Here is a 57,671-nt window from a genome sequence, read left to right as displayed (position 1 = left end):
AAACTGAACATCTTGATCGCCGACGACGAGTCCATCATCAGACTTGGACTCAAACGGATCTTGGAAGAGGCGGGACACACCGTTTACGCCGCAGAGGACGGACGCGTCGCCGTGAGGCTCGCCGCAGGGTGCACACCCGATCTGGCGATCCTGGACATAAAGATGCCGGAGATGGACGGACTCGAAGCGGCGCGCGCACTCCTCGACCTGGCGCAGGTACCGATCATCTTTCTGACTGCCTTTGGCGAACGAGAACTGATCGAACGCGCGGCACGGTTGCCCGTCATGGGCTACCTGGTCAAGCCGATCAAGGAGGCGGAACTCTTGGCCATGATTGAAGTGGTGGCTCAACGTTTCGAGGAGCATGCCCGCACGGCGCAAGCCGCCTCCGAAATGAAAAACGAGCTGGCCTCGCGCCGCACGATCGATCGCGCCAAGGGATTGCTGATGCAGCGCGAAGGCATCAGCGAATTCGAGGCTTACAATCGTCTGCAACAGCGCGCCCGCGCCGAACGGCGGACGTTGCTGGAAGCCGCGGAAGAAACAGTCCGCGAAGCCGGAGAGCGCGAGACTTAGAAACCCAGAACGTAGGGCAAAGAGATCGGGTATGTCACGATATCACATACGCACACAGCCGGCGCCGGCCCCCTTCCAGTATCCGGCCAAGTTCCAAATGGACGAGACCGACGCCTACGTGAAATACGGTCATCGTGTCTTCCAGGGCACGTCACAACGCGGCGACCGCTATTGGACTGCCGAGATTCTTTCGCAGACCTGGTACGAGGCCGAGACCGGACGCGTTCCCATCAGCGGCGCGGGATACGGTGGGCCGTTCAGTGGGGAAGGCTTTGAAGGAATGTGGCTGGACATGTCCGAGATCGTGCGTCCTACGCGCGACGGTATCCACGGTCGGGAATACATCTCGACCGCCGTGAGTCTTGGGGGCGCACCGGAGATGCTGGAGTTCGACGACTCGAATCGTTTACTCACTCCCCTACCCAGGACCATGAGCCTACCGCTGCCCGTGGTTTTCGGACCTTTGCCCATACCACTACCAGGTCGGGGCGCATTGCGAGCCCTGTCTCTCGCCGCCGAACGTCTTGGCACTTTATGTATCCTGACCCCCGACACACTCGACGTCGCCTCCAATCACAATTTGGCACTGCGTCTCTCGGCGGCCGATTTTGATTCGCTCCCGACCTTGCCCCGGGAACCGGTTTACGTGGAGTTCGAAGATGAGCCGTGGGCATTCGAACGCTGGCGGGTAGCCTGTGAACGATGGAGAGGCGCGATGATCGGACTACGCCACGCCCTGGGGCCGGATAGCCCGGCGGAAATCGAGCGGCTGGTGCGCAGGGGAGTGCGTCTCTTTCACCTCTATGCCGACGACGAAGGCCGCGATCTTGCGGGACGTCCCCTTCCCGATTCATTGCGCGCGGTTCATTCTCACCTTGTGCAGCGACGCTGGCGCGATAGCCTATCGTTCTTGGTCAGCGGCGGCATCGCTGCCGCAGAGCACGTGCCCAAGGTCATCGCATGCGGCGCGGACGCCGTCGTACTTGATTGGATACCCATCGTGGCGTGGGGGTGCGGCCTGTGGGCCGACAAACAGACCTGCCCGGTGGAGAAACGCGAGACTGACGCCGAGTGGGGCGCACAGCGTTTGATCAACTTGATGGCCGCCTGGCGCGACCAACTGCTTGAAGCGCTGGGTGCGATGGGAATGCGCGAAGTGCGGCGACTGCGCGGCGAGGTCGGTCGGGTGATATTCGAGGAAATTGAGGCGAAGGCCTTTCGCCGCCTATTCCCCACTACCGCACCTTTCCAGTCCAGTCGGCGTTTGCCGGAGGAAGAGAGTGGCGAGGGTGACATGCGCTGGACACACGCTCTGCTCGCCTCCACCCACCAACAGGCACGGGACGGCTCGCCCGACGGCAAGCAGGAGTTCCGCGTCGGTGGTTCGGGTGGCGGGTTCGACCGACTCACCTTTGCCTTTGAACTGACGGACAAGTGGCAACGGTCACGCAGAGACGACTGGCTCGCCGACCCAGCCGGCTTCGATATGAGTTTACCTCTCAACGGGCGCCGCGACGGCCGCCCCGAGCTTCACATTCCACTTCCATGGTACGGCGCGGGGATGTCTTTCGGAAGTGTGGGTCTGCCGGTGATGCTCAGCAGGGCCCGCGCGGCTCAATCTCTGGGCACGTTTACGTCGACCGGCGAAGGCGGCTACCCCGATGCTCTCATCCCGTACGCCGATTTTGTCATTACCCAGATCGCAACGGGGCTTTTCGGAGTGCGCGAGGAGACCATCCAACGCGCACGGCTGGTGGAAATCAAGTATGCCCAGGGAGCCAAGCCTGGCTTGGGGGGACACTTGCTCGGCAACAAGAACACCGAGTGCGTGGCGCAAGAGCGCGAGGCCGTTTGTGGCACATCACTCTTCAGCCCCTTTCCTTTCCACAGCGTGTACTCGGTGGAGGACCACAAGAAGCACGTGGACTGGCTCAAACAAATTAACCCGCGTGCACTGATCAGCGTGAAGGTCAGCACACCAACGGACGTGGACATGGTCGCTGTCGGCTCATATTTCGCGGGCGCGCACATCGTCCACCTGGACGGCGCTTACGGCGGCACGGGCGCCGCGCCGGAAATAGCCAAAAAGAACATCGCAATGCCGATTGAGTACGCCGTCCCCAAGGTGCATTGTTTCTTGGAAAGCGAGGGCATCCGCGACGAGCTCACGATAATGGCGTCGGGCGGCATTCGCACCGCATACGACGTGGCAAAAGCAATTGCACTCGGTGCCGACGGATGCGTTATCGGCACAGCCGAGTTGGTCGCGATGGGCTGCACACGACTGGGCAGTTGCGAACAAGGGTTCGGCTGTCCCTTCGGCATCACGACAACGGACCCGGAGCGCAGCAAACTAGTGGACGTCGAGAACGCCTGGCGGCTCATCGTGAATCTTTACACGAGCTGGCTTTGGCAATTGGCAGGTATCCTGCGCGAGCTCGGAATGAAAGGCATCCACGAACTGCGGGGACGGACAGACGTCCTGGTGTATCTGGAGTGATCTTCGTGTCTCTTGAAGATTCTCGACGAGAAAAAGCGAGTTCGCCGATGGAGAACCTCCGAGAGGAAGCCGGCGCGCTGCTCGGCTCCCGACAGGAAGAAACGAGTTCCCTCATGAACACCCGACAAGAACAGGCCGGCGCATTGCTCGACTCCCGAGCAAAATTGATTGCCGGTGTGAGCCCCCAGCCCGATGAGTTGCGCGCTAGAGAAGCGGCCGAGGGCGGCTGCGGAGTGCTGGGATTCGCCGCGAATGTGCCTATCGCCGGCCGGCACATCGTCACGGCCAGCCAGCAAATGCATAACCGAGGGAACGGCAAAGGCGGCGGCATTGCCGCGGCGGGCCTTGACCCTGCCCAGATGCGGGTCTCGCCCGACGTCTTGCGCACGCATTACCTGATCCAGGTGGCCTACCTTGACCGGGGCGCGCGAGCGGAAGTGGAACGCGAATGCTTGACGGGTCGCTTCGACATCACGGAATCATACCGAGTCGAGACTCTGGACGACCATCGGGCCGTGCCGGGTCTCGAAGTGCGCCCGCCGGACGTGGTGCGCTACTTTTGCCGCGTCAAACCTGAGGCCCTCGCACATTTCGCCGAAGAGAATGCCTTGCGTCATCTGCCGGCACGGCAGGTGGAAGACGAATATGTTTATCAGAATACCTTCCGCTTGAACCAGCGTTACTACGCCGGCTTGGACGACAAGCGGGCCTTCGTGTTGTGTCACGGGCGCGACCTCCTGGTGTTCAAGATCGTGGGCTACGCCGAGCAGGCCGCAGTCTACTATCGCTTGGAGAATTTGACGGCTCACGTTTGGATTTCGCATCAACGGTATCCTACCAAGGGGCGCATCTGGCACCCAGGCGGCGCTCACCCATTCATCGGCATGAACGAGGCGTTGGTACACAACGGTGACTTTGCGAACTACCACCGGGTCACGGAATACCTGCGCCTGCGCAACATCGTGCCGCTCTTCCTCACCGATACCGAAGTCAGCGTGCTGCTGTTCGACCTGTGGGATCGGGTCTACGCTTACCCGCTGGAGGTACTACTTGAAGCGTTGGCTCCGACCACCGAGCGCGACTTCGACATGCTGCCTCCCGAGAAGCAGACGCTCTATCGAGCCATCCAGCAGACACACCTTCACGGAAGCCCGGACGGACCTTGGTTCTTCATCATTGCCCGGAGCAAGCCGGACACTCAAACGTGGGAACTCTTGGGGGTCACGGATACCTCCATGCTGCGTCCGCAGGTCTTTGCGTTGTACGAAAGCTCTCCCCCACCTCCAACCTCACAAAACAATAGGGATGAAAGCAGCGGCGGTCGGTCCGGGGCGAGCGAGCCTTTGCAAGCGAAGACCGAGAACGTTCAAATCGGGCTGATCGCCTCCGAGCGACAGGCCATAAACGCCTGCCTGCGTAGCCTCGCAGTGGAAGACGCCCGCTTCCAGCCCGAGGCCGACAAGTACTGGGTGGCACGCGGCGGCAGTTACACGGACGGAGGCGCCTTTGTTCTCACTGTCTCAAAAAGTGACGAAGGTTACAGTCTTACCTGCCGAGACAAGTTCGGCAAGCTTGTTGCGACACCGGCCCCTGGCGCGAGCACAAGAACACGTAGCGGCGCGGACTGGATGTCTGTTCTCCGTGACTCTGTGACCGGTGCTCTCACGCACTACAGGGGTTCTCGCGCAGGCGACACGGATTCTCTCACGCACGATGCGGATTCTCTGCCGAGCGGCGCGAGTCCTTTGGCGAGCGGTGCAGGCAAGTGGTTTGCCGAGGCGAGAGAATCGCTGGCCGCCGCCGACCTGTCTCAAGTGGCCGCGTGGACGGATTGGCTCGCCGAATTCGCACGCGAAGACGACACGACGCGCGCTTGCGCCATTGATGTCCTCACGTTACTCCGCGACAGGCATTATGACACCGGCATCAAGAGGCGCTCCGCGCTCCTCGCGACGGTGGACAGATCCCTGTACCATGTCCTGCGCAACGTGCCAGGACTGGATTCCTGTTCCGAGAGTACGCACCGACTGGTCGACTGGCGCACGCGACAGACTCTGCGCAGCCCCGGGCTCGGTGAACTGGCTCTCGTGGTTGACGCGTGCGACTTTCCCGCGGAGGGTGAGGAGTCCGCGGCACGGCTGCTCTGCCGAGCCCATTCACTCGGCTGGCGTCGCTTCATCACGCTCGATTGGCGCGGCGGACGATTTGCCGGCTGTGGCCTCGGATCAAACACTGATGACGTGCGACTGGACGTCTTCGGCGACAACGGCGACTACCTGGGCTCCGGGTTGGATGGAGCAAGCGTCTTCGTGCACGGAGCCGCGCAAGATCAAGTGGGACAGATACTCAAGCGTGGCCGGCTGGTGATACACGGCGACGTGGGACAGACTTTCCTTTACGGAGCGAAGGGCGGCGACATCTTCGTCCTGGGGTCGGCGGCCGGGCGACCGCTCATCAACGCCGTGGGGCGTCCGCGGACCGTGATCAACGGCACCTGCTTGGACTATCTGGCCGAATCCTTCATGGCCGGCGATCCGATGGACGGCGGAGGATTTGTGATCGTTAATGGAGTGACTTTCGACGAGACCGGCGGGTTGATAGAGCTTGACACTCCATACCCGGGTGGTAACCTGTTCTCACTGGCCTCAGGCGGAGCCATCTACTTGCGTGACCCGCACGGCAAGGTTGAAGATGATCAGCTCAATGGGGGGCAATTCGCGCCTCTTTCCGATCCGGACTGGCGCCTCATCGACCCTTACCTGCGCCAAAACGAGTCACTGTTCGGCATTAAGGTAGATGATCTCCTGCGCGTAGATGGCGAGGTGTGGCCTCCGAACAAGGTTTATCGCAAGGTAGGCGTCGCGTCCGTGAACGTTCTGCATTACTAGGCGGAGAAATGGACTCGAGAAGGAAGTCCGTCTCGGAATGCCATTGATCGAGGTGATGACCAGTGAAGTTTGTCAAAGAAACTAGATCGCTCGCGCTGGCGCTGGTGTTTCTGTCGTTCGGCGGATGGCTTCTGCATCTGAGAATCCATCCCCTGCCTCTAAACCCAGACGTTGCGTCGAACCCCGCCAACTGGATTCCCTTCGTCTTCGGCCTCGTCAGCGTTCTGGCCTCGCCGATTCTGCTGAGTTTCAGGAGGACGCTCCTCGTAGGTTATCTCATAAATGGAATGTCAGTGATTGTCGGGATCATTCTCATGCTGAGTATCAGCCTGTCACATTTGCCAAACCCTCTGACATTTGCAGGTTTGGCGCTCAATACGACCTTCCCAGACGCGACGCTTCTTTTCGGAAAGCTCTTCGTGGGACACCAGATATTCCTGCACCATCATCCGAAGGGAATGGGCAGGATGTTCACGGTTGGATGGTGGACGCGGCACTTCGTCTATCTCACCACTCTCTTCACGATCGGGCATTTCATTTGGAGGTGATTCTGTGAGAAATTTCGTCCGGGGACGCCCCGGCTGGTTGATCCTTCACCTGGCTGCCATTACACTGCTTTTCTGGATGGGTCACTTCGTCAGGTTCTAGCCCTGCGTAGACGATCCCGCTTGCTACGGCTCTCCACGCACATTGTCTTGTGCACCCTCCCTTCCGCAAACAGTTTAGGCTTGAACCTTCGTCAGTTATGTGATATACTCCGCGAGATTTCAGGCGTAGAGGCTGGCGTGACTGTATTCCCGTTGGGTTGAAGCAGATCCGGTCGTGACGCAGCATCCACATACGAATAGTATTCGAAAACAATAAGTATGAAGCTCGCGCAGCCTCTCGGGCGCTGTTCACCGCGCAGGTGAGCATCATGACGCCGGACAATGACGTCGATCGGGATCTCACGCGCGCCGGTCACAGCCCCTAGCCACTGAGGCGATGGGGACGATTGCGCGACGCTTGGATTTCTTAGCTGGCCAGGCACGTGAATCGTGTTACGTGGTCTTACGATGGAGGTGGCCAATGGCCCTTCAAGTGGAAGTGGATTACGTTAGTTTCGTTCAGACTCTACCCATAGGTGCCTATCAGGTCGACGCGGAAGGGAGATTTGTGTACTGCAATGATGCCTTTGCACGAATCTTCGGTTATGACACGGCCACCGATCTGATCCCAGGAAATATCGTTGACTTCTACCCTGACCCGCAAGAAAGGGAAAGACTCATCAGTTGGATGCGGAGCAAGAGCGGCGTCTTGGTCAACGAGACCATTTACTTGAAGAACAAGCACGAGAAGCCTGTCGTAGTAAGCGACTCATCACAACTTCTATACGACCCGGAGGATCGCACCAAGGTTGTCGGCATCAGGGGCGTCATGATCGACGTAGGATACAGGAAGCTAATCGACAGTTTCAACGCAGGCATCTACACGATCGACGCAGAAGATAGAATTGTGAAGGTCAACCGCGCCGTGGCCAGAATGTTCGGATTTGAGCATCCACGTCAGTTGGAAGGCATGAGCATCGGGGACCTATACAAGAACAAGGCCGACTTAGCGGAGCTAAAGGCCCGGCTGGAGAAAGACGGCGTTGTGGAGAACTACCCCATAGCGATGAAAAAGAAGGACGGGGAGGAGATAATCATTTCTGTTACGACTTCTGTGATGAGAGATAGAGATGGTCGAGTGATTGGCAGAGAAGGGATCTTCACCGATATAACGAACACGGAGAGGATTCGAAACATACTGGAGAACATGCCAACTGGTGCGTACCAAGTGGAAAATGACTACACCGACACGCCCCGCATACGTTATTGTAACGCAGCGTTTGCACGCATGTTCGGTTACTCAACGCAGGAGATGTGCGGAATGGACATCCGCTCGCTCTACGCGAACCGTACCGACGTAGACAAGTTCGAACTCGCCACACAAGATGCCTATTCCAAGGGACAACCTCTGTGTGCCCATGAGCTACTTGTCAAGGACCGTGAGGGGAATAAGTTCTGGATAGCAATCGACTGCTTTCCGAACTCTGACCACAGGGGAAACATCACCGGACGACAGGGTACGATCAGGGACATCACCATCAAACGCAAGCTGGAAGCTGTACTCCGCGGCACAGAGGATGTGCAACGTTTTGCTCACCGATTCATGGCTCCAATGATGAGCATTTACGCGAACACGGGGGTGGTGCTGGAGGAAATGGAGAGAGTCATAAACATAGAGATCCCCGAGAACAGACGGAAGGAGTTTGGGGGACTGTCGACGGACGGCGTTGCAATTGCGAGAGCAATCAGGGAAGCCACGCAAGGTCTGCTCGACGACCTAAAGCAGCTTGCCGACCTCCTTGAGCGAGAAGACAGTCTGGCCGCCCACAGGAAGCAGCTGGACGAGCACGCCGCAAGACTCAGAGCTCTGAAGGGTGACCGCCGGGTTGAGAATATGGTAGAGCTTCGCCAGGAACAGCGCAACTTGGCCGACAGCCTTCTCTCCTTGAGGAAGGCGGTCGAGCAGAAACCTGACCTTAGAAGGGTCTCAAACAAGATACTCACTCGACTTAGGGACCTGGACAAGTTCTACATTCTCTTCGTTGCACAGCTGACGACCAATACGTCTGAGATCGCGTATCTGGAAGTGGAGAGCCTGCGTGCGTACATGTTGCAGTGGGGACACGGGAAACCGGAGACGGCCTATGAGTTCAAGGCGGGGAACCTGTACAACTGCATCCTGGAAGTGGCAAACATCTACCAACTCTATGCGATGAAGAAAGGGCTGGAGATTGTGGTAAACAAGAAGGGGTATGTTCCACCCGTTGAAATGTCTGTGCGGGATATCAAGTGGATGCTTCACTATCTGGTGCAAAACGCCGTCAAGTACTCTTTCCGCAGGGAAGGTTTTGTCAAGGTGGAAATCGGGACACTGGGGAATGACGTCACAATCGAGATCGAGAACTACGGCGTCGGCATCCTGCCAGAGGAAATCGAAGAGGGCATGATCTTCGAGCACGGCTATCGTGGCAAGTTCTCCGGGGACTGGAACCGGGTCGGCTCGGGCATCGGACTTTCTGAGGCTCTCAGAATAGCACTAGGACACGGTGGCCGCATCGAGGTTTCAAGTCATCCTATTCCGGGATATCAAGGTGAGATAAACAAGGACACTCCGTTTATCACGAAGGTGAAGGTTTGGCTTCCCCTAGCACACCGGAAAACACAGCAGAGCGGAGGTGAAGAGTGAAGAGAATCCTATGGATTGAGGACGAGGCAGATACTGCGTTGGCAAGCTACAAGATCCCGTTGGTGCGTGCCGGGTATACGGTAGACATAGCGGGCGACGCAAGCGAGGCCATAGAACTGCTCAGAGAGAAGCAGTATGACGTGTTTGTGTTCGACATCATCATCCCAGCTGGACCGCGTTTTGGAGCTTCGGACAAGAATTTCGTGGGCTTTGACCTATTGGAGGCTCTAGTCAAGGGTCAGATTGAGGGGGTGCGGCGAATAGATCCTAACACGGTCATTGTCTTCACCGTCGTTAATGACCCAGAACTCCACAGCAGAATATCCGAACTCGGCGTGAACAGGCTCTTCGTGAAGAGCCTGAGCGGCAGCAGCGTGCTCAAGTCCGCGGTGGATGACATCCTGGGCATCGCGTCGGAGGATGTGGGTGAATAGGCGGCAGGCTGAATACTTTGTGATAAGAGAGCGACGTCAGGTCAGGATTCGTTGGCTACGAGGCGTCGCCTTCTACGCAATACTGGCAACGGTCCTCATGATCGTGTCTGCTGGCTTTCTGTGGAGGTTTGAACGTCCACTCAAGGGCCAAGAATCTGATTTCCTTAATCTTGTAGCACTTATGCTGACCGGGATCACAGCATTCGTATTCGCCATTCCGTTACTGACAGGCATTGAGACCTACTCGTCCAACAGAAGACGTCCGATACTGCTGTACTTGGTGTGGCTGCTTCTGAGCTTAACATTCTTCATCCTGCTCAAGGCTGATGTCATTCGGATGACTCCGATTACGTTCAAGATTGCTTTGCTCGCCTCTGTGTGGTCTCTTGGTATCTTGCCGCTTTATCTTGTCAGATTCGTTCGCTCTAGCATCGTCCAGGAGCTGGAACGGATTTTCGCGAGGAGCGCACAACTCGTAGTAATCCGACGTGCGGGAATAGACGGTCGAAACAGTACCGAATTGTCAGCCAGCATCAATGCGCTTAGGCAATTGAGCATATTGGCGGCAAAGGCATGCGATTTCGACACCTTCAAGCAGGGTCTCGACAGAATTTGCAGGCTAGGTAAACTGATAGCGGGTTCTAACGGTACAAACGCAAGCGCCGTCAACGACCTGTTCCGCGAGGTAGTGAGGAGTTTACGTCATGTCGGGACAGAGTGCGGGGCGACCGGTGGAGAGGAAAATCTGCGGGAAGTGGTGAAATCAATGGGGAATTTGATCAGGTACGCAATGGGCGAGGGTAGTATGACGGGCAAGGGCGGAGAAATTAACTATGCCACGGCGCTTGATGAGCTCCGGAAGACGGGCGCTGTGGGCATAAAGTGGGGATGGCCTGCGGCATCAATCGAGGTCGTTGATTGTCTGGGCAGAATCGGCGAGCATTCTTTAACAGTGGGAGCGGAGCAGCGACTCCGGTACAAGCCGGACTTGGACGTCATCGCTCGGATCAGGGAGATCGGGCTGATGGGCGCCGATCAGGGGCTAGAGGACCTGACTGTCGAGACTCTGAACCGAATTGAGTCAATGGCGGACATAGCCTGGCAGACAAGAAGCGAGCCGGCCATGACCGAAGCCGTCAAGTCTCATCTCGTTGTTTCTGCGAGACTACTATGGCAAGTGAAAGACACGGAAGAGTGGCTGAGGAAAGCACATTCCAGGATGCAGCATGAGTTCGGAACCCGGTACGCCCGTGGGCTCTGGCGAGCGATGGAGGAAGCACAGGTCTCTTCCTTCTTTGACAGGCGAGTGTTCCACCATCTTGTCAATCGATTGACGCTGATCCGTACCGCGTATGGATTTCCGGGCCGGACGCCTACCTCGTCGCTCCGAATCACGTAATTGACATCTGCCGCGGGCGGTCACTCAGCCGCCTGTCCCTTTGTGTGTCTCTTCTTCGAGTCATCTGCTCAGCAGCTCCCTGCGCCCTTCCTCCGCACGGCAATCAATTCCGCAGCTATTGACACGGCGATTTCGTGGGGACCTTCTGCTCCGATATCGAGGCCGATGGGGGTGTGCACTTTGCCCGAAAACGATTCCTCGATGCCGTATGCCTTGAGGAACGCTACGGTCTCCGCGATTTTGGTCTTCGAGCCTATCATTCCCAGATATGCAACATTCTCCCGAATCACCTTTGCGAGAACTCTTCTGTCCACCACGTGACTGCGCGTCACTATGACCACAAAACAGTTCTCATCAAGCCGTGGGAAGCTCTCTTCATATTCCGGGTCGGTCAGAATGGTCTCGACCGGTTTCCGATACTGGTCGAGAATCTCGGGTCTGTCATCGACTATTGTGATTCTGAAATCCAGGGAGGCCGCGATTCCGACCAGAGCTCTGGCGATGTGTCCCCCGCCGAAGATGAGCAGTCGTTCGGGTGGCGCCAGAAGTTCCATGAAAACATCCGCCTCTCCACCGCAACACATCCCCGTCGCATCGGGGCCGCTTCGTGAGAATCTGTACGTCTTGAGAAGCGTGCGCGGGCCCGTCGGAGAAACACTGCCCCCGAACAGGCTGAGGCAGTCATCAACTACCATCTTTTCGAAATTGCCGCCGCCTATGGTTCCGGAAATCGAGCCGTCGGGAAAAACCAACATTTTTGCGCCGACGTCCCTCGGAGACGATCCCTCCCCTCTCACCATCGTGGCCAGAACAAACGTGTGGCCTTCCCCGCGCTTCTCAGCCGCTTCCTCGAAGATATCCATTCGCACCCTGCACTCTCGGGGTCGAACGAGCGCCCCTTCTGCTTCTAACTTGCCTTCGCTCCACGTTGCGCCTTCTCGATCTTCGCCCAAGCATCGCGCAATGTCACAGTCCGATTAAACACAAGTTTGTCTTTCAGAGAATCCGGATCCGCGCAAAAGTAGCCCAGTCTCTCGAACTGACACCGATAACCGGGGTTCACGCCGGCCAGGCCCGGCTCCAGCTTACACGAGGTCAAGATCTCCTGGGACTTGGGATTCAAGTTGGATTTCCAATCTGCGCCTTCTTCCACGTCGTCCGGATCCTCTTTCGTAAAGAGGTGATCGTACAGTCTGACTTCCGCGTTGACGGCGTGCGCCGCGGACACCCAGTGGAGTGTGGCCTTCACCGCCCGCCCATCGGGAGATCCGCCTCCGCGCGTCGCCGGATCGTACGTGCAACGAAGCTCCACCACCTCACCGGTTTCTTCATCCTTGACCACTTTCACACACGTCACGTAGTACGCATACCTGAGGCGTACCTCGCGACCCGGAGCCAGCCGGTAGAACTTCGGCGGCGGGTCCTCACGAAAATCGTCTTGCTCGATGTAGAGAACCCGCGTGAACGGGACCTTTCGTATCCCCATCGTCGGATCCTCAGGATTGTTGATCGCCTCCAGCTCTTCGACCTGGCCTTCCGGATAATTGTCGATCACAAGACGTAGCGGGCGCAGCACCGCCATCACACGAGGCGCTCGCCTGTTGAGGTCCTCTCGCAGACAGTGCTCGAGAAACGCGACATCCACGACGCTGTCTCTCTTGGCCACTCCGATGCGCTCACAGAAGGTCCTGATCGACTCCGGCGTGTAGCCACGCCTGCGGAGGGCCGCTATCGTCGGCATACGTGGGTCGTCCCACGCCTTCACGACGCCATCTTTGACCATCTGTAGAAGCCGTCGCTTGCTCATCATGGTGCGAGTCAACTTGAGGCGAGCAAACTCGATCTGCTGCGGGTGGTGTACGCCCAGCTGATCCAGATACCAGTCGTAGAGCGGCCGATGGTCTTCAAACTCCAGGCTACAGAGAGAGTGCGTGATGCCTTCGATCGAATCCGACTGACCGTGTGCAAAATCGTACGTCGGATAGATGCACCATCTATCCCCCGTCCTGTGGTGTGCGGCCCTCAGGATTCGATACATGACGGGGTCGCGCATGTTGAGATTGCCGGAGGCCATGTCGATCTTCGCGCGGAGAACGCGAGAGCCGTCCGGAAATTCTCCTGCGCGCATGCGCTGGAACAAGTCCAGATTCTCCTCGACGTTGCGGCCTCGATGCGGACTGTTCGTGCCGGGCTCCGTGAGAGTGCCTCTGGTCTCTCTGATCTCATCCGCGCTCAAGTCACAAACGTAGGCTTTGCCCTTCTTGACGAGCTGCACGGCGAATTCGTACAGCTTCTCAAAGTAGTCGGAAGCGTGGTAGAGCCTGTCGCCCCAGTCGAACCCCAGCCACTTGATGTCCTCCTTCATCCCCTCCACGTACTCAACTTCTTCTTTGGAGGGATTGGTGTCATCAAAGCGAAGGTTGCAGAGTCCTCCGAATTCGGCGGCCACACCAAAGTTGAGGCAAATGGACTTCGCGTGTCCGATGTGTAGATAGCCGTTCGGTTCGGGCGGAAATCTTGTATGAACTCGACCCTGGTTCTTGCCCGCTTTCAGGTCCGCGGTAACAATGTCTTTGATGAAATTGGAGGGAGCAAGGGGCTCACTACCGGCCATACACGGGATCCTCACTTCACAATTTTGGCAATCTCTTTGAACTTCTCCGCCTTCGCGGTTCTGAGCAACTCGAACAAAGCGGTCTCAGTGCCCGTCAAGCCGGCACCAATTTCCTTTATCCTCTCCAAGCCGATCTTTCTGTTCTCTTTTGTCCTCGAAGAGACGGCGTCGGAGACGATCTGTACCTCGTATCCTGAAGCCACCAGATCTGTCGCTGTTTGATATACGCAGATGTGCGTCTCAATCCCCGCGAGCAAGACCTGCTTCCGATTCAGTGAATTCAGTGCAGTTACGAAGCGGTCGTCTCCGCAACAGCTGAAACTGAACTTACTGATGGGGCCGACGTCGTCCAGAAGGGCCGCCAGTTCTGGAATTGTGGGACCCAGGCCTTCTGGATTCTGCTCGAGCCAGAGAATAGGTATTCCAAGAATCCGCGCACCCTTGATGATCTTTTGGAGGTTCTCAAAGAGTTCCTCCTTCCTGTGCATTAGATGCGCAAGCTTTCCCTGCACGTCGATGATCACCAGAACCGTCGTCTCGGTCTTCAGCATGTTATCGTCCGCCGGACCCCGCTTGCGAAGCACCGGCCGAAGCTGGAAAGCTCCGGGAAGGTGCGAAGAGCTCCGGGTAGGTCCCTCCATTTTTCCCACATTTTGATCGGCTTCAGCTTTTCGCCTACGGCCTTACTACAATGAATCTATGACGATAGCCGATGAGAGTCAACGAGTTTCGCAGCCGAGGGGGTCGCAACCGGGGTCTTCCCGGTCAAACTAGAACGGCCTCGGGCGACAGTCGAAATTGTCTGGACTCAAAAAAACCCTTGACATACTATTAGCTTGATACTACTATTCATCTAGCATTAGTAGCTATTCAACAATATTCGACATTTCGCAATACAGAGAGCCAAGCACGTAGGACTTGAAAAATGGCCGAGCGAACGACGAAGCAGCCGGGCGAACGGGGTACGTACCGACGGAGGGAGAGGAAGGCACCGTGAATGAGATGAGCACTGCAGACAAAAAATTCCAGAAGGAGCTGAATTCCGGGACCGCTGCCTTGGTCCTCCTGAGTGTCTTGGACAACGCGACCGAACCCATGTACGGCTACCAGATCGCCAAGCACATCGAGTCAGACCGCAAGCAAGTCCCCATGATGAAGCAAGGAGCATTCTATCCCGTGTTGAGATCTCTGGAAGACAGCGGCCTGTTGGACAGTCGTGTCGAGCCGTCCGTTTCGGGACCACCCAGGCGCTACTACGGAATCACCTACGCCGGTCGACAGACGCTCGCGCGGTGGAGAGAGATATGGGATCAAACAAAGGGTTTCGTGGACACAATGTTGCAAGGAGTACCGGATGATAAAGAGCATTGATGAATACCTCGCCCTACTGAAGAAGGAGCTCGCGGGAGCCGATCCCGCCACGATCCAAGACGCTCTCTCGGACAGCGAGGAGCATTTGAGAATCGCGCTTGGTAACGCAATTGCGGCCAGCCCTCGAGCCTCGGAGACCGAGGCTCTTCAGCCGATCGTCGAGAAGTATGGGTTGCCGGCCGAGGTGGCGGCCGCTTTCATGGAAATCGAGGCCCGGACTCCGACCGGACTTGCGCGCCCCGCACTACAACAAAGGAGGTCATCCATGTCACGCTTCTTCGGTGTAATTGCGGACCCCAGGGCCTGGGGAGCATTCCTCTATATGCTCTTCTCTCTCGCCACTGGTATCATCTACTTCACGTGGGCAGTCACTGGAATCTCGCTCTCCGCGAGTCTTCTCGTGCTTGTCATCGGTCTGCCCTTTGTGGGGCTGTTCTTGCTGTCCGTGAGAGGAATCGCCTTTGTGGAGGGCCGAGTCGTCGAGGCGCTATTGGGAGTGAGGATGCCTCGAAGATCCCTTTTCTCGGAGCAGAACCTCGGATGGTGGGGACACTTCAAGAGTCTGGTCTCAGAAAAGCGCACATGGATGACGCTTGCCTACATGGTGCTACAGCTACCGATAGGCATCATCTATTTTACGGTAGCCACGACCCTGCTTGCCCTTTCAGTGGGCTTGATGGCACAACCGGTTATGCAACTCGTTTTCCATTTTCCGGTCGCGCAGATAGATGACGCTCATTACTACGTGCCAGGCGCCCTTCTCCCTCTGGTCGTACTGGGAGGGATTCTGTTGCTCGTAGTCACCATGCATCTGGTAAAGTCCGTGGGGAAGATGCACGGCGCTCTGGCCAAGACAATGCTCGTCATGGAGTGAACGCAGCGATGCGTTGCCAGCCGGCGCAATGCTACGTCACAGAATAATAGTCTTGGCGCGCTACGGGCAAACGAGCCTGGCAACAACCGTTCACTGCTTCAATCCCAGTTCCTGAAGCACATTCTGGGCGTTGTCCACGAAATCAGTCACGAACAGTATGTACCGGATGTCCACACTGATGGAACGGGTCAAGTCGTCCTCGAATTGAAAGTCGCTACTCAGAGCCTCGTAGTTTCCGTCGAACAGGCACCCGACGAGCTCCCCCTTCGAGTTGAGCAAGGGGCTTCCCGAGTTGCCGTTCGTGGAATCGTTGGACGTGAGCACGTTGGCGACCACGTCGTCAAAGTCCGAGGAAGCATAGGGACCGTAGGTCCTGCTGGCAGCCAGTTCCAGGATCCTCTCGGGGCAATCGAAGGGGTCCGCACCCGTGTGTTTCTCCACGACTCCCTTGAGTGTCGTGAACGGGCGATAGAGGACCGCGTCGCGCGGAGCGTAGCCTTCCACACACCCGTAGCTGAGGCGCATCGTACCGTTCCCGTCGGCATAAAGACCGGCCTTCAATCCTCCGGTGAGCATCTCAATCCACTGAGGAATCAACATGTCAAGAGCACCGGCGAAGCTCTTCCTTCTTTCAATTCTCTTCTCATTTTCTTCGTAGAGCTTGGCGGCAAGGGCGATGAAAGGATCCCCCTCCTTCAGAAGCTCACTGCGCGACATGTCGAACATTCTGAGGCGCTCCTCAGCTTTATCAAGTCTCGTATCGCTGTACAGTCCGTCCAAAAGCGCCCCTATCGCCGTTTGCAACTCTGCCGACGCCTCGCCGGCAATCGCCCTTTCGCGTTCCGCCTCATTTCTCAGCCCCAGCATTTCATCCACGACGGCCACTCGCTGCCCTTCTGGAAGACCGGCGATCTCGCGCAGGAACATCTCCAAGAGTCCCCGATCGCTTCCGGGGTGAAATCCCGTGTTGAAGATCTTGAGGTCCCTCTTCATGTCGGGAATGTCGCGATCTGCAAATCCGGAATCACGATCCAGATCCTTCTTGGTCTTCTCAACGCTCCACTTGTAAAGCAGCATCGCCTCGCCGAGTAGTGATCTCTGTCCAACCAGGTATTCCAGAAGAAGATCCTTCATCTCACATTTGGAATTCTCTTCGTACAAAGACTCGAGTCGGCCGAGAAGCCTGTTGTACTTCTCGTGGATCACCATGTCGGCCTGAGAGTCAGCGAGGAGCTTCCCTTCCATTTCTTTCTGCTGCTCGACGAGACGGAATCTCTTGAATCCCTCCAGTATTCCTCGGTCCTTCTTGAGGTAATTGTAGATACCTTTCATCTGGCCCGCGACCCTGACGGCGGCAACCGGGTCGGCGCCCGACTGTTCCTCGAGAATCCTCACCATCTGGCCCTGCAGTCTTATCTGCTGCGGAAACTCAAAGCTCTCGAGATCGCTCAGGGCGTACGAACTCAGATACCGGTCAGTCCAAGCAGGAAAGCCGATGATAAAGGCGAAGTCTCCTTCGCGAAGTCCGGCCGCCGCAATCTTGAGGTAGGTTTTCGGTCTGTACGGAACGTTGCCCTTCGAGTACTCGGCCGTCTTCCCGTCCGCCGCTACGTACGCTCTAAGAAAGGAGAAGTCACACGTGTGGCGAGGCCACATCCAATTGTCCACTTCACCGCCGTACTCGCCGATGGAGCGGGCCGGAACATACACAACGCGGACGTCCTTGATCTTGATAGACGTGTAGAGCAGGTATCTTGACTCGCCGAAAAAGCCTCTGACCTCGCAATAAACGTCCCTTCCCTTCTCCGCCTTCTTCACAATTTCTCTCGTTCTTCTCTCAATCGCCTTGTAACGCTGAAGAGGCGACATCGAAGGTTTCACTGCCGAGAGCACCTCTCGCGTCACGTCGTTCACGGACTGACCGACGTAAATCGTGTAACCGACGGCCGGCACCTCCTCTTCCCTCGACCTGGCGAGAAATCCCTCCCTGATGTAGTTGTGTTCGAGGGTACTCATTCGCTGCACGGCGCCAAACGCAACGTGGTGATTTGTGAGGATCAATCCCTCCGGCGACACAAAAGAACCTGTCGCACCGACCCTCACCACGGCGTTTGCCACACCCGTCCCCAGACCGTTGTAAATTTCATCCTTACTGAGTTCGCACCCGTTGAGGCGCATGTCCCGCATGACTTCGTCGGATAGCTCTTGCGGAAGCCACATGCCTTCCCCGCAGTACGCGGGAAACAGACAGGCTAGCGCCGCAGCAATGACGACGAAGCTCACTCCGACAATCAGCCGGCACCGTGGTTTGTTGTTCGCCAAGAAGATCTTCCTCATACGCGTCTCCTCCGAAAAGGGTTTCCTCGTCACACCGACTCCCATCAAGCATTCCCCAAACGTCGTTCGATTTCCTCGAAATCGATGTCCTCGAGCGCTTCGTAGAACCATTTCTCTGCGGCACGGTACTTGCGTTCCAGATCCTCCTCGTCCCTCACAAAATAGAGTTTCTTCAGCCTCTTCACGACATCCGCTGGCAGGTCATAATGAACATATCGCGTCTTGAACTGGTAACGCACGGGCTTATGTTTGATCCGCAGCAATTCGACCAGCAAGTCTAGCGTCAATCCACGATACAGTTCCAGAGCCTCGATCCAATTCTCTCTGCTTATCTCTTTGCGGATGAAACATCCGAACGTGTCGTAACGCTTCCGAATCCTCTCGGCCCTAGATCTCAGAGTATTGAGAAGCTTCTCCCTGTCCAGTGGAGCACGTCTGATTGCCTCGTTTTTGTTGAAGCAGAAGCACACTCCACCGTGGATTTCAGATTCGAGAAACTTGTCCTGGCAACCATGCTTGAAGACGGCCAGGTCAATCAGTAGGAACTTGCTCGTGCCATCGAGCCTATAGAACGCCTGCGCGTAGCCCTGAGCCGGGACGGTCGGGACTTCGTACTTGAGCTCAATCGGCGAAACCGATTCCAGCGCTCGTTCCGCGACTGGGAATACCTCTCCTACCCGCTCATCCCGAGCGTCTACGTACAGATCAATGTCCGACCACTCGTCGAGACGACCGTGGCCGATGGCCCCTCCCTCCCACATCGCGTACACGTAATCGAGAGGCTCCAATGCACTCACGAGTGCAGAGAGAATCTGTTCGCGACCGATCGCCTTGCGATCCTGTGTCCTGTCACGGCGTGTAGATCGACGTACAACGCTCCGTGTCCTGCTCAACGTACGGCACCCTCCTCTTGCCAGTTCGACGCCTCCGAAGAACTCGATATTCCAACGAACGCGATATCTCAGATTCTACCCATATTTTTAAATGATGCAACCATTCAATAACCATGTATGATGTGCTTCCGGCTTTTGGGGTGTATTCTGTGTTATCTTGGAGAGAGTGCTTCGAACTGTGGAAAAGCCGGCGTGTGGTATAATGGGGGAATCGTGAGTTCCGACGGTAGTGAATCGCAAGTCAGCGGGCTTGCTCGAACCTGGCGCGCGATAGCCGGGGCGCCCAGACAGCTCAAGGACCCGAAGGTCGTTCATAAGATGTCCTTGATTCCACTGCTGGCGTGGATAGGCCTCGGTGCGGACGGACTATCGTCTTCGTCTTACGGCCCCGAGGCGGCGTTCCGGGCGCTGGGGAGCCATACTTATCTTGCCGTCCTGCTCGGGCTGGCCACGGCCCTAACGGTCTTTATCATTTCCTACGCCTATTCCCGCATCATAGAGCACTTCCCCCACGGCGGAGGCGGATACGTCGTGGCCACTCACATGCTTGGAAAGAACGCGGGAGTCGTATCCGGAAGTGCCTTGTTGGTCGATTACATACTGACCGCCACCGTGTCCATCGTGGCCTGCGTCGATGCGATCTTCAGTTTTCTCCCGATGGAATTCCATTCCTACAAGGTTCCGATTGCGTGCTTCCTTTGCGTGATTCTCATCGTACTCAACATAAGAGGGGTGAAGGAATCGATATCGGTCCTCGCGCCCATCTTCATTGTTTTTGTCGTCACCCACGTCCTCATGCTGCTCGACGGGGTTCTCACGCACACGGATCGCTTTGTCCCGCTCGCCAACGAATTCAACTCAGGCGTCGCACGAGACCTTTCTACCATCGGAATCTGGGGTTTGCTGGCGCTGTTTTTCCGCGCGTATTCATTGGGAGGAGGCACGTACACTGGAATCGAGGCCGTGTCGAACGGCCTCCAGATCATGCGTGAGCCGAAGGTGCAGACGGGAAAGAAGACCATGCTCTACATGGCCGTCTCGCTGGCGTTCACCGCGGGAGTCCTGTTTCTCTGCTACGGCCTCGTAGACATAAAACCGGTGGTAGGAAAGACGCTCAACGCCGCTCTTGCCGACAGGCTCTTCGCCGGTTGGCCGGTCGGAGGCTGGATCGCCTTTGTCACTATTCTCGCGGAAGGCGCCCTGCTTCTCGTGGGAGCACAGACCGGCTTTGTCGATGGTCCGCGAGTCATGTCCAACATGGCCATGGACTCCTGGTTTCCTCGTCGTTTCGCCAACCTTTCCGAAAGGCTGAGCATGCAGAACGGCGTCTTAATCATAGGTCTCGCATCCATCGCTCTCATGATCTACACGCGCGGGTCGGTGGCCGCGTTGGTGGTCATGTATTCGATCAACGTTTTTGTGACATTCTCGTTGTCTCAGCTCGGAATGAGCCGCTTCTATGTCCGCCGTCGGAAGGAAGACCCGAAATGGAAGAGACACTTGAGCGTTCATCTCGTCGGCCTCGTCCTTTGCGCGACCATTCTCATAATTACGACAATCGAAAAGTTCACCGCCGGAGGCTGGTTGACGTTCCTCATCACGGCTCTCGTGGTCGCGGGCTGCTATCTTGTGCACCGTCACTACGCGAAAGTGCAGAGAGGAATCGCAAAACTCGACGAAATCCTTCTCGATTTTCCGACGTACGGTCCGATCAACACCAGTCCTCTTGACCCCAACGAGTGGACCGCAATTCAACTCGTTTCGGGCTACAACGGCCCCGCCGTCCATACGCTGCTCTCGATCATCAAAAATTTCCCCGGGACCTACAAGAACATCATCTTTGGGTCTGTGGCCGTGGTCGATTCCGGAGCGTTCAAGGGGGCGGAAGGAATCGACGCCCTGGAACAGTCTGTCAATCGTGACCTCGAGAAATGTGTTGACTTGACCAGAAAGCTCGGCTTTGCTGCGGACTACAGGATGATCGTGGCCACCGACGTGGTCGACGGAGCAATGCACCTATGTGAGGGTATCGTCAAGGAATTCCCAAAATCCGTTGTGTTCACCGGTCAGGTTACCTTCCGCCTTCCAAAGTTCTACGACAGAATATTCCACAACGAGACCGCATTCGCGGTTCAGCGGCGTCTCCAATGGCGTGGGATTACCAGCGTGATCTTGCCGATCAGGGTCAGGATATAGCTAGGGAGCGTCTATGAACGCTGTGCCGATTGTGCTGGGTGCCATTCTTGTGATGGCCCTGGCATACCGCTACTACAGCGCCTTCCTCGCGGCCAGGATCGCCGCTATCGACGACAGCCGGCCGACGCCCGCTCACAGCCTCAACGACGGCCACAACTATCACCCGACTAACAAGTGGGTTCTGTTCGGACACCACTTCGCCGCCATCTCCGGGGCGGGACCGCTGATCGGCCCTGTCCTTGCGGCCCAGTTCGGGTACGCCCCCGGGTTGCTCTGGATGCTGTTGGGGGCAGTGCTGGCTGGGGGCGTGCATGACTTTTTGATCCTCGTGGCGTCCATACGGCGCCAGGGAAAATCACTGGCTGAGATCGCTCGCCACGAGGTGAGTCCCGTTGCCGGAACGATCGCCTCTTTGGCCATTCTAATAATCATCATCGTGGCGTTGGCAGGGTTGGGGCTGGCAGTGGTCAACGCTCTGAAAGAAAGCTCTTGGGGTACGTTCACGATCGCCGCGACAATTCCAGTGGCGCTGTTCGTCGGCCTGTGGATGTACCGGATTCGGCCTGGTCACATTGTCGAGGCCAGCGCGATCGGAGTGATTGGCGTGTTTGCCGCCGTGATTCTTGGCGGGCGCGTGCCTCACTCGTTCCTGGGCCCCTGGTTCACGCTCTCACAGAATGGGATTATCGTCGCCATCGCAGCCTACGGCTTCATCGCGTCCGTACTGCCCGTTTGGCTCTTGCTCTGCCCCCGCGACTACCTCAGCTCCTACTTGAAGATCGGGACGATCGTGGCGCTCGTGATCGGCGTCCTGGTGGTTCACCCTTACCTCAAAATGCCCGCCGTCACTTCTTACGTGCATGGCGGCGGACCGATCATTCCCGGAAAGCTCTTTCCGTTTCTCTTCATCACTATCGCTTGCGGAGCCATATCGGGCTTTCACTCGTTGGTGGCCTCCGGTACCACGCCCAAGATGATATCGAAGGAATCGGACGCCATCCTGATCGGCTACGGGGCCATGCTCGTGGAAGGCATCGTGAGCGTTGTCGCCTTGATCGCCGCTTGTTCGCTGGTGCCGGCCGACTATTTTGCCATCAACGTGGCGCCGGCCAAGTTTGCCGGCATGGGAATGACTCCGGTGAATCTTGCCGACCTTTCCGCACAGGTCGGAGAGAACGTGGCGGGCAGGCCCGGAGGCGCGGTATCGCTGGCCGTCGGGTTCGCTCAGATATTCTCCGGCCTGCCGGGCATGAGGGGCCTCATGTCCTACTGGTATCATTTCGCCATCATGTTCGAGGCCCTTTTCATTCTAACTACGATCGACACCGGGACGCGCGTCGCGCGGTTCCTTTTTCAGGAGTTCGGCGGTCGGTTCTACAAGCCGATGGAGAGGACCGGCTGGATTCCCGGAACACTCATCTCGACGGGCCTCGTGGTTTTCTGCTGGGGATATTTCATATGGACCGGCAACATCAGCACGATCTGGCCGATGTTCGGCACCGCCAATCAACTGCTGGCGGGAGTGGCGCTGGCCGTGGCTACGACCGCGCTTATCAACGCAGGCAAGGTCCGCTATCTGTGGGTGACTTTGGTACCGATGTCCTTCGTGACCGTCACGACGCTCTACGCCGGCTGGCGGAACATCTTCGACAATTTCATGCCGCTGACGACTACTCCGGGGAAGGTGGGACTGGGATACGTGAACGTCACTCTCTCCGGCCTGATCATGTTCTGCGCCGTGGTCGTCCTGATTGAATCATTCCGCCGCTCTTACCGCGTTTTGACCCAAGGCAAGCACGTGCGAGCCGGAAAGACCGCACTCGGTTCAGAATCACAATTCCAGCAACACAAATTCGGCGAGGCGTGATTTGGCCTACTTGCTCTCGGCCGCGAGGGCTTGCCCGAACGCCTTCCAGAAAGGATCGACCCTCGGGTGTTCGAGAGGTATCTCGTGATCTCTCTCGAGCAAAGTTATTCCATGTTCTTCCGGACAGGTCTCCCCTATTTTTGCCGCCAGAATCCCCTTCCCTTCCAAGCACGAGAGAAGCTTCGTTGTCTTCGCTTTCTTGCACGTAATAATCAGAGTGCCCTCGCTGATCGAAGAGAAGGGATCGATCTCAAAGAGACGGCAGATTTTCTCTACCTCGTCCGGAATCGGAATCTTTCCCTTTTCGATTCGCATCCCCACGCGGGAAGCGCGAGCCACCTCGTAGAGCCCTCCCCAGAGGCCGCATTCGGTGGCGTCGTGCATTGCTGTGACGCCATTCTCGCGCACTCCGACTGAGACCGCGGTGAGGGCATCCTCAACAACGCTAGTCTGCCAGAAGAGGGCCTCGGCACGTCCCGCGAACACCAGGCCGTAGGCCTCCTCAACACGGCGCGGCAAGGCCACTGCGAAGAGCGCCGATGCTTCGATCGCGGGTCCCTTCGTGATCACGATGTCTTCGTCCGGCGACGCCATGGCCGGGGTAATGTAGTCTGTCTTGGGGCCGACGGACATCATCGTCGCCCCGCCGATCATGGGATAATCCGTTCCCTCGTATCGGGCAGTGTGGCCGGCGACAATGGCGATGCCCAGCTTGTCGCATTCCTTGTGCATCGTCTTCCAGAGAGTCACTAGGTCATGTTTTGTGATGCTCATCGGAAGGTTGAGGTCGATAGCGAGGTATCGGGGGCGCAAGCCGGAAGTCGCGGCGTCCGAGGCGAGAATGTGGATGGCGAACCACGCCGAGCGCTCCCAGCCGTACTGAGGCACCACGAACACCGGATCACAGGTGATGGCCATCACAAAACCCCCACCGATGTCGATGACGCCGACGTCCACACCGTGCTGAGGGGGTACCAGAACGCTGCTGTCCTTACGACCAAGCATGGGAAAGATGACTTCGTCGAATATTTCCGGGGAGATTTTTCCGATTTCGGGCAGGTCGTTCCCTGTCTGCGCTGCTTTCGGTTTCATTGCCTCCTCCAAGCATGCCGGCGGCAGGGAACAGTGCGTCACCGCAGAAGAGGCGACGAATAGTGCTTTCCCTCCGCAGGCATTGCCCTAACAGGTTCAGGGGGTCGACTCCAGGTTTTTCGCGGAGCCCTCTCAGCCGTTTCTGCTCCCCCAAGCACTTTCTCATCTATAGCACGCCGTTCCCAGGTTTGTCAAACTCCGTTAACGGGGGCAGGTCAGAACTCTTGCAATTCCCCTTGCCGTTTTGATAGACTGTTCGGGCCAACGCGGCGAGAGCAACTGTTCATATTGATCACCTGGCATTCAGTTACATTGTTGGTTCTGTGTCCGTTCACTCGAACAAGGGGGGCAACATGAAGAGAATTCACGTATTTCTCGCTGTTGTAATCCTGTTTGTCCCGCTTCTGGTTCTGGCTGCCGACAACTCGCCCCAACCCCTCACCGGGGTGGAGGTACATTCGCTGGGACCGCAGAAACTCGGCAACCTGCCTCAAGTGTCTGTCCCGGCCGATAATCCCCAGACCGGCATGAAAATCATGCTGGGCAAACAGCTCTATTTTGACACCCGTCTTTCAAAGGACAACACCATTAGCTGCGCCACATGCCACGACCCTCTCGCGGGCTGGGCTGACAAGGGTCCGACGAGCGAGGGAATAGGTTCGCAGCGCGGCGGCCGCAGAGCTCCGCCAGTCTCCAACGCAGCCTACCTACCCCTGCAATTCTGGGACGGAAGAGCCCCGAGTCTCGAGGAACAAGCCAAGGGGCCGATCCAGAATCCAGTCGAGATGGGCAATACTCATGAGCAAATGCTGAGAACAGTAGGTGATATTCCAGGTTATGTGGAAGAGTTCAAGAATGTGTTCGGAACGACGCCCGTAACGATCGACCAGGTGGCGCAGGCCATAGCTGCGTTCGAGCGCACCGTCATCACGACGGATTCGCCTTTTGACAGGCTTGTCAAAGGCGACGATACCGCCCTGACGCCGCTCGAGAAGCAAGGGTTAGAGATATTCAACGGAAAGGCACATTGCACGGCATGTCACTGGGGCGGTCATTTCACGGATGGAAGATTCCACAATCTAGGTGTCACGCAGAGTGGTCCGCTCAAAGTAGACGATGGTAGATCGGAAATCACAAAAAACCCCAAGGATACGCGCGCCTTCAAAACGCCGACAGTTAGAGACGCTGCACTACGACCGCCATACATGCATACGGGCGGGGAGAAGACTCTGACAGACGTGGTCAATTTCTACAATAAGGGCGGGGGCACACGTGACGCATACCTCGATCGCATAATGGTACCCCTTGGACTCACTGACCAGGAGGTGAGTGCACTGGTTGCGTTCATGACGCGTGCCATGACGAGCCTCAATCCTGAAGTTGCAGCCGTGACGCCCATCCCGGCCTCAGTACTGCCAAAGTAGAGGAGGAGAGGAGAATGAAAAAGTCATGTCTTCTTTTGCTCGTTCTCTTCGTGTTACAGCTCACGATGCCTACCGGCGGTCACGCGATTCCGGCGTTCGCCAGGAAGCACGGCTTCAACTGTAACATGTGCCATACTGCTTACCCCAAACTCAATGATTTCGGACAGCGGTTCAGGGACAACGGCTACCAGATTCCCGGCCAGGAAGGAAGAGAGAAGAGCGTGTTTGACACTCCTCCCCCGATTGCCGTAAGAACATCTACCGGGCTCTCGGGATACAACACTAAGAATGTTACAACTTCCGGGTTTGACATGCTGGGGCTGGACTTGCTTGCGGCTGGAGTTATGCACAAGAACATATCGTTTCTTTTCATCTATACGCCGAGGATGGACGAGCCTTCAGCGGACTACACCGGTTCTCAAGGCGGCACGAACCCATCGCAATTGGGAGCCTTAGAGTCGGGAAACGTCGTGTTCAGCAACGTCATACAGGATGCGTTGAACGTCAGGGTCGGCAGATTCGAACCGGCGTATCACGCAATCAGCTCGAAACGCTCGTTCTATTTGACGGAGCCCTACGAGATCTATTCGTTCTCAACACCGGAAAACAATTTCGTTTTCGACGACAATCAGATTGGCGTTGAAGCGACCGGCCAGTGGAGATGCGGATTCAAGTATGGGTTGGGTGTCGTTAATGGCACCGGAGCAAGCCCGGACAACAACAGATACAAAGACGTCTACCTGAACGTTTCGCAAACCATGGGCGCGGGGGACGGACAGAGTGCGGGACAACGAATAGGTGCGTTCGTCTACTACGGCTGGCAGCCGCTCTCGATCTCGGGCGCTACACTCTCCCCTACCGGTGAAGCCGACGGCGGCCCTAACGAGCCGTTCTACAGATTCGGTGGGCATGCCAGTCTGAATTGGAAAACGCTCAATCTTCAAGGGTCGTACGTGAAGGGTGTGGATGACAACTCTCTGAATGTTCTTGCTCCGACAGAAGACTACGAGTTCGATGGTGGCCTGGCGGAGCTGGATTACGCGGGCCTAATGAACAACAGGCTGATCGCTTCGGCACTCTACAACTGGATTTGCACGCCATCGTATGACCGTGACAGGGAGGTGAAAGCCTATTCCGGGGTTCTTAGGTACTACTTCGGCGACTGGACGGCGGTCAATGTGGCCTTGCACGCCGAATACACACACAGGGAAACCGGAGAGACAGATCCTCTCAAGGAAAATATTTACGCCTTGGTTGTGGATTTTGCTTTTTAGTCTGTGACGCAGGCAGCATCCGCGTAATACAAGACTGGCCGGAGTGGCTCCCCAGACCGGACTCGAACTCGCGAATCGACTGGTGGGACTGACCTGGATAGGACGGCACGATTGTGGGTGGCGTGCTGGAAGCACCCCTTGCAGCAGCACTCCTGCGAAGCGCCGCTATAGCAGCGCCCCCACGGAGGCGCTCCCACAGCGGCGTCCCTCTAGCCACGCCCATACAGCACAATCCCTACAGCAGAAACACTATCATCGGGCTTGCTTGAGGCGGCAGAAACAGCGCGCCCTTTACTGGGCACTCATCTCAAAACCACTATCTTCTTACTCAGTGCCTGCCCCGCGGCGTCAATACGAATGATGTAGACGCCGGGCGAGACCTCCTGCCCTCTTGCGTCGCGGCCATCCCACGCGAGTGACTGGCGTCCCGCGCTCACGAGTCCACCATCCAGAGTCCTCACCTTGTGGCCGTGGATGTCATAGATGTCGAACAGTAACTTCTGAGGACGCTGCAAGAAGAGTTCGAACTGAGCGCCGGAGCTGGAAGGGTTGGGTCTCACCGACAAGGACACCGCCGCTTGGGGCGATGCAGAACCACCGCTGCCTTGGTCCGGCTCTACACCAGTGACGGCAAGCGGGAAGTAAACGTATTCGGCCGCCTCGACGTTCCCATTCCCGTTTCCAGCAGGCACCTGTGCCGCGAGGACTCCTCCGTCAGCGGATTGGTACGCCGCCATCGCAAGATAGACACCGCCGGGAAGCGGCGTGCCGAGATAAGTCTCGAGCGCCACCAGCCCCTCCAGGTAACTCCCCGAGGCCTTTTCGATTCCGCTCGAAAGGACGTTCTCGTTCTCATCAAACCAACCGCACCAGTTGTTGGAATCCTCGTTGCCCAGGTAGAGCGTGCGGTCGGCTACAGTTCCTGCCTTGGCCCACGGCGCAGCTACCGGAGTCGAGAGATCCACGCCGAGAATCACGAAGTGATCCCAACCGGCCGTGCTCCCCACACCTTCCGTCGCCACGTAGAGATACTGCCCGTCCCAGTCGGCGTAGAGGTGCAGGCTGCCGTTCGAGGCCACCAGCGTTGAAGTTGTGTCGAGACTTCCGTCGATGACGTGCGACGGGCTTCCCGAGGTCTCACCGATCCACACGTGCTGGATCGGGCTACGCTTGACGTTTCCCAGCGAGTCCTCGGCCTCGACGTAGTAGTCTATCAATACCTCGGACAATTCAGTGACGTGGACATAGTATTCGTCGGCAATGTAGTCTGGAAGCACGGAGAAATTGATGCTGGGGTCGTTGAGATAGTTGCCCTTCGGGAAGTCTCGCCACGCCATCGCCAGCGTCTGCCACGACCCCACTTCCGCACCGCCGGCGTAGGTTTCGTTTTGATCGCTCGTCATCGGATTTGTGCCATCGGCATCCAGCCGGTACTTGAGTTGAACCCGTTTCACGCCGGAAGCGTCGTAGACGAACGTCCAAATCCAGAAATCACTCGCCATCTGAGTGCCCTCACCACTCGGATAGCCCCAGAGAGAACCTCCTCCCCTCCCACCGGGATTCCAGGGAAGCCGCTGAGGCAGCCAAATCGTGGGCGCAACCGCATCCGCGCCGCCACCGCCGGTGATCACCGGGTCCGCATACAGAACCGCGGCGTTTGCGGCGAGGGTGGCCTTGACTTCCATGTCGAGCGAAGTTCCGTAGTACATGTAGCCGCTCTCGTAACCTGAGAGCAAGTGATGCCACGCCTTCTCGACACTGTTCGCGCCGGTTGTCGGATCGTAGATCTTGGCGGGGCTCGGTTCCGTCCCAAAAATCGCCTCGGCAGTCTCGACTCGGTTCTGCGCCGCCGTGAGCACGGCCCAATTGCGCTCGTCCTCGGCCCAGCCGTCCGGTATGTCAAACTGGCCACTCGCGTCCACGAGAGGCCAGTTCCAGTTTATGAACTGAGGCGATCCAAAATCGCCGTCGGCGTTCACCCATCCGCCGTCCTCGACGTGAACAACGTCGCCGGGATCGACCGGATGGTCTGCCAGGTACTCGTCAACGGTCGAGGGTTCGTAGCCCTTCGTCGCCGCCTGGTGACAGAAGTTGGTCACGTTTTCATTGTAATAGGAATAGCCTCCCGACCAACTGTTGTCGCCGTCGTGCGCGAACAGGATCAGCATCGGCTTCGCGGGATCGTTACGGCTTGCTATTGCATCGATCTCGCCCGTCCCGTACATGCCGTAACCTTCGTTCCAGCTCATTGCGTCTGCCGATGGAATCACCTTGATGGAATACGCCTGGCCCGTGCTTGGATCGACGTAGCGGGCGTAGTGCGGTCTGAAACCGAACGGCACCGGCGTCTTCACGTTCACGCCTCTGCTGATTCGTATGTTGTCGTAGTAGCCCTGCGCCGGGTTCAACTGATCGGCCGGATTGGGTGGGTCACAATTGTCTTCGCTGGCCACGTACGGATAATCCTGGCACGCGCGGGATACGTGGACGTCGGGAACAATCACCCACTCCATTCCCTGTTGCACCAGAATCGGAATCATGCGTTCCGAGAAGCAAATCTCGGCCGGGAAATAGCCCTTCGAGTAGTTCGTGTCTCCCCAAGCTGCCTTGTAGGCTATCTTTTGGACCTGGATTTCCTTCCGCAACGCGTTCTGGTCCATGAGCGGAGCGATCGGGTGATGTGCGGCAACCAAGAGCTGCGACAGCCTCGAACGACCGCCGGAAGTCGTCCACGAACGGCCGGTTCGGTAGTCGGCGTACCAGGTTCCCGCGTATCGCCCGCCGTTCCAGCCTGCGTCGGCGAGGCTCTTAATGTTTTCGATCAAAGCCGCCGCGAAGCTCATCTGCGCGCCGGCGTCGGGGAGGTCGAGAACGGAAGCAACGGCGTCCTTGGGATAATTCTGATAGTCGTGGACGCGGTCGTCCTTGTTGAAAATCTCGTACACGTCGCTCTGCGAATGGCCGAGCGTTATGGTTTCGTAGGCCGTTTCATACCGTGAGGGATACCATGTGCTCCTGTCAGGCCAGTATATCGGCTGATGCATGTGCCACAGGTAAGTGGTGTGGATGGGAGCGGCGAGGACAGTGGCCGGAGCAAGAACCAGGCCGGACAACAAGATGCAGATTGCGGTAAGAGTCAAGGCACGGGCGGGACCGGAGGCCAAGACGCAGAAAAGTCGAGCAACCCCTGGGTGCAAATGAGTCTTTGGTCGTTTCACGACGAGCCGCTCCACTAGTTCCCCATACCGAGCTGCCAGAAGAGGAAACCCATCTCGTCCGTCAGATCATCAATTTGCTTGTTCAACGGTTGCCCCCCCGAGTGACCCAGTTTTGTGTCGTAGAGAAGCAACACGGGCTTATCGGACCCGGTAGCCGACTGAACCATGGCCGTCATCTTGCGAGCGTGAAGAGGCGCAACTCGCGTGTCGGAATCTCCGGTAATGAACAACGTGGCCGGATACTCGACGCCTTTCTTCACGTTCTGGTACGGAGAATACGCATAAATGTATTTGAATTGCTCCGGATCGCTTGCGGAGCCGTACTCGGAAACCCAGAACTTGCCGAGCAGGAACTGATCATAGCGCAGCATGTCAAGCAACGGATACGTACAGACGACGGCCCGGAAGAGGTCGGGTCGTTGCACTTCGGCGGCGCCCACCAGAAGCCCGCCGTTACTTCCTCCCGATATCGCAAGTTTGGATGGGTTCGTATATTTGTTCGCCGTGAGCCATTCGGCGGCGGCGATGAAATCGTCAAACACGTTTTGCTTCTTGTCAAACATTCCGGCGCGGTGCCATTCTTCGCCGAATTCCGCTCCGCCTCGCAGGTTGGGCACGGCATATACACCGCCATTTTCGATCCAGAGCACCCCAACCGACGAATAGTACGGAGTCATGCTGACATCGAAACCACCGTAGCCGGTGAGGAACGTCGGATTCTGCCCGTCGAGCCTCATGCCCTTCTTGTACACCAGAAACATCGGGATCTTTGTGCTGTCCTTCGAGGCGTACCACACCTGTTTGACCTCGAACATGTCGGTCTTCACCGGAACCTTAAGCTGCGCCCACACCGTTTGTGTTCCCTTGCCGACGTCGTAACGGTAAATGGTCGGCGGCACGTGGAACGACGTGAACGAAAAGAAAGCTTCGTTGCTCTCCCACCAACCCGCCACACCACTCACGCTACCGAGCGCCGGTAACGAAATCTCGCGCAGAAACTTGCCGTCCGGATCGAAGACCTTGATTTTCGAGACCACGTTGTCCAGGTAGTTGATGAACAGCCTTCCGCCCGCAAGCGACATGCCCTCGATGACCGCACTTCCCTCCGGGATTATTTCCTTCCAGTTCTCGCGCCTGGGGTTCTTCACGTCCGCGACCAGAACGCGACCTTTGGGCGCATTCCAGTCAGTCAGTATAAAGACCTTGTCGCCGGCCAGATGGGGTTCAAATCTTGCTTCAACGTCGTCAACGAATGTTCGTATCGGGCCCTTCTCGGTCAAGTCCTGGTAGAAAATGTCGGTTTTCTGCCCGGCCGAACCGTACGCCACGTCGATGACCAAGTAACGCCCGTCCTCAGAGACGACGGCACCGATCCCCTTGTCCGGACCGTAGCCGTCGCCGAATATCTTAACATCGTCACTCGGATTTGATCCCATTTTGTGATAATAGACCCGCGAACCCTCTTCGCCGTGGCGAGAATAGTAAAAGCCGCTCTTGTCCGGCGGGATCGACAAGCTGAAGTAGAGTCCCCTGGTAAGCGTGTCAGGCAGGTCGCATTTTGTGTCTACGTTGAAGAGCCTGACGGCGACCTCGTCCTGGCCTCCGTCCCGGATTCCGTACGCCAATATGGTGCCGTCCTTGGACACGTCTTGAAGCTCCACGCTCTTTGTCTTGTCCGCGCTCATAGTGTTCGGATCGATCAAGACCTCGTCCTCACCTTCAGGTCCCCGACGCATGTAGAGAACGTACTGATCCTGGTCGGGCGACCGCTTGTAAAAGAAGTAGCGACCGCCGTGCTCGGACGGCATGGTGATGCGCTCGATCTTCATCAACTCGGTCAGTCGCTGCCTGATCTTTTCCCTCACCTTCAGGGAATCGATCAACGAATGGGAATACGCGTTCTGTGCGTCGATCCACGCTCTCGTTTCCGGACTCTCCTGGTCCTCCAGCCACCGGTAAGGATCCACGATCTCTTTACCGTGCAGGACGTCTCTGACTTCGATCTGCCGGGTGTCCGGCGGTTTTCTGTATGCCTCTCCCTGCGCCAGAGCAAGGGCCCACACAAGGCACGACAGAAGGGCAATCGAGAGCACGACGAACGAGGATTTTCCGAAGATCCAGAGGGACTTCTCGTGCGAGCCTCTCTTGTTACGACCATTTCCGTTGAAATCGTGTCTGACGTGAGAGTACATTGTCGAAACCTCCTTCGAGGCAGAGGGCAACCCAAAGGCACTTCTGCTGTTGCAGGTAAACACAGCATGCGCCGCCGGTGGTGACGCGTGCGCGGGCGCGGGCAAAATGGCCCTACGCCGCCGATGGTGACGCGTGCGCGCGGCAAATCACCATTAGATACCGGACTAGGCGACGAATTGTTTCATCTGATAAGATTAGCACATGCAGTCGGGTTCTTCCAATATTGATCAAAATTCCATGAACTTCTGACAAGATTGGGGATTATATAGTCAGAAAGGAGGAACGTCCGATGAACCGAAAACTCATCTGGCTGTCTATCGGAACCTTGATTGTGCTGGTCGCAATGTTCGTACCGAACGGCTCCGCCGCCAAAGAGATAGTGCGACCGGAGGAAATCAGGAGCATGCGGCAGGTAGTCTACAGTGAGGAAACCTACGCGAAGCTCGCCGGACTGTGGAAGGAGTACTCCAATGAATATCCTTCAGAGTACGCCTACGCCAACTGGATGTATGCCGCACGCTACGCAGGAGACAAGAAGTACTGGGAGCTACTTGCAAAGGGCTTGAAAAAATACCCAGCCAATCCCACTCTAATGTATCTGAAATCGCTCGAGCATCAAGGAGTCCACAACGACGTTGAAGGCCGAAAGTACTTGGAGCGAGTAATTGCCGTGGATCCGAACTACGTTGATGCGTGGTTTGCGTTGGTCGTACGCTACATGGATTTGGGCGATCAGGAACGGCTTGACGTCGCATTGCGGCGACTGCTTGAGAGCGGAATTATCGCCGACGAGGTAATGGACTACAACTACAACATGCTGGCCAGTCTGCAAAAGGATGCGATCCTGGTCACGAATGGCGACAACGACACTTATCCCGGCTGGATCCTGACGCGCGTTCTCAAAGTGCGACCAGATGTCAGCATCGTCAACCGCAGCCTGCTCAACACGGATTGGTACCCGATGTACGTTACTGAGCACGGCCTGCCGCGCTTCATTAGTACGAGTGAATTGAACGATCTGCGGAATTCGATTCTGAGAGAGTCTAAGAAGAGCGACTCAAGCCCGTCTCCCGGGGGGCTGTTCGGTGATGTGCTCATATTCAAGATCATTGAATCGGCCGAACGCGCTGGACGGCCCGTGTACCTGTCCAGAACCGTCAATGTCACAGGTGAGCTTAAGAATGTGACCGAGAAAGGCAGGAACTTGGGTCTGGTCACGCTCGTGACGCCCTCGCAGACTCCTTACGCCGAGCAGCTTCGGAAAGTATATCGCACTTGGATTGAGACTTTCCGCACCGGCGGGCTGGAAAGCTGGAGGCTCCAGAACGCGCCGCAAGCCGCCGCCGGACGGTGGTTGGTTACCAACTATGCGGCAGCCGTGGCTGCGGATCTGGAATCCCTGAGAGAAAATGCGCCCGAACTTCGCACCGGACTGTTCCGCTGGTACGTCGATCACGTGGATGGACTCATCCCCGAACACTCGCGATATGAGACCGCCCAGGCTTGGTGCTGCTGCGCGTCGGACTTGAAGGAAATCGATTCGTGGTGTAAGGAGCAGGGCTTGAAGTGCAACAAGCAGTGAACTCAGAGTGGGAGTGCCTTATCAGAGCGCAGCGGGGAGATGAGACGGCCTCGCGCGTTCTGATAGGACGGTACCAGGCGCGCCTTCTGGCGCTTGCGCTCTTCATCACCGGCTCCGTTGCCGCAGCAGATGACGTGGTACAGGAGACCTTTGTGCGGGCGCTCCGCACCAAGATCAAACACAGGACGGGCACAGTTCAAGCGCTTCTCAGCACGATCGCCTATCGCCTGGCCCTGAAGGAGGCCAACCGATTGCGGCGAAACGTTGCACTGGACAAGCTAGATCTCCTCGACCGCGACCGAAATGCGCTGGAGAGCGTTTTGAGCGATGAACTAGACCGTCTTGTGGCCGAAACGATTGGGGCGTTGAATGCGGAGCATCGCGACGTGCTGGTATTGCGATTTTACGGTGGTCACAGTTATGAAGAAATCGCCGACATCTTGCAGACCTCGCTCGGTACGGTGAAATCGCGCATTTTCTACGCCGTCAAGTCCTGCCGCGAGACATTGCGACGGAAAGGAGTTCTTGAATGACGCACAATAGTGAAGACCAGCTTCTTGGATACGCCCTGGAAGTAATCGCCGGCGACGAGGAACGCGCTGGCATTGCGGCGCATCTTGCAGTGTGTTCCGAGTGCAGTACGCGACTGGAGGCGCTTCGGAAGGACATCGAGATCATCGGCGGTGCCAGACCACGCCAGCGAGATCTACGGATACCAAGCCCGCGGCCGCGCGAGGCTGTCACATACTCGATCCTGAGGACTGCCGCGCTCATTGTTCTGGGGATTCTTGTCGGATTCGGAGCCTCGAAGAGGGTTCACCGCGAGCCCGAGTTCCTATCGTCCTCGTATATCACGCTGTCTCCGCCCACTGATTCCATCAGGACTTACACCGTTTCCGATGCAACAGAGATTCCCGCCCATTACTATGAACAGCTTCTCGAACAAAATTGAGGCTCTCGTGTTCCCTCGTGGATTTGCAGTACACCTGTATCGGGTTTCTCGCACATCCTGTGCGAGAAACTGTTCGCCCGGCCATCCTTACTCCTCGAAATGCTCCCACTCGTATTTGACTCGTTCCATCAGCTTTTTGAACCGCTCCTCGCCGCGGAGGTTGTCAAGATTTTGGTTCCGTTCGAGCTCCGGGTAATTGATAAAGCCCCCGTTGACCGCATTCTCCAGCCAATCGATGGATTCCTCTCTGGCATCGAGCAAAGCGAGCGGAACTGCGACAAAGTATGACCATTGATGGTCCCTTCTGCAGGTCTTCTGGAAATCAGGAGTCATTTCCCGGAATGCACTTTCTCTATCCTTCAGCAGTCCGTACTTCAACAAGAGACCGAACTTGGTGCACACATTATTCGGAGTCGCCTTCGCACTGCGGTCGATAATGGAAAAGGCTTCGTCGATCTCGTTTGCATACGTCAGGGTCCAGGCACAGAAGAATTGAGCGACAGGATTTTCAGGATCTGACTGATAGTGTTGACGGAGTTGCTCAAGAGCAAGCTTGTACTGACCACCATAGAAGAAAAGCCGTCCCTGAAGCCAATAATTCCACGGATCGAGCGGATCGATTTCCTTGACTCTCTGCACTAATGGAATAGCGGCGGCAAGCTTCCCGACTGACATTGTACAAAAACCAGCTAAAAACTTCAGAGCATCAACATAATTCGGATTCACAGCCAGCGCCATCCTGAGCTGGCGTACTCCCTCTCGCGTATTTCCGTAAAACGCCCCATGGATCATTCCGATAACAAGATGGGCCTGAGGAGAATCTGGATCCAGGGCGAGAGCTTTATTCGTATATTGTTCTGCTTTCGCCACATAGTCCTCTTGCCCGGCGCCTATATTCGCATATTGCCAATAAACAAATGCCATGGCCGAGTACAGAAGAGCATTATCGCCCAAGATATCAAGACCCTTCTGGAGATGTAGCCGGGCCATCTCGAGAGAGCTCTCGGTGAACCGCCAGATCTCAGCGTTGGCTTTGAGATAACACTGATAGGCCGCGACATTGTCAATGGGTCGCTCGGCAATCTTCCGACTCTCCTCAGGTGTAAGCTTGAGCTTCAGAGCATCGACGATCGCGCGAGAGACTTTTTCTTGAACATCGAACACATCATCCAGCGTACCCGAATACTTCTCAGCCCAAATGTGAGCATCACTCGCTGCGTCTATCAACTGTGCCGTAATTCGTAGACTATTCCCCGCTTTTCTGACACTGCCCTCCAGCACGTACTGCACTTCGAGCTGTTTGGCAATTTCAGGTATCGTCTTCTTCGTCCCCTTAAACGTCATCGCAGAACTGCGAGATATGACGCGGAGCGCATGGACTTTCGAGAGGTCAGAGATCACTTCCTCCGTCAGACCATCGCTGAAGTACTCCTGGTCAGGGTCCGGGCTCAAATTCTCAAAGGGCAAAACTACAATCGATTTCTCCTGACGTGGTAACTCAACACGAGGGGGCCTGCCCGAAACCGTAAGTTTCCTCAACTCATCGATGAGCTCCTGTGCAGTCTGGTACCGCAACGCTCGGTCTTTCTGTAACGCTCTGGCAATAACCGATGAAACAGGGGCAGGTGTACCCGACCGCACTAGTGAGAGCGACTGCGGCTCCTCGTGCACAATGGAATAGAGTAGCGCAGCCTCGTGCTCACCCTTGAACGGTGACCGTCCCGTCAGCATTTCGTACAGCACGACTCCCAGCGCCCAGATGTCAGTTCGGTGATCAATATCCTCCCCCTGTACCTGCTCCGGGGACATATACGCTACCGTGCCCACTGTAGAGCCCATCACTGTGAGCTTTGCCTGTCCTGTCAGCTTCGCCAGACCGAAATCCACGATCTTCACGTCGCCACGCTTCGTTATCATGATGTTTGCGGGTTTGATGTCACGATGCACAATCCCTGCTTCGTGCGCTCGCCCCAACCCCTGCGCAACATGGATCGCAATATCCAGAGCCTCCTCAACCTTGAGAGACCCACGCTCAATCTTTGTCTTGAGTGTCTCGCCTTCGTAGAACGCCGTGACGATGAAAATCTGCCCATCCTCCGTCTCACCGATCTCGTGCACTGTGCAAATGCTGGTGTGGTCGAGAGAAGAAGCCGCCTTCGCCTCTTGGATGAAACGTTTCCTTGCCTCGGGATCTCTCGTAAGGTCCGGAGACAAAAACTTCAGCGCAGCATGTCTGCCAAGCTTGGTGTCCTCAGCCTTGTAGACGACACCCATGCCGCCTTCGCCGAGTTTCTCGAGGATTTTGTAGTGAGAGATCGTTTTGCCTACCATGGGAAAGCCACGCATAGTCTCAAAGTGTGAAGCGTCACGGTCCTTGAATTTGAATAGGATTAGACTGTCACGCGCATTGTAACGCGTGGTTCGTGGTAAAGCAAGGTAAGGTTAAGGTGGACGCGGGGCCGACGAGACGAATTTCGAACTTGGCGGTCAGGGGGCCATGTGCAACTGGTGAGATTGGAGGGCACGGGTCGCAGTGTTATCACAGAGGTATACAAGAGTCTGCGTGCTGATTTTGAAAGCTGGCAGAGCCGGGACCTTGTGGGTCAAGTCTTTTCTTGCTCATTTTCCGCCTCTGTAATCGCGTCAATCAGACTAACTCTTATTCTTCTCAAAGCCCGAAAAGACCCTGTTGGTTATTCGCCAAGCACCTTCTTTATCTTAGCCAGAAGTTCGACCGTGTTCGCAGTCTTGACAAAATATCCGGAAATACCCAACCCTTCTGCAGCTTCTTTTGTTTCCTTATCCCCTTTTGCCGTAAGTACTATTACGGGTATAGAGAATGTCTTGACGTTTGCTCTTAAGTTCTTCAATGCTTCCAACCCGCCACCTGCAGGCATCATGATATCCAAAAGTATTAGATCTGGTTTCAGTTGGATTGCCTGTGTCGTAGCTTGTATGGTATCGAACGCTGCTTCTGTCTTATAGCCTTCGTGTCCTAACCTCATGGCCAGTACCTGTATCCAATCCTTCTCGTCATCTACGATCAATATGTTCTTTCCCATAATTCTCTATGCCTCCTTAGCCTCTTTAATTAATTCTTCATCATCTTTGGCTTCATCCGGATAAACCGCAGAACCGAATCTTAACCTGATCTCGTGAGGTAGTCTCTCGTTGGTCAAATACTTATCCAAAGCTTCTCTTAACCTATTTTCTACACTCAAAGCACCTTCTTTATCACAATCAGCCAAAATGACCATCATCTCGCCAGAATCACCAAACGCAACCTCTCCTTCACGGCGTACGGTACCCTTTACCACCCCCTCCATGCTTCTCAGAATAGCGTCCATCTTCTCATCTGAAAACTCCTGTTTCAATTTACTAAACTCAAGAATAGAGATAGCGACTAACGTCATGCAGGTCTTCTTGCCCATTGCCTCTCTCATCTCATTATTAAGGTATTCCTTAAAGATTCCTTCAGTAGTGTATTTGGGCAGAACAAAACTGAATTTCGCCCCTTGGCCAGGTTCACTCTCCACCCAGATCTTGCCTCCGTGCAGTTCAATAATTCCTTTTGTAATAGCTAGGCCCAAGCCTGTGCCCTTTTCACCCGGGCCAGGCAAGCGGCCAAACTGTTCGAACTTACTAAATACCTTAGGCATATCTTCCTCAGTAATACCTAACCCTGTATCTACCACAACGCACTCAATTTCCTTTTCTCTTTCTTGCAGTGAAACTTCTATGTAACCGCTATCCGTGAATTTGAAGGCATTTCCTATCAGGTTGGTAAAAACCTGAATTAGTTTATCCGGATCCACAAAGGCATCTATCTGTTTCTTCGGAACATTGATTCTTAGCTCCAAGGGCTTTCCCTTTAGATTCAACTCAAAAGAAGAAGCTACTTGTCTTATCATCCCGGCTATATCCACTAATCCTCTCTTTAACTCAACCTTGCCTGACTCAATCTTGGATAGATCAAGGAGACCATCGATAATTCTGGCTAACCGGTCAATATTGCTTCCTGCGATACTCAGTATCTTTTCCTGCTTGTCATTCATCTCGCCCGTGATCCCATCCAAAATAAGTCTTATCCCCTCTTTAGTGATAGCAAGCGGGGTGCGCAGTTCGTGGGAAACGGTAGAGATAAAATCTTTCTTCAACTGGTCTAACTTCTTCAGTTCTTTTTCTGCCCTCTCCGCCTCCTTCTTCGCAATATCCAAATCGCCCATCATATGCAACATTGCCCTCTGCATCCGGGTCAAATTCTTGCTGCGCTCTTCAAGCTCTATCTTCTTCTCCTCCAAATCGCCTATGATTGCCATGATCTGGCGCATGTCTCTGGCTACGCCCACAATGCCGATAATCTGGCCGTTTTGCTGCATCGCCGCCCCGCTAAAATTCACCGGGATCGCCTTGTCTTGTTTGGTAAGAAAAGTTAAGCCGATATTGTACGCCACGCCTGCAGTAATTATTTCTTGGAAGTACCTATGCAGCATGCTTTCTTCTTCTTTTCCCTCTTCCTTCTCTTCTTCTTGCAGAAAAATGTTCTTCACTGGTTGGCCGATGAGCTCCTCTTCCCTATAACCCAATAAATCCAAGGCAGCTCTATTCACTGACCTCAGCGTGGCGTCGGGATTAACCACAATCAGAGAATCCGTCATCGAGGACATGACGCTCTCCAAATATACTTCTTGGGCGGAGATGTCCTCTTGTCTTTCCTTAAGGGCAACCTTTTCTCCGGTTCTGCCTTCAAGTTTCATCTTGCTTTCAGCTTTTCCTCAAGCTCTCTTACCTTCTCCTCAAGCTCTTCCATCTTCAATTCTCTATCCACGGCAAAGTTGCTGAACCGTTCCAAGTCCCGCATTTTCTCTCGTAGTTCATCTTGTGTTTTCTTGCTGTCGGTGATATCCGTGAAGCTTTTCAAGAGATATTTTTTGCCGGTCAAGGTAATCCGTGACGCATTAACATCGGCATAGAAAACACTGCCGTCTTTTCTCTTCACCGGAACACCCGCTGCAATTCCAATTCCTCCTTTCGCTTGCCGCTCAAACTGTTCTATGATGAACGGCACATCCTCCTCAGGATGGATATCGTCGACTCCCAGACGCATCAATTCTTCTTCGGTATATCCTAACATCTGACAAATTCTTGGATTGCACATGAAGAACCGCCTGGTCCCTGCTTCTGCTAAAAGCATCCCGTCCGTGGATTCATTGAAGATGGCCTTGAATCTCATCTCAGATTCCCTCAATGCTTCTTCCGTTTCCTTACGCTCGGTGATGTTACGGATGTTGCACTGGATAACCTTTGCCTTGTCAACCAGGAAAACCTCTGTATTTATGCTCAGGCCTTCTTTGGTTCTTACCGGTGTGTCTTCGTAATGAATTACACCATCTCTTTCCAATATTGACGCCGTTTCTCGAAAGCCCGAATCATTCTTGATCATGCCGATTTCCCAGAGTTTCTTTTTCAAAAACTCCTCTTGGGAATAGCCCAGCAATTCCTGGGCAGATGCGTTAGAATTAAGAATGTCGGCTTTGGTTTTATGAACAAGCAATAATCCATCCCGCGATGTTTCAAAGGCTCTGCGATAACGCTCCTCGGACTCCTTTAATTCTTCCTGTAGACGCTTACGCTCAGTGATGTCTCCAATAGCTATCAGGATCAACTCTTCTTCTTCGTCGTCGTCGTCGTCTTCTTCTTCTCTTCTTGCTCCCGCCGCTATTATTGCTGCTACGTGCTTAGGAACGCGCAGCTGACGGGCATTCAGGACCATGACTCGCTGTCCAATTTGCTGAAATTTATGCTCGACCTCGTAATCTTTCACAAATTTCTTTTCTGGTACAATTTCTTTCAATAGCTGAAGCAGCTTAGGAATATTCCATTGCCTATTACCTAAATCAGGAAGCGGCCGGCCTATGGTGTCTTTTTCTGCAACCTTAAAGGTGGTATAGAAAGCCTGGTTGGCAGAAATAACTCGTAAGTTCTTGTCCAAGACCAAAAATGACTCTCTCAATGTAGCAATGATGCCATCGGCGTATTCCAAGTGCGCTTTGATCCCCGTTTCGCCCCGCTGCTTTGTATCTTTCATTTTCTAGGCCCTCCCTAAAAACAAGAACCCAAGGCCTTGTGCGCTTGGCACAAAACACTTGGGTTGATTCTAGAAAAACTTCCTAGAACAATTACTCTTGCTTGCTCATGCATTTAGCTCACCAAAACTGACCTTACCTCATCTTGCTATCCAGTCCCAGAGCCAGTCCTGGGCGTCTTGTGTTGATTCCCATGGCCATCTCAGCCGGCGTTCGATATCCCGGCGAGCTGTGGTGCGGCCGCTCACTGTTGTAGACGTCTCGATACCAATCGATCAGCACTTGAGCCTCTCCACTACTCCAGAACATCTCTTCGTCTCCACACTCATCACGTAGCTTCACATGAAAGCTCTCCAGATAACCGTTCTCCCACGGACTACCTGGCTCGATGAAGACCGGCTCCACACACTTCTCTCGGAGCCACTGCGTCAACCGCCTCGATACGAACTCCGCACCATCATCGCTCCGAGCCATACCAAGTCGAAACTACCTCAGAACCAAACTAAAATCCAGAAGAAAAGTCACAGACGAGCCAATTTGTGACCCCTCTACGCAGAGCACATTATGCGATTACGGAAGGAAACATAGAATCCCAGAAAAAGTTCGGAAAAAGATTGATTCGAACGTTATTCTGAGAGAGCGCCGCTTCGTCGAGTCGAGAGCCTCCATAAGTGCTTCCACGGCAGCACAGCACTGAGTAGGCAGCACCATAACAGACAGGGAAAGACTCGCTTCTGTTTCGTGTGGCTTACCCAGTCCCGGTTCACTTTAGCATTGACATAGTCTTCGCCTAGCACTAGGGTGTGGCAAGGGTGTGTGACAACTCTGAGCGAATTGCACCGCCCTGCGCTAATTCCCTATTTGCTCGCTACGTCGATCGCCACGCGAAGGAGGAAACATGAGGAAATTCATCACGTTGGCAGTATTGGCTTGCTGTGCGGCGGGAGTGACTCAGTGTGCAAAGACGATCACATTCCCAGTCTCTGTACTAGTGCCTGCCGCTCAAGCAAAGGCCCAAATCAGCCTCGACAAGAACGGCAACACTCAGATAGACCTCAAGGTGAATTATTTGGCTCCACCGCAGAACCTCACTCCGCCAAAGGCTACATACATTCTTTGGCTTCAAACTCCGGACAACCAAATCGTGGGCCTGGGCCAGCTAACGGTAGGTAGTGATCGTAAGGGTGAAGTAAAGGGAGTCACACAATTGAAGGAGTTTCGCCTGTTTGTCACAGCCGAGGATGACCCTGCAGCTGCTTCCCCTGGACAGCAGGTGATTCTGACTACAGGTTTTTTTACGGTGGGGTAGGGCTGCACTAGAAACGCCTCTAGACGAAGGCTGTTTAGTTTACCGCCGTGCTGGTTTGCCTGGCACGGCGGTTCTTGCTTTCGTCCTTTCCTCCAGTGAGCATCAGGATCACAGAATCACGGACGCGGAACAGAACAAGAGGAGTCAGAAGATCTACCCACTCTCTTGTCATTGTGGGCTGATGGAAGAGACCCGCCCAAAGCTTTGCCAAGAGCCCAATCACGAGTTCGAAGTTGTTGTTGGTCTGTCCACTAATTCGTTCAAGCTCAACAAGTTAAGGCAGGTGCGGGGGCTACGAGACGATCTTAGAACTTGGGCTAATAGCGCCGCTACGGCCATTTCCTTTCGCTTGGTTGCAACTTAGGTTAGCACTCCTAAAAAACTGGCTAGGCTCCACACCGAGTGCTATAATTGATCTAGAGAACAACACTCGCGACAGATAAATGACAGGCTCCGTCTCGGAGGTCGCCGTGAATCGAGTCTTTTCTACCTTCCTTCTTTTGATTCTGTCTGTGACAGTTTTTCCTGTTTCGTCAGACGCTCGCACTTGGTTGGTTCGGCAGGATGGCACTGGCGATTGCACCACGATTCAAGCGGGCATTGACTTGTCCAGTGCCGGTGACAGTATCCTTGTCGGGCCTGGCCACTACTATGAACCGCTAACCATTTCTGGAAAGAATGTCGCTCTCATCGGTGAGCTTGGCGCCACAGCGACCTATATTCACGGAACGCCGCTTCACAGAGTCATTCACTGCGTCAATATTCCTGCCACAGGAGTAATACGGGGATTTACCATAACTGAAGGTGAAATCTACATACCCTACTGGCCCGATAATGTCGGCGGTGGGATCTTCTGCGAGTCCTCGGATGTTGAGGTTATCGATGACATAATTACGAACAATCATGGGGACGGCATTGCTGCCGATGCGGCGTCAGTTCTCTATGTCTCCCGCAACATGATAAGCTATAACACAGGGGAATGGGCTGAGTACGGCGACATTTTCGGATGTGGAGTCTACTGCTTTACTTCGCGAGCCCTCATCGAGGACAACGAGTTTGTCCACAACGAAAACGCGGCCGTCCTTTGTCAAGGCAGCTCTCCGGTTGTGAGGAGAAACATCATGAGGGATGGTTCTATTGGGATCGGCTGTTTTGCCTCGTCCCAGGCTACAATTTACGAGAATTTGATCGTGAACGGAACAAATATCGCCGTCGCCATAGATCATTCCTCCCCAACGATTAGAAACAACACGATTGTCGCCAACAGAGATGGGATCTCGTTTTTCTATGCATCCCCAGTCTTGGAGAACAATATTATAGTTGGCAGCAGATGGGGGATATACAACAGTATGTCTAGCCCCTCATCCCCCATCCTACGTTGCAACGACGTTTGGAATAACAGTAGGGGCAACTATTATTCCTGCACACCGGGATCAGGGGATTTCTCTGCGGATCCCCTTTTTTGTAATCCAGGGGTCCGCGACTATCACATTAACCTCAACTCCCAGTGTTCGCCTGCAAACAGCGGTGGGTGCGGGCTCGTCGGTGCTTTTGGAATTGGGTGCGGCCCGACCTCTATACAAGAGACAACGTGGGGGAAAATCAAAGCACTGTTCAGATAGCGGAGTGCAGGCGCAGCGGAACAAAGAGCCGCGCTGAATCAAAAACGAAGAAAAACCTAAAGAGGTCAGACATTTCCTGACCTCTCCTATTTTGTGAGCTTGAGCAGAGGCTGTACAAATGCTGCTACAACGGCAATAATGAGAAGTTCGAGACTAATATAGTCCCTATCGCATAACTCATTGCGGGACGACAGATTACGGAGGGTGCGGGGCCGACGAGACTCGAACTCGCGACCTCCGGCGTGACAGGCCGGCGTTCTAACCAACTGAACTACGACCCCGCTTGTGTCTGCGTGCAAAGGAATCTCTGAGTATCAGTATCGGCAGTATTCCTAGCAGCTTTCGATCGCCGTCCCAAGATAGCACAGGCCGACGGCGCTGTCAATTTGCTTCGGCCACGCCCACCCCCTCACACATTCCCTCACTCATCGACGTCACCCGTCGTCCTAGTCCACCCCCCTCACCAATTTCCCCACTCACCCGCCCAGGTATGCCTTCTGAACCTGCTCGTTGTGCAGCAGGCTCTTGGCAGCGTCGTGCAGCACGATCTTGCCTGTTTCGAGCACATAGCCCTCGTCCGCAATCGAGAGCGCCATCCGCGCGTTCTGCTCGACCAGGAGGATCGTCGTACCGCGATCTCTGATTTCGCAAATGGTTTTGAAAATGTCTTTCACCAGGATGGGGGCAAGCCCGAGGGAGGGTTCGTCCAAGAGAAGCAGCTTGGGGCGAGACATCAGTCCCCTACCCATGGCGAGCATCTGCTGCTCGCCGCCGCTCAGGGTTCCTGCGTTTTGTTTCATTCTGTCTTTGAGCCTCGGGAAGAGTTTGAACACTTTCTCCAAATCCTGCCTGATTTCCGCCGTGTCCTTCCTGACGTAGGCGCCGAGCTCGAGGTTGTCCATGACTGTGAGATTTGCGAATATGATCCGACCTTCAGGAACGTGGGAAATGCCCAGCCTTACTACGTTGTGCGGTTGAACCGTCGAGAGCTCCCTACCCATGAAGACGAGGTTCCCCTTGCTGGGTCTGGCCAGCCCTGAGACGGTTCTGAGGATGGTGCTTTTCCCTGCTCCGTTCGCGCCGATGAGCGCCACTATCTTGTTCGGCTCCACCTTCACGGTGATGCCCTTGAGCGCATGCACGGCTCCATAGAAAACGTGAACCTCAGTGAGAGTTAACAAGTCCGGCCTCCCTCTCTTCCGTCAGCGCCGCCGCGCCAGTCTTCGGCACCCGGTCTTCGGCACAGTGTACGCTCGCCTTAGCAAACGATGTCCTCCCCCAAGTAGGCCTCGATCACCTTGCGGTCACGTTTGATTTCATCGGGCTTTCCTTCCGCTATCTTGACGCCGTGGTCGAGCACGGCGATTCTCTCGCAAATTCCCATCACGACTCTCATGTCGTGTTCGATGAGCAAGATGGTGAGCTTGAAATCGTCCCTGACCCACCGAATTAGTCTCATCAGGTCCTCGGTCTCCTGCGGATTCATTCCGGCAGCGGGCTCATCCAGAAGAAGAATCTTCGGTTCGCTGGCAAGCGCACGTGCGATCTCGACTCGCCTCTGAAGCCCGTAAGGAAGCATGCTTGCCTTGGAGTCCTTGAGAGCGAGAAGTCCGAAGGTCTCTAGCTGCCTTGTGGCTATCGCCAATATTCTGGCCTCGTCCTCATAGAAGCCACGAGTCCTGACAATCGCGCCGTAAAGGGTGGAGTGCGCATGGAGATGACAGGCGGTTCTCACGTTGTCTAGAACCGTCAGGTCCTTGAAAAGCCTGGTTGCCTGGAAAGTGCGAGCAATACCGACTTTGGCGATTCTGTAGGTCGGGAGACCGTCGATCCTGTTGCCGTCGAAACGGATCTCTCCGGAGGTGGGAGCAATGACCCCCGTGATTAGATTGAAAACCGTTGTCTTCCCTGCTCCGTTTGGGCCGATGAGTCCCGCAAGCTCGCCCTCTGTCAGCGAAAAATCGAAGTTGGAGACTGCCTTCAGTCCACCGAAATCCATGGAGCAGTCTCTAAGCGAAAGAAGCTCGTTCACGCTAGATTCCTTCCCACGTTTCATCGCCAGCGCATCTTCACCACGGGCCGGGCTCCGATCCTCCATGTTTCTCTTCGCTTCCAGCATTATTGGCCCCGCCTACAACGGCATTCGCTCGGTGTCTCCTACTCGCTCCCCACTGCCGCGCCGCCTCCTCCCCTACTTCGACTGCCGCCGGCCATCATCCACTCTGCGCTCCTTCCGTCCGCTTCTTCCCCGGCCTGAACGGAAGCGAGCGGAAGGTCTGAAGACTCAGCTCCCTCATTCCAAGAAGCCCCTGGGGCCTCGCGATCATGAGAAAAATGAGAAGGCTCGCGTATATCACCATCCTGAACTCTTTGACCGGCCGGAGGGCCTCAGGCAATATGGTAAGAAAGCCCGCCGCGATTACCGAGCCCGTGATGCTGCCCATACCGCCAAGGACCACCATTATCACGACCTCGAACGACTTCATAAAAGTGAAGCTGTTTGTGTGTAGGTACATGAGGTAGTGACCGAACAGTCCGCCCGCCACACCGGCAAAGAACGCTCCTATGGCAAACGCGAGTACCTTGTAGTGGGTGGTGTTTATGCCGAGAGCCTCGGCGGCGATTTCGTCTTCTCTCACCGAGATGAAAGCGCGCCCGTGGGTGGAAGTCGTGATATTCCTCACGACCAGAATCGTCACGAATGCAAAGAAGGAAACCCAGAAGAGGTTCGTGTACCGCGGAATGTCGGCGAATCCCCTTGCTCCCCCAACGGCGTTGACGTTGAGGATTATGACTCTGATGATTTCGCCGAAGCCCAGCGTCACGATTGCGAGATAGTCACCTCTGAGCCTCAAGGAGGGAAGTCCCACCAAAAATCCCGCCACCGCACTCGCGAGCCCTCCGACGACGACGGAAAGCACAAAAAACGAGGTTCCCACGATCGCCGGCGACAATCCGATTGACGCGGCCTTGCCCAAGACGTGTGGTCCAAGGTAGTACGTGAGTGCCGCAGAAGTATATCCGCCTATTGCCATGAAGCCGGCGTGACCTATCGAGAACTGTCCGGTGAAGCCGTTGACCAGATTGAGACTCACGGCGAGTATGACGTTTATTCCGCAGAGAATGAGAATCTGGAAAAGGTACGGATTGATCAGAGCGGGAAGAAGAAAATTGAGAAGCACCAGGACTATTGTGACAACAAGAACAAGAAGCAACCCTCTCACACTTTCTCCGCCATTCCGGTCCCCAACAGACCCGTGGGCTTGACCAGAAGAATAACTATGAGTAAAGCAAACGCAATGGCGTCACGGTAAGTCGACGAGACGTACCCCACCACCATTACCTCGGCGATCCCCATGATCAGGCCACCCAGCATGGCCCCCGGGATGTTTCCTATGCCGCCCAGGACCGCAGCCACAAAGGCCTTGATGCCGGGCATGATGCCCATCAACGGGTCGATCTTCGGGTTACTCAAGGCCACGAGCACGCCCGCTGCCGCCGCCAGGGCCGAGCCTATCGCGAAAGTAAAGGTGATCACATTGTCGGTAGAAATGCCCATGAGGCTGGCCGCTTGCTTGTTGAACGATACGGCCCTCATGGCCTTCCCTATTTTTGTCTTGAGCACAATCAACTGAAGCAAGAGCATCAGAAGAACCGAGACGGCGAGAACAATAATCTGATGGCGTCCGACAACCACGCCGGAGACAAGTTCCATCTGCCGAGACGTCACAATCTGGGGAAAGAACTTGGGATCGGGCCCGAACACAATGATGCCCAGGTTCTCGAGAAGCAAGGAGACTCCGATCGCGGTGATGAGCGCAGTGAGCCGCGGAGACTTTCTCAGAGGTTTGTAGGCCCCTCTTTCAATGGCGACGCCGAGCAAGGCACAAGAGCCCATCGCGATTAAAAGAACAAGAACCGCCCCGATCAGCGACACGGGCCCAGGAGCGCCGACGAGCCGTGCCGCAAAGTATGCCGCGAAGGCTCCGACCATGTAAACGTCGCCGTGGGCGAAGTTGATGAGCCTCAAGATCCCATAGACCATGGTGTAACCCAGGGCTATGAGAGCGTAGATGCTTCCCCACGTGATTCCGTTTACAAGCTGCTGAAGAAACTCCTGCAAGAATTCCTCTGGGGCTTCGATTCCACCGGCCGCCGATTGTGCGCGGACGACCGTCTGCCCGCAGGGTCATACCCTCGGGGCTATCAAGGAAGCACTTTGCCGACGTACTTGTACTTTCCGTTCTCTATCGTGAGAAAGATCGCCGGCTTGACGGCGTTTCTGTTCTCGTCGATGTTGATGCTGCCCGTAACCGCCGGGAAATCCCTCGTGGCCGCCAGAATGTCTCTGAGTTTCGCGAGCGCCTCTTTGCGGAGCTTGCCGGTTTTCGCATCGGGAACTCCCACGAGGGTCTTGAAGGCACCGGGGTCCTCCGAGGCAAGCTTCTCAATGCTTGCGACCAGTAGCTTCGCCGCATCGTACGCCAACGCAGCCAGTGCGTCGGGATTGCCGCCTAAGCGTTTCTTGTAAGTGGAAACGAAACTCTGAACCGCGGGATCCGGGTCCCCGTCCCAGTAATGGTTGGTGAAGTAACAGCCATTGAGAGCCGAACCTCCGATTTCGATCAGTCTGTCCGAGACCCAACCGTCACCACCCAGAAGCGGCACGGTGATACCGAGCTCCCTTGCTTGTCTTGCAATGAGACCCACTTCCGTGTAATAGCCTGGCACGAAGATGACGTCAGGCGATTTTGCTCTGATCGCCGTGAGTTGCGCTTTGAAGTCGATGTCGCCTTCGCTGTAGGACTCGTCCGCTACGATCTTCCCTCCACGGGAAACAAGGGTCGTGGCGAAGAACTCCGCAAGGCCCACACTATAGTCGTTCTTGATATCCCGCAGGATTGCGGCCTTCTTCGCGCCCAGCGAATCACTGGCAAAGATCGCCGCAACCATTCCCTGGAATGGGTCGATGAAGCACACTCTGAAAATGAAATCACCCACCTGAGTGACCTTGGGGTTGGTCGAAGAAGGCGTTATCATCGGAACGCCGGCGTTTTGGCAGATGGGCGCCCCGGCGAGACTCCTCGAACTCGCCACTTCACCGAGCACCGCCATGACTCTGTCTTGCTCAACGAGTTTTCTCACGGCGGTGGCGGCCTCCTCGGGTCTTCCCTGATCGTCTTCGACGATCACCTTCAGTAGCTTACCCTGGACACCGCCGGCCGCATTGATTTCTTCAACCGCGAGGTCAATCCCGTTCTTTGTCGAAATGCCAAACGTGGCGGTGGTCCCGGTCAGAGAGCCAAACTCACCGATCCGGATTTCTTCGGTCTTCTTGGCGCAAGAAAGGAAAGAACAGATAGTTAGGATTGCCACAAAGAGGCAGACCGGGAACAGAATTCGCTTCATGATCTCCCCACGTTTGAGAAACATCTTAACCTCCTCTTCCGCTCGATTGAGGGAAACCGAAAACCTTGGGGGTATTGCAGAATTGACACACGGGATTGCATCCAAAGTGCTCGGGCGAGTGGCCCGTGAGGCCCGACGAGAGAGATGGGCCCGGGCATTCTGGACACAATCAGAACGCACCATGTTCGTACAATCCGGCAGTCTAACCGCAAAAAAGGCGGGCGTCAAGGGGGACAAGTGCGGGGAGGCAATGTGGCTGGCAGCGCTCGGCGCTGGGAAGCGCGTCAGAGTGAGGGGCGCGTAGCAGTGGAAAAGCGGCCCAACGTGGAGGCGCACGTGGCAATGCAAGAGCGGGCCTGCGCGACGGCGATTCGCAACAATCTCCTAGATGAGGCTAGCGCGCAGTGAGAGAACTCGCTGCAAGGATTCATCGACCCTGGCCTCGGAGAGTCTTCCCTCCTTGACGGCTCTCATCAATGCCTTGCGTGCCTTGTGCACCGGTTCGCGGCCGTGCGCGAAAAGGAGCAGATCACATCCTGCCAGGATCGCGTCTTCGGGACCCGCCCCGGTGGCCGCCATGTAATCAGTTGCCGCCGCCATCTCCATGGCGTCTGTGATCACGACACCGTTGTAGCGAAGCTCTTCTCTCAGTATGCGCCGGAGGATCTGGGAGGAAAAGGTTGCGGGCAATTCTTCACTGCCGGTGAGAGAGGGACATGCAATGTGACCCGTCATCATGATTCGCACGCCGGCCTCTATCGCAGATCTGAAAGGAACCATTTCGAACGTGTACCACCTTTCGGCGGGATGTGTGATCACGGGAAGCTTCTCGTGCGAGTCAATCTTTGATGAGCCGTGCCCGGGAAAGTGTTTCGCGGTCGGCACAATCCCCGGGTCGCCGAAGCCCCGGAGCGCAGCGATCCCCAACGACGTCACCGTATCGACGTCGCTACCATAAGCGCGGTCGCCTATGACCGGGTTGGTCGGCTCGTCGTTGACGTCGAGAACCGGAGCGAAGACAACGTTGAAGCCGAGCCACTTGAGTTTTTGGGCGATGTCTCTCGCGTGGAAGAAGGCGAACCTCGCGTTGCGCGTTCTCCCGATCGTGGCCGCTGCCGGCGCGGCGGAAACCAGGTGACTTATCTGTGTAACTCTTCCACCTTCCTCATCCACGGCCAGAATGGGGGGACGGTCTTTCGGATAGAGAGACTTCAATCCCTTGAGGAGTTTCTTGGCTCCCTCGACTGTTTCGATGTTTCTCTTGAAGAGAATGAATCCGGAGAATCCTCCGTCGGAGATGAACTTGCGGAGGCTTTCGCTCGCTTCGGTGCCCGTAAATCCGACTACAAGAAGCTGGCCGATCTTCTCTTCGAGGTTGAGAGTAGAGATTTGTGCGTCAATCTTGTTCATGGTATTGCGCGGCACCATCAGTATGCGCGCGTGAGCTTCACGCCTTTGTAGTATCGGGTCAGTATCTGCTTGAAGTCCTTGCCGGCCTTTGCCATTCCGATGGCTCCCATCTGGCACATGCCGACCCCGTGGCCGTTTCCTCCGCCGTAGAAAACGACCGTCTTTGCATAACCCTGTTCCCTTTGGACGTCCACATCAAAGAGAGTGCTCCGAAGGAAGGAATCTTTTCCGTCCGGTCTCCTGACGACGAGTCTGATGGAATCGCCGACGATCTTGAAAACGTTGTCAGACGTGATGACTTCCAGCATTCTCACACGCCCTGACTTGCTTCTCTCGGCCACTCTGACGTCGACCAACCTCTCTCCCGGCGAGGGCTGAGTGGCGCGCGGATACTGAATGCGAAAGTTCTTCCTGAAGATGGACTCGAATTCCTCTGCCGTCCAGGTTTCCTTCCACCTGTAGCTGGAAGACTGAGAGCAATACGCGTCCTTCTGGAAAGGCTCCTTGTCTGAGACGCTCGTCAAGTACGGGACGGGCTCCTTCGACCAGACTTCTTCAATCGCCGCAGTGGCGCCGCCGCACGTAGAAAAATAGTTGGCCCGTACGGGTTTTCCGCCGTACGTCGCTATCGTGCCGTAGGTGTCCGCAATTGCCTTGTCGCTCACGGGTTTCTCTCCAGCCACACCGGTGTACACCTGGTCCTGAACGGTCGGCAAAAGATCAAAACCGTCACTGGCGTAGCGGCCTGCAAAGAAGAAACAATAAGTGCGTGCGGCAACCGCCTGAGCCTTGATGGCCTCGAGAATCTGAGGAGAAAGACCGCCGATTTCGTTCGGGACAACGCCACGCAAGTAAGATTCGGTGTCGACGACGTTCACGAGCGTTAGGAGCCTCGAAGGACTCTGGAATACCTCGAAACTCCCACGGTACGTCTTGCTGCCGACCACCAGGAAGCTCTCCGACTCGAGAGGCTTGATCACAAACGTGCCGTCCAGCGCTCCCCTGGACAATCCTTCGGGGTCTATCACCTCTATTCCCTTGGTTGTCTCTCTGGCGCTCTCCGTCTCCCCCCCGGCGGAACCCTCGCTTCCACCAGTGACGTCCGCCACGGCGCCTGAGGCAGAGACGAAAGTCCATCTCTCTCCCGGGCCGCACACTTTGGGCTTGCGATCACTGTCCTTTATTCCAATCTGGAACATGCCCGTTCCCGACACGGTTACTGCTTTCCCATTGACCTCGAGGCCGACTCTTACTTCGGGGACTTTGTGCGGCATTGTAACGGGGCGCTTCACGACAGCGCATCCGGGTAGCATCAGAACAAGCAGGAAGGGAGAAAGCAGGCGCCACGAGGCTCTCATTTTGGCGTACTCCTTTGGGCAGCGTACACTATTCAGGTTTGGAGGCCGGGACTATTTTCCCCAGGATTACTCGTCGCCTCGCTCCAGTCGCGCCGGGAATGTTCGAGCATCCGCCACAAACCGTCTCGTTCGCAAGAACTGCGAAGGCGATCGCTTCCTTTGCCATGCTGCTGATTCCGTAGTCGTCCGAATACGTGACCGGGACGGGAGCGAAACGATCCCTCATCATACGCACGAGCGTCTCGTTCTTGCTGCCGCCCCCGCTTATGATGAGCTCGTCTACCTCCACTCTGGGGAAAACGAATCTCTGACACGCATCGTAAACGGAACAGGGTGTCAAGGCGGTGGCGCTGGCAACCAGGTCATTGCCGGAGAGGCCGCGCGAACCCGCCCGCTCGAGGAAAAGCATCAGGAACTTGCTCCCGAAAAGCTCTCGTCCCGTGGACTTCGGCGGCTCCGTGCGGAAGTACTCGTGAGTCAACAACTCATTCACGAGTTCCGCGTCCACGGTGCCTGAGGCCCCCATCCTGCCCTCTCGATCGAATTCCTCTGCGCCGCGTGTCACTTCCTTTACGACCGCGTCGATGAGCATGTTGCCCGGGCCGGTGTCGAAGGCGAACACGTCATCGACAGTGCAACCTCTCGGGAGGACGGTCAGGTTGGCGATTCCCCCGACGTTGAGGACGACTTTGGATTTCTCGGGCGATCTCAAGAAAATGAAATCGACGTACGGCACGAGAGGCGCACCCCCTCCGCCGGCGGCAAGGTCTCGCGTTCTGAAGTCGGCGACGGTGGTCACACCGGTCCTCTCCGCGATTACGCAGGGTTCGCCTATTTGCAGCGAAGAAGGAGTCTTCCAAACGGTCCGGCTCTCGAAGGGGCAGTGATAGACGGTCTGCCCGTGCGAGCCTATGAGGTCGACGTCGGTCATCTTGAGCCCTGCTTGCTCCGTTATCCGGCGGGCGGCGTCTGCCAGAAGCTCCCCAATCACAAAATTCATTTCGCTAATGAGATCAACCGTGCCCGACCGCGGAGTCGATGCGCTCAGGATGGCGCGCTTGATTTCCGGATCGTAGGGAAAGGTCGCGTGTTCGAGCAGAACGATCTTTGTCTCGGTTCCGCACCCCGTGACTTGAACGACCGCAGCCGAGATCCCGTCCAGGGACGTGCCGGCCATGAGTCCGACGACGCGCTTTGTTCTTTTCTTCGCAATCTTGAATAATTCGTTCACGATACTTGTCGCCGACCTGAGTCTCCGACGCCCTCCAAGTAGTCGAGCACGAGCCCGGTCCTACTTGACGGCGCCGGCGGTGATGCCTTCTATTATGTGCCTCTGAAACATCAAGAACACAAATATGATGGGAATCGCGCAGAGCGTCGACCCCGCGGTCAAATGGCCCCAGTCCATGCTGTGCTCTCCCTGCGAATACAAGGCGAGGCCGACAGGCAGAGTACGCATTCTTTCGGTGTTTGTCAATATCAAGGGATAGAGGAAGGAATTCCAGTTCACCAGAAACGTGTTTATCGCCACGACCGCAAGCGCAGGCCGCGACAGCGGAAGGACAATCCTGAAAAAAATACTCAAGTCACTCGCCCCGTCCACCCGCGCCGCTTCCTCGAGTTCCACCGGAAGCGAAATGACGTATTGAGAGATCAGGAAGACGTTGAAGGCGTCGACAAGAAACGGAAGCGTGAGGGCAAAATACGTGTTCATCATGTGGAGCTTTGATATGAGAAGATAGAGAGGAATCATAGTGATTTGCCGCGGCACCATCAGCATGGAGACAATCGCCACGATTACGAACCGCTTGCCGCGGAATTGTCTCCGCGCTATCGCGTACCCCACCATTGACGCAAAGAGAAGATTTCCGAGCACCACGACCGCGCTCACGACCACACTGTTGAGAAAATACCGAGCGAACGGACCGCTTCGCCAGACATCGACGTAATTGTGCAGGCTCGGCCTTCCGGGCCACAGGTCCGTGGCCGACCTTAGGACGGAGGCTTCTCCGCGAAGAGAAGTGGCGACCATCCAATAGAGCGGGAAAAGCGTGGAGGCGAGCAGCAAGAGCAGAAAAACAGAGAGGGTCAGGGTCCTCATTCTGCGCCTGCCGTCGGCGTTTGTTCTCGTCGCAGTTCTCATGGCCTCTTTCGTCATGGTGTCAGTCGCCGCTCTCGCCGTCCGTTCACTCGCCGGCCGCCCTACCCATCCTCAGGTATCTCATCTGCGCCAGCGAGAAACACAGGATGACAATGAAAAGAAGATATGCCACGGCGCTCGCATACCCCATCTCGAATCTATAGAACGCCCTGTCGTACAGATAGAAGACCGACGTCAGAGTACTGTTGAGCGGTGCTCCTCTCGTCATGACGAATATCTCGATGAAAATCTGAAAAGAGCGAATTGTGTTTATGACCACGATGAATAGCGTGATCGGCCGCACCATCGGAACCGTGACAAACCGAAGCGTGCCCCAGAATCCGCTCCCGTCGATTCGGGCCGCCTCGTAGGTTTCGGATGGTATGGCTTGCAGTCCCGCCAGGAAGAGTATCGTGTAATAGCCGAAGCTCGCCCACACGTCCATCGCCATTATGCACAGAAGAGCGGTTCGTGGTTCACCGAGCCACGATTTCGGCTCGCCGCCAAAGAGCTGAACCACTTTGTTCACAAGGCCGAGCGGCGAGTAGAATTGCTTGAAGATGATCGAAATCACGACTACGGAAATTATTGATGGGACGAAGAAACCGGATCTGTAGAGCGTGCGAAGGGGAATCCTCTGGTTGATCGCCACTGCAAGAAAGAAGGCCACGACAGTCGTGACCGGAACCGTGCCGAGAACAAACACGAGGGTGTTGGTGAGCGATTTCCAGAAGAGCGGGTCCTTGAAGGCGGTCGCGAAATTCGAAAGCCACACAATTTGTGTGGTGTCGGGCCGCAAGGGATTGAAACGGAGAAAACTCAAGACGAGCGAAAAGACGAGCGGGAACACCCAGAAGATGCCAAACGAAACAAGCCACGGAGAAAGAAAAACGAGGGTGGAGCGAGTCTTATGCATCCTCAGCGCTCTGCGTTCGACACGATCGAGCTTATCTTCCTGTCGGCTTCGAGCAAGGCTTCTTCCGGTTTCTTGACGCCGTAAACCACCTCTTCCACCGTCGATTCTATCACCTCTTCGATCTCCGGCCATCTTGGATGAGGAGGCGGGGCTATCGCTGTGCTCAACTGGACGACGAACGTTCTTTCGAGAGGATTCGAGTCGTAGTATGGATCGTTCTCGACTCCTCTGAAGGTAGGTTGAACGCTCTTCGCGCTCCGGCAGAGGGCGATCATGTTCTGCTTCTCGACCAGGAATCTCGCCAACTTGAGAGCGTCCTTGTGCCGCTTTGACTTGGCAAAGGTGACAAGTATTTCGCTCCCCGCAAACGACGCATGAACTCCGCAACACGCCTTCGGTTTCGGCACCACTGCGACACCGAACTTGAGGTCCGGGGCGTCTGCGGGAATGGTCTTAAGATTCCAACCGCCGGATATCTCCAAGCCCACCTTGCCCTGCTTGAAGGTCATGTCAAGGACGTCCTGTTTTTCCACGAGAGAGTATTTCTTGAGGGAGCAGTAGAAGAGCAGTGCGTCCAGATTCTCACCGGAAGCGAACTCCGAGCGGCGGAGGTCCTGGTTGAGAATCCTGCCCCCGTTCCCCCAGGCGAAGGGCATGAACTTCTTGAAAAGCACGTACCGCTCGCCGGCATTCATTCCGTAGCCGTAGACGCCGTTGCGTGGCGAATGAATCCTCCGAGCGCATTCAATCAATTCCTCCCACGTGCTCGGTGGAGAGTCCGGGTCAAGGCCCGCCTCTTGAAAAAGCTCCTTGTTGTAGAAGAGTGCCCGCGTACCGGCTACCCACGGAATCCCGTAGATCTTTCCGTCCAACGTGCAGCTCTCCCAAAAAAGAAGGCTGTCCCTGAGCGCGCCGACTTCGCTCGTCACCTCGCCCAGAACCCCGTCCGCTGCAAACCGCGGGACCCAGGTAGAGCCAAGCTCACAAAGGTCGGGCTGTGTGCCCGACGAGACGGCAGCAACAATCTTCTCGAATCCGTTTTGCCACGTGAGCTGCTGCATCTCCACCTTGATACCAGGATTGGCTCTTTCAAATTCCGTGATGATAGGCTCTATGACGTCGGACGGCCAGAATTGCCAGAAGGTCAAACGAACGCCCTTTTCTCTCCCGCAACCTGAAAGCGCGAACGCGAAGAAGATGAAGGAGAAAATAAAGAGGAACACTCTTCTCAGATTCATGATCTTCTCAATCTCGAAGGGTTTTTCTTCCGCGGCTTGCTCGCGCGACCGCCACACCTCGACCCCGCGGCTCTGCATTTCTCCGGCCCGCCTGCCGGTTTCTTCCCGCGACGCGAAGAGGCGTAAGCTTGCTCGAGGGCCTTTCGCACAAAACCGGAGGAATCGACGAGCAGTTTCTCTGCGGCTCGCGCGCCCACGCCGGCCTCAATCATCAAGATGGCCGTCTTCACACTTCCTCCGGCCTTTTCCAAGTATTCCTTTGCGACATCGTAGTCGACTCCGGTAACTATCATGACGACCCGCTTTGAGCGTTCAACGAGCTTCTTGCTCGTGGCCATTAGATCGACCATCATGTTCTCGAAGACCTTGCCCAGTTTTATCATCGCGCACGTGGAAATCATGTTGAGCACCATCTTCTGCGCAGTGCCCGCTTTCATCCGTGTCGAACCCATGATGACTTCGGGTCCGACCTGCGGGCAAATCGCCACGTCGACTGGAAAGTCAATCGTCGAAGAGGGATTGCACGTCAGGTAGACGGTTTTCGCGCCCAGCTTTCTCGACTCGTCGATCGCGGCCTTGGCAAAGGGAGTGCGCCTACTCGCAGCGATTCCCACCACGACATCGTTTGCGCCCACGCGCAACTGTCTCATAAGTTTCCTTGCCTCTTCCGCTCTGTCTTCTGCACCTTCCACGGCCCGAAAAAGGGCCCTCTTACCCCCGGCAATCACTCCTTGGACCGTTCGCGGGTCCGTGCCGAACGTCGGCGGACATTCCGCCGCGTCAAACATCCCGAGTCTTCCGCTCGTGCCCGCGCCCACGTAGATCAGCCGGCCTCCCTTGCGTAACGCCTCGACCACAAGCTCGACCGCGGCCGCGACGTGGGGGAGCTCCTTCTCCACGGCGCGTGCAACGGTCTTGTCCTGATCGTTGATGATCCTGAGAATCTCATCGGTGGAGCGCAGGTCGATGTCCATGGTGCACGGATTGCGCTGTTCCGTGATCAGAGAAATGAGTTCGAGAAAGACTTCTCTTCCTTCGTCGATCGCTTTTTTGCCCATCGCTTCTTTGAAGTAAGTGTCGAAACCTGTAGAGTAGCAGTCTGGCGCCGTGGCTACAGGTTTCGGGTGGCTAGTCTCGTTTACTTTCGCACGAGGCCTCAGTCCCGACAACCATACCCGGTCTCCAGACTCCCCTCATCAAACCGTGCATGAGGTTTTCCCTCACAC

Annotated in this window: 43 protein-coding genes, 1 tRNA gene and 1 riboswitch (1 of these 45 running past the window's edge); of the genes, 18 read left to right on the top strand and 26 right to left on the bottom strand. The window is 55.8% G+C overall.

What is annotated here, in order from left to right:
- The 7 genes from NTX17_02040 to NTX17_02010 form a co-directional block, all read left to right on the top strand.
- On the top strand, nucleotides 1-576 hold the 3' portion of the coding sequence (locus tag NTX17_02040; protein ID MCX5800158.1) for a response regulator. Its footprint begins 6 nt before the window's first position; only the last 576 of its 582 coding nucleotides appear in the window; its start codon lies off the left edge, out of view; the stop codon is at nucleotides 574-576.
- A 31-nt stretch (nucleotides 577-607) separates the two neighbouring features.
- Nucleotides 608-3,076, top strand: a complete 2,469-nt coding sequence (locus NTX17_02035; protein ID MCX5800157.1) for a glutamate synthase-related protein — start codon at nucleotides 608-610, stop codon at nucleotides 3,074-3,076.
- A gap of 47 nt (nucleotides 3,077-3,123) precedes the next feature.
- Nucleotides 3,124-5,964 (top strand): glutamate synthase, encoded by a 2,841-nt coding sequence (locus NTX17_02030; protein MCX5800156.1) that lies wholly within the window; start codon nucleotides 3,124-3,126, stop codon nucleotides 5,962-5,964.
- A 62-nt stretch (nucleotides 5,965-6,026) separates the two neighbouring features.
- Nucleotides 6,027-6,512 carry a hypothetical protein gene (locus NTX17_02025; GenBank protein MCX5800155.1) on the top strand — a complete coding sequence of 162 codons (486 nt, stop codon included), beginning with the start codon at nucleotides 6,027-6,029 and terminating at the stop codon, nucleotides 6,510-6,512.
- A 520-nt stretch (nucleotides 6,513-7,032) separates the two neighbouring features.
- Nucleotides 7,033-9,237, top strand: coding sequence for a PAS domain-containing sensor histidine kinase (locus tag NTX17_02020; GenBank protein MCX5800154.1), 2,205 nt, complete (start codon nucleotides 7,033-7,035; stop codon nucleotides 9,235-9,237).
- Nucleotides 9,234-9,671, top strand: coding sequence for a response regulator (locus NTX17_02015; protein ID MCX5800153.1), 438 nt, complete (start codon nucleotides 9,234-9,236; stop codon nucleotides 9,669-9,671). Before NTX17_02020 ends, NTX17_02015 begins: the two co-directional genes overlap by 4 nt.
- A complete protein-coding gene (locus NTX17_02010) occupies nucleotides 9,664-11,070 on the top strand; it encodes a hypothetical protein (protein ID MCX5800152.1) in 1,407 nt (468 codons plus the stop codon). Before NTX17_02015 ends, NTX17_02010 begins: the two co-directional genes overlap by 8 nt.
- A gap of 68 nt (nucleotides 11,071-11,138) precedes the next feature.
- On the opposite strand, the gene NTX17_02005 is transcribed toward NTX17_02010, so the two are convergent.
- Genes NTX17_02005 through NTX17_01995 form a run of 3 tightly spaced genes read right to left on the bottom strand, consistent with a single transcriptional unit; the run spans nucleotide 11,139 to nucleotide 14,235 of the window.
- Nucleotides 11,139-11,933 (bottom strand): XdhC/CoxI family protein, encoded by a 795-nt coding sequence (locus tag NTX17_02005; protein MCX5800151.1) that lies wholly within the window; start codon nucleotides 11,931-11,933, stop codon nucleotides 11,139-11,141.
- A 44-nt stretch (nucleotides 11,934-11,977) separates the two neighbouring features.
- Nucleotides 11,978-13,684 carry a glutamine--tRNA ligase/YqeY domain fusion protein gene (locus NTX17_02000; protein MCX5800150.1) on the bottom strand — a complete coding sequence of 569 codons (1,707 nt, stop codon included), beginning with the start codon at nucleotides 13,682-13,684 and terminating at the stop codon, nucleotides 11,978-11,980.
- Nucleotides 13,685-13,695: 11 nt separating this feature from the next.
- The gene (locus tag NTX17_01995; GenBank protein MCX5800149.1) at nucleotides 13,696-14,235 is read right to left on the bottom strand and encodes a hydrolase; all 540 of its coding nucleotides are present in this window, start codon (nucleotides 14,233-14,235) and stop codon (nucleotides 13,696-13,698) included.
- A 451-nt stretch (nucleotides 14,236-14,686) separates the two neighbouring features.
- On the opposite strand from NTX17_01995, the gene NTX17_01990 reads away from it, so the two are divergent.
- Together NTX17_01990 and NTX17_01985 are read left to right on the top strand one after the other, a co-directional pair.
- Complete coding sequence (locus NTX17_01990; protein ID MCX5800148.1) at nucleotides 14,687-15,055, top strand: PadR family transcriptional regulator; 369 nt, start codon at nucleotides 14,687-14,689, stop codon at nucleotides 15,053-15,055.
- On the top strand, nucleotides 15,039-15,929 hold the full coding sequence (locus NTX17_01985; GenBank protein MCX5800147.1) for a sensor domain-containing protein: 891 nt from the start codon (nucleotides 15,039-15,041) through the stop codon (nucleotides 15,927-15,929). Before NTX17_01990 ends, NTX17_01985 begins: the two co-directional genes overlap by 17 nt.
- A 90-nt stretch (nucleotides 15,930-16,019) precedes the next feature.
- Here the strand turns inward: NTX17_01985 and NTX17_01980 are convergent, their stop codons facing one another.
- On the bottom strand, nucleotides 16,020-18,266 hold the full coding sequence (locus NTX17_01980) for a S46 family peptidase (protein ID MCX5800146.1): 2,247 nt from the start codon (nucleotides 18,264-18,266) through the stop codon (nucleotides 16,020-16,022).
- Between the two features lie 44 nt (nucleotides 18,267-18,310).
- Complete coding sequence (locus NTX17_01975) at nucleotides 18,311-19,159, bottom strand: nucleotidyltransferase domain-containing protein (GenBank protein MCX5800145.1); 849 nt, start codon at nucleotides 19,157-19,159, stop codon at nucleotides 18,311-18,313.
- Between the two features lie 192 nt (nucleotides 19,160-19,351).
- Between NTX17_01975 and NTX17_01970 the strand changes: the two genes are divergently transcribed.
- Together NTX17_01970 and NTX17_01965 are read left to right on the top strand one after the other, a co-directional pair.
- Nucleotides 19,352-21,355, top strand: coding sequence for an APC family permease (locus NTX17_01970; GenBank protein MCX5800144.1), 2,004 nt, complete (start codon nucleotides 19,352-19,354; stop codon nucleotides 21,353-21,355).
- Nucleotides 21,356-21,368: 13 nt separating this feature from the next.
- Nucleotides 21,369-23,222 (top strand): carbon starvation protein A, encoded by a 1,854-nt coding sequence (locus NTX17_01965; protein ID MCX5800143.1) that lies wholly within the window; start codon nucleotides 21,369-21,371, stop codon nucleotides 23,220-23,222.
- Nucleotides 23,223-23,228: 6 nt separating this feature from the next.
- Here NTX17_01965 and NTX17_01960 read toward each other — a convergent pair whose 3' ends face one another.
- Nucleotides 23,229-24,314, bottom strand: a complete 1,086-nt coding sequence (locus tag NTX17_01960) for an AIR synthase family protein (protein ID MCX5800142.1) — start codon at nucleotides 24,312-24,314, stop codon at nucleotides 23,229-23,231.
- Between the two features lie 51 nt (nucleotides 24,315-24,365).
- Nucleotides 24,366-24,476: riboswitch (TPP riboswitch) on the bottom strand.
- Nucleotides 24,477-24,667: 191 nt separating this feature from the next.
- Between NTX17_01960 and NTX17_01955 the strand changes: the two genes are divergently transcribed.
- Nucleotides 24,668-25,738: a cytochrome-c peroxidase gene (locus NTX17_01955; protein ID MCX5800141.1), complete on the top strand. Its 1,071-nt coding sequence runs from the start codon at nucleotides 24,668-24,670 to the stop codon at nucleotides 25,736-25,738.
- Between the two features lie 14 nt (nucleotides 25,739-25,752).
- Nucleotides 25,753-27,012, top strand: coding sequence for a hypothetical protein (locus tag NTX17_01950; protein MCX5800140.1), 1,260 nt, complete (start codon nucleotides 25,753-25,755; stop codon nucleotides 27,010-27,012).
- Between the two features lie 302 nt (nucleotides 27,013-27,314).
- On the opposite strand, the gene NTX17_01945 is transcribed toward NTX17_01950, so the two are convergent.
- Nucleotides 27,315-30,230: a T9SS type A sorting domain-containing protein gene (locus NTX17_01945; protein MCX5800139.1), complete on the bottom strand. Its 2,916-nt coding sequence runs from the start codon at nucleotides 30,228-30,230 to the stop codon at nucleotides 27,315-27,317.
- Between the two features lie 14 nt (nucleotides 30,231-30,244).
- Nucleotides 30,245-32,422: a prolyl oligopeptidase family serine peptidase gene (locus NTX17_01940; GenBank protein MCX5800138.1), complete on the bottom strand. Its 2,178-nt coding sequence runs from the start codon at nucleotides 32,420-32,422 to the stop codon at nucleotides 30,245-30,247.
- A gap of 290 nt (nucleotides 32,423-32,712) precedes the next feature.
- On the opposite strand from NTX17_01940, the gene NTX17_01935 reads away from it, so the two are divergent.
- Genes NTX17_01935 through NTX17_01925 form a run of 3 tightly spaced genes read left to right on the top strand, consistent with a single transcriptional unit; the run spans nucleotide 32,713 to nucleotide 34,957 of the window.
- Nucleotides 32,713-34,005, top strand: coding sequence for a hypothetical protein (locus tag NTX17_01935; GenBank protein MCX5800137.1), 1,293 nt, complete (start codon nucleotides 32,713-32,715; stop codon nucleotides 34,003-34,005).
- Nucleotides 33,990-34,538 (top strand): RNA polymerase sigma factor, encoded by a 549-nt coding sequence (locus NTX17_01930; GenBank protein ID MCX5800136.1) that lies wholly within the window; start codon nucleotides 33,990-33,992, stop codon nucleotides 34,536-34,538. Before NTX17_01935 ends, NTX17_01930 begins: the two co-directional genes overlap by 16 nt.
- A complete protein-coding gene (locus NTX17_01925) occupies nucleotides 34,535-34,957 on the top strand; it encodes a hypothetical protein (protein ID MCX5800135.1) in 423 nt (140 codons plus the stop codon). Before NTX17_01930 ends, NTX17_01925 begins: the two co-directional genes overlap by 4 nt.
- A gap of 87 nt (nucleotides 34,958-35,044) precedes the next feature.
- On the opposite strand, the gene NTX17_01920 is transcribed toward NTX17_01925, so the two are convergent.
- The 5 genes from NTX17_01920 to NTX17_01900 form a co-directional block, all read right to left on the bottom strand.
- Nucleotides 35,045-37,288, bottom strand: coding sequence for a protein kinase (locus NTX17_01920; protein ID MCX5800134.1), 2,244 nt, complete (start codon nucleotides 37,286-37,288; stop codon nucleotides 35,045-35,047).
- Nucleotides 37,289-37,650: 362 nt separating this feature from the next.
- The gene (locus NTX17_01915; protein ID MCX5800133.1) at nucleotides 37,651-38,019 is read right to left on the bottom strand and encodes a response regulator; all 369 of its coding nucleotides are present in this window, start codon (nucleotides 38,017-38,019) and stop codon (nucleotides 37,651-37,653) included.
- Nucleotides 38,020-38,025: 6 nt separating this feature from the next.
- A complete protein-coding gene (locus tag NTX17_01910; protein MCX5800132.1) occupies nucleotides 38,026-39,714 on the bottom strand; it encodes an ATP-binding protein in 1,689 nt (562 codons plus the stop codon).
- Nucleotides 39,711-41,045 (bottom strand): PAS domain S-box protein, encoded by a 1,335-nt coding sequence (locus tag NTX17_01905; protein MCX5800131.1) that lies wholly within the window; start codon nucleotides 41,043-41,045, stop codon nucleotides 39,711-39,713. The genes NTX17_01910 and NTX17_01905 overlap by 4 nt, the downstream gene beginning before the upstream one ends.
- Nucleotides 41,046-41,178: 133 nt before the next feature.
- Nucleotides 41,179-41,517, bottom strand: coding sequence for an integrase core domain-containing protein (locus NTX17_01900; GenBank protein ID MCX5800130.1), 339 nt, complete (start codon nucleotides 41,515-41,517; stop codon nucleotides 41,179-41,181).
- Between the two features lie 424 nt (nucleotides 41,518-41,941).
- On the opposite strand from NTX17_01900, the gene NTX17_01895 reads away from it, so the two are divergent.
- Together NTX17_01895 and NTX17_01890 are read left to right on the top strand one after the other, a co-directional pair.
- Complete coding sequence (locus tag NTX17_01895) at nucleotides 41,942-42,352, top strand: hypothetical protein (protein ID MCX5800129.1); 411 nt, start codon at nucleotides 41,942-41,944, stop codon at nucleotides 42,350-42,352.
- Nucleotides 42,353-42,822: 470 nt separating this feature from the next.
- Complete coding sequence (locus tag NTX17_01890) at nucleotides 42,823-43,974, top strand: right-handed parallel beta-helix repeat-containing protein (GenBank protein ID MCX5800128.1); 1,152 nt, start codon at nucleotides 42,823-42,825, stop codon at nucleotides 43,972-43,974.
- Between the two features lie 207 nt (nucleotides 43,975-44,181).
- Here the strand turns inward: NTX17_01890 and NTX17_01885 are convergent.
- The 13 genes from NTX17_01885 to murQ form a co-directional block, all read right to left on the bottom strand.
- Nucleotides 44,182-44,255, bottom strand: a tRNA-Asp gene (locus NTX17_01885).
- 195 nt (nucleotides 44,256-44,450) lie between these two features.
- Nucleotides 44,451-45,155 (bottom strand): ABC transporter ATP-binding protein, encoded by a 705-nt coding sequence (locus NTX17_01880; GenBank protein ID MCX5800127.1) that lies wholly within the window; start codon nucleotides 45,153-45,155, stop codon nucleotides 44,451-44,453.
- Between the two features lie 77 nt (nucleotides 45,156-45,232).
- Entirely contained in the window at nucleotides 45,233-45,973 is a 741-nt protein-coding gene (locus tag NTX17_01875; protein MCX5800126.1) for an ABC transporter ATP-binding protein, read from the bottom strand.
- Between the two features lie 214 nt (nucleotides 45,974-46,187).
- Nucleotides 46,188-47,198 (bottom strand): branched-chain amino acid ABC transporter permease, encoded by a 1,011-nt coding sequence (locus NTX17_01870; protein ID MCX5800125.1) that lies wholly within the window; start codon nucleotides 47,196-47,198, stop codon nucleotides 46,188-46,190.
- On the bottom strand, nucleotides 47,195-48,097 hold the full coding sequence (locus NTX17_01865; protein MCX5800124.1) for a branched-chain amino acid ABC transporter permease: 903 nt from the start codon (nucleotides 48,095-48,097) through the stop codon (nucleotides 47,195-47,197). Before NTX17_01865 ends, NTX17_01870 begins: the two co-directional genes overlap by 4 nt.
- 83 nt (nucleotides 48,098-48,180) lie before the next feature.
- Entirely contained in the window at nucleotides 48,181-49,407 is a 1,227-nt protein-coding gene (locus NTX17_01860; GenBank protein ID MCX5800123.1) for an ABC transporter substrate-binding protein, read from the bottom strand.
- A 360-nt stretch (nucleotides 49,408-49,767) separates the two neighbouring features.
- Nucleotides 49,768-50,793, bottom strand: coding sequence for a glycoside hydrolase family 3 protein (locus NTX17_01855; protein MCX5800122.1), 1,026 nt, complete (start codon nucleotides 50,791-50,793; stop codon nucleotides 49,768-49,770).
- 17 nt (nucleotides 50,794-50,810) lie between these two features.
- Entirely contained in the window at nucleotides 50,811-52,151 is a 1,341-nt protein-coding gene (locus NTX17_01850; GenBank protein ID MCX5800121.1) for a SpoIID/LytB domain-containing protein, read from the bottom strand.
- Nucleotides 52,152-52,179: 28 nt separating this feature from the next.
- Complete coding sequence (locus NTX17_01845) at nucleotides 52,180-53,382, bottom strand: anhydro-N-acetylmuramic acid kinase (GenBank protein MCX5800120.1); 1,203 nt, start codon at nucleotides 53,380-53,382, stop codon at nucleotides 52,180-52,182.
- Nucleotides 53,383-53,442: 60 nt separating this feature from the next.
- Entirely contained in the window at nucleotides 53,443-54,294 is an 852-nt protein-coding gene (locus tag NTX17_01840; protein ID MCX5800119.1) for a carbohydrate ABC transporter permease, read from the bottom strand.
- A gap of 43 nt (nucleotides 54,295-54,337) precedes the next feature.
- Nucleotides 54,338-55,207: a sugar ABC transporter permease gene (locus tag NTX17_01835; protein ID MCX5800118.1), complete on the bottom strand. Its 870-nt coding sequence runs from the start codon at nucleotides 55,205-55,207 to the stop codon at nucleotides 54,338-54,340.
- A gap of 2 nt (nucleotides 55,208-55,209) precedes the next feature.
- The gene (locus NTX17_01830) at nucleotides 55,210-56,523 is read right to left on the bottom strand and encodes an extracellular solute-binding protein (protein MCX5800117.1); all 1,314 of its coding nucleotides are present in this window, start codon (nucleotides 56,521-56,523) and stop codon (nucleotides 55,210-55,212) included.
- Nucleotides 56,442-57,503, bottom strand: a complete 1,062-nt coding sequence (gene murQ, locus NTX17_01825) for an N-acetylmuramic acid 6-phosphate etherase (GenBank protein MCX5800116.1) — start codon at nucleotides 57,501-57,503, stop codon at nucleotides 56,442-56,444. The genes NTX17_01830 and murQ overlap by 82 nt, the downstream gene beginning before the upstream one ends.
- Nucleotides 57,504-57,671: the final 168 nt, after the last annotated feature.

This window comes from Candidatus Eisenbacteria bacterium, assembly GCA_026388185.1.
Lineage (GTDB): Bacteria > Eisenbacteria > RBG-16-71-46 > JAFGJU01 > JAFGJU01 > JAPLKG01.
Note: the sequence above shows the minus strand (reverse complement) of the source record. Positions and strands in the feature narration are given on the sequence as shown.

Bases quoted from the DNA above. Each gene is read 5' to 3' on its own strand.
- NTX17_02035 (MCX5800157.1), top strand. From the start codon at position 608: ATGTCACGATATCACATACGCACACAGCCGGCGCCGGCCCCCTTCCAG.
- NTX17_02030 (MCX5800156.1), top strand. From the start codon at position 3,124: ATGGAGAACCTCCGAGAGGAAGCCGGCGCGCTGCTCGGCTCCCGACAG.
- NTX17_02020 (MCX5800154.1), top strand. From the start codon at position 7,033: ATGGCCCTTCAAGTGGAAGTGGATTACGTTAGTTTCGTTCAGACTCTA.
- NTX17_02005 (MCX5800151.1), bottom strand. From the start codon at position 11,933: ATGGATATCTTCGAGGAAGCGGCTGAGAAGCGCGGGGAAGGCCACACG.
- NTX17_02000 (MCX5800150.1), bottom strand. From the start codon at position 13,684: ATGGCCGGTAGTGAGCCCCTTGCTCCCTCCAATTTCATCAAAGACATT.
- NTX17_01995 (MCX5800149.1), bottom strand. From the start codon at position 14,235: ATGCTGAAGACCGAGACGACGGTTCTGGTGATCATCGACGTGCAGGGA.
- NTX17_01990 (MCX5800148.1), top strand. From the start codon at position 14,687: ATGAGCACTGCAGACAAAAAATTCCAGAAGGAGCTGAATTCCGGGACC.
- NTX17_01985 (MCX5800147.1), top strand. From the start codon at position 15,039: ATGATAAAGAGCATTGATGAATACCTCGCCCTACTGAAGAAGGAGCTC.
- NTX17_01980 (MCX5800146.1), bottom strand. From the start codon at position 18,266: ATGAGGAAGATCTTCTTGGCGAACAACAAACCACGGTGCCGGCTGATT.
- NTX17_01965 (MCX5800143.1), top strand. From the start codon at position 21,369: ATGAACGCTGTGCCGATTGTGCTGGGTGCCATTCTTGTGATGGCCCTG.
- NTX17_01960 (MCX5800142.1), bottom strand. From the start codon at position 24,314: ATGAAACCGAAAGCAGCGCAGACAGGGAACGACCTGCCCGAAATCGGA.
- NTX17_01955 (MCX5800141.1), top strand. From the start codon at position 24,668: ATGAAGAGAATTCACGTATTTCTCGCTGTTGTAATCCTGTTTGTCCCG.
- NTX17_01950 (MCX5800140.1), top strand. From the start codon at position 25,753: ATGAAAAAGTCATGTCTTCTTTTGCTCGTTCTCTTCGTGTTACAGCTC.
- NTX17_01940 (MCX5800138.1), bottom strand. From the start codon at position 32,422: ATGTACTCTCACGTCAGACACGATTTCAACGGAAATGGTCGTAACAAG.
- NTX17_01935 (MCX5800137.1), top strand. From the start codon at position 32,713: ATGAACCGAAAACTCATCTGGCTGTCTATCGGAACCTTGATTGTGCTG.
- NTX17_01925 (MCX5800135.1), top strand. From the start codon at position 34,535: ATGACGCACAATAGTGAAGACCAGCTTCTTGGATACGCCCTGGAAGTA.
- NTX17_01920 (MCX5800134.1), bottom strand. From the start codon at position 37,288: ATGGTAGGCAAAACGATCTCTCACTACAAAATCCTCGAGAAACTCGGC.
- NTX17_01915 (MCX5800133.1), bottom strand. From the start codon at position 38,019: ATGGGAAAGAACATATTGATCGTAGATGACGAGAAGGATTGGATACAG.
- NTX17_01910 (MCX5800132.1), bottom strand. From the start codon at position 39,714: ATGAAACTTGAAGGCAGAACCGGAGAAAAGGTTGCCCTTAAGGAAAGA.
- NTX17_01905 (MCX5800131.1), bottom strand. From the start codon at position 41,045: ATGAAAGATACAAAGCAGCGGGGCGAAACGGGGATCAAAGCGCACTTG.
- NTX17_01900 (MCX5800130.1), bottom strand. From the start codon at position 41,517: ATGGCTCGGAGCGATGATGGTGCGGAGTTCGTATCGAGGCGGTTGACG.
- NTX17_01895 (MCX5800129.1), top strand. From the start codon at position 41,942: ATGAGGAAATTCATCACGTTGGCAGTATTGGCTTGCTGTGCGGCGGGA.
- NTX17_01875 (MCX5800126.1), bottom strand. From the start codon at position 45,973: ATGGATTTCGGTGGACTGAAGGCAGTCTCCAACTTCGATTTTTCGCTG.
- NTX17_01860 (MCX5800123.1), bottom strand. From the start codon at position 49,407: ATGTTTCTCAAACGTGGGGAGATCATGAAGCGAATTCTGTTCCCGGTC.
- NTX17_01855 (MCX5800122.1), bottom strand. From the start codon at position 50,793: ATGAACAAGATTGACGCACAAATCTCTACTCTCAACCTCGAAGAGAAG.
- NTX17_01850 (MCX5800121.1), bottom strand. From the start codon at position 52,151: ATGAGAGCCTCGTGGCGCCTGCTTTCTCCCTTCCTGCTTGTTCTGATG.
- NTX17_01840 (MCX5800119.1), bottom strand. From the start codon at position 54,294: ATGAGAACTGCGACGAGAACAAACGCCGACGGCAGGCGCAGAATGAGG.
- NTX17_01835 (MCX5800118.1), bottom strand. From the start codon at position 55,207: ATGCATAAGACTCGCTCCACCCTCGTTTTTCTTTCTCCGTGGCTTGTT.
- NTX17_01830 (MCX5800117.1), bottom strand. From the start codon at position 56,523: ATGCAGAGCCGCGGGGTCGAGGTGTGGCGGTCGCGCGAGCAAGCCGCG.
- murQ (MCX5800116.1), bottom strand. From the start codon at position 57,503: ATGGGCAAAAAAGCGATCGACGAAGGAAGAGAAGTCTTTCTCGAACTC.